General features: G+C 68.5%; 51 protein-coding genes and 1 tRNA gene (1 of these 52 only partly in view). 32 read left to right on the forward strand and 20 right to left on the reverse strand.

The genetic code is table 11. The features are described 5' to 3' along the window. The 4 genes from TBU01S_RS10590 to TBU01S_RS10605 form a co-directional block, all read left to right on the forward strand. Positions 1-743, forward strand: a 743-nt coding sequence (locus tag TBU01S_RS10590; protein ID WP_174524527.1) for a NosD domain-containing protein, incomplete at its 5' end; no start/stop codon positions are given. Continuing rightward, positions 715-1,656 carry an ABC transporter ATP-binding protein gene (locus TBU01S_RS10595; protein ID WP_068636619.1) on the forward strand — a complete coding sequence of 314 codons (942 nt, stop codon included), beginning with the start codon at positions 715-717 and terminating at the stop codon, positions 1,654-1,656. The genes TBU01S_RS10590 and TBU01S_RS10595, both read left to right, overlap by 29 nt. An 11-nt stretch (positions 1,657-1,667) precedes the next feature. Next, positions 1,668-2,498 (forward strand): ABC transporter permease, encoded by an 831-nt coding sequence (locus tag TBU01S_RS10600; protein ID WP_068636620.1) that lies wholly within the window; start codon positions 1,668-1,670, stop codon positions 2,496-2,498. Positions 2,499-2,527: 29 nt separating this feature from the next. Beyond that, the gene (locus TBU01S_RS10605; RefSeq protein ID WP_068636621.1) at positions 2,528-3,061 is read left to right on the forward strand and encodes a nitrous oxide reductase accessory protein NosL; all 534 of its coding nucleotides are present in this window, start codon (positions 2,528-2,530) and stop codon (positions 3,059-3,061) included. A gap of 53 nt (positions 3,062-3,114) precedes the next feature. Here the strand turns inward: TBU01S_RS10605 and TBU01S_RS10610 are convergent, their stop codons facing one another. Next, positions 3,115-3,300: a PIN domain-containing protein gene (locus TBU01S_RS10610; RefSeq protein ID WP_068636622.1), complete on the reverse strand. Its 186-nt coding sequence runs from the start codon at positions 3,298-3,300 to the stop codon at positions 3,115-3,117. Between the two features lie 239 nt (positions 3,301-3,539). Here TBU01S_RS10610 and TBU01S_RS10615 point away from each other — a divergent pair, with 239 nt between their 5' ends. The 4 genes from TBU01S_RS10615 to TBU01S_RS10630 are packed head-to-tail and all read left to right on the forward strand — an operon-like array spanning position 3,540 to position 9,476. Next, on the forward strand, positions 3,540-4,589 hold the full coding sequence (locus TBU01S_RS10615; RefSeq protein WP_068636623.1) for an efflux RND transporter periplasmic adaptor subunit: 1,050 nt from the start codon (positions 3,540-3,542) through the stop codon (positions 4,587-4,589). After that, positions 4,534-7,839 (forward strand): efflux RND transporter permease subunit, encoded by a 3,306-nt coding sequence (locus TBU01S_RS10620; RefSeq protein WP_083953566.1) that lies wholly within the window; start codon positions 4,534-4,536, stop codon positions 7,837-7,839. The genes TBU01S_RS10615 and TBU01S_RS10620 overlap by 56 nt, the downstream gene beginning before the upstream one ends. A gap of 34 nt (positions 7,840-7,873) precedes the next feature. Then, a complete protein-coding gene (locus TBU01S_RS10625; protein ID WP_068636624.1) occupies positions 7,874-8,083 on the forward strand; it encodes a YgaP family membrane protein in 210 nt (69 codons plus the stop codon). Positions 8,084-8,102: 19 nt separating this feature from the next. Further along, positions 8,103-9,476 carry a TolC family protein gene (locus TBU01S_RS10630; RefSeq protein WP_068636625.1) on the forward strand — a complete coding sequence of 458 codons (1,374 nt, stop codon included), beginning with the start codon at positions 8,103-8,105 and terminating at the stop codon, positions 9,474-9,476. Between the two features lie 106 nt (positions 9,477-9,582). Here TBU01S_RS10630 and TBU01S_RS10635 read toward each other — a convergent pair whose 3' ends face one another. The 5 genes from TBU01S_RS10635 to TBU01S_RS10655 all read right to left on the reverse strand — a co-directional run bounded on the left by TBU01S_RS10635 (position 9,583) and on the right by TBU01S_RS10655 (position 14,223). Further along, entirely contained in the window at positions 9,583-10,269 is a 687-nt protein-coding gene (locus tag TBU01S_RS10635) for a cytochrome b/b6 domain-containing protein (RefSeq protein WP_068636626.1), read from the reverse strand. 4 nt (positions 10,270-10,273) lie between these two features. Beyond that, positions 10,274-11,854 (reverse strand): tetrathionate reductase family octaheme c-type cytochrome, encoded by a 1,581-nt coding sequence (locus TBU01S_RS10640; RefSeq protein WP_083953567.1) that lies wholly within the window; start codon positions 11,852-11,854, stop codon positions 10,274-10,276. Between the two features lie 365 nt (positions 11,855-12,219). After that, positions 12,220-13,206 carry an SLAC1 anion channel family protein gene (locus tag TBU01S_RS10645; RefSeq protein ID WP_068636627.1) on the reverse strand — a complete coding sequence of 329 codons (987 nt, stop codon included), beginning with the start codon at positions 13,204-13,206 and terminating at the stop codon, positions 12,220-12,222. Positions 13,207-13,228: 22 nt separating this feature from the next. After that, on the reverse strand, positions 13,229-13,660 hold the full coding sequence (locus TBU01S_RS10650) for a DUF2141 domain-containing protein (protein WP_068636628.1): 432 nt from the start codon (positions 13,658-13,660) through the stop codon (positions 13,229-13,231). A 146-nt stretch (positions 13,661-13,806) separates the two neighbouring features. Beyond that, positions 13,807-14,223, reverse strand: a complete 417-nt coding sequence (locus tag TBU01S_RS10655) for a DsrE family protein (RefSeq protein WP_068636629.1) — start codon at positions 14,221-14,223, stop codon at positions 13,807-13,809. A gap of 473 nt (positions 14,224-14,696) precedes the next feature. On the opposite strand from TBU01S_RS10655, the gene trxC reads away from it, so the two are divergent. Together trxC and TBU01S_RS10665 are read left to right on the forward strand one after the other, a co-directional pair. Next, entirely contained in the window at positions 14,697-15,131 is a 435-nt protein-coding gene (gene trxC / locus TBU01S_RS10660) for a thioredoxin TrxC (RefSeq protein WP_068636630.1), read from the forward strand. 227 nt (positions 15,132-15,358) lie between these two features. Beyond that, positions 15,359-16,069, forward strand: coding sequence for a class I SAM-dependent methyltransferase (locus TBU01S_RS10665; protein WP_068636631.1), 711 nt, complete (start codon positions 15,359-15,361; stop codon positions 16,067-16,069). A 137-nt stretch (positions 16,070-16,206) separates the two neighbouring features. On the opposite strand, the gene TBU01S_RS10670 is transcribed toward TBU01S_RS10665, so the two are convergent. From TBU01S_RS10670 to TBU01S_RS10680, 3 genes are all read right to left on the reverse strand, one after another. Further along, on the reverse strand, positions 16,207-17,589 hold the full coding sequence (locus TBU01S_RS10670) for an APC family permease (RefSeq protein WP_217999595.1): 1,383 nt from the start codon (positions 17,587-17,589) through the stop codon (positions 16,207-16,209). Next, positions 17,586-18,410, reverse strand: coding sequence for an SAM-dependent methyltransferase (locus tag TBU01S_RS10675; protein ID WP_068636632.1), 825 nt, complete (start codon positions 18,408-18,410; stop codon positions 17,586-17,588). Before TBU01S_RS10675 ends, TBU01S_RS10670 begins: the two co-directional genes overlap by 4 nt. Positions 18,411-18,490: 80 nt before the next feature. Beyond that, positions 18,491-20,437 carry a TonB-dependent receptor domain-containing protein gene (locus TBU01S_RS10680; protein ID WP_217999596.1) on the reverse strand — a complete coding sequence of 649 codons (1,947 nt, stop codon included), beginning with the start codon at positions 20,435-20,437 and terminating at the stop codon, positions 18,491-18,493. A gap of 135 nt (positions 20,438-20,572) precedes the next feature. Between TBU01S_RS10680 and TBU01S_RS10685 the strand changes: the two genes are divergently transcribed. Further along, positions 20,573-21,493: a LysR family transcriptional regulator gene (locus tag TBU01S_RS10685; RefSeq protein ID WP_068636634.1), complete on the forward strand. Its 921-nt coding sequence runs from the start codon at positions 20,573-20,575 to the stop codon at positions 21,491-21,493. 193 nt (positions 21,494-21,686) lie between these two features. Here the strand turns inward: TBU01S_RS10685 and TBU01S_RS10690 are convergent, their stop codons facing one another. Further along, the gene (locus TBU01S_RS10690; RefSeq protein WP_068636635.1) at positions 21,687-21,995 is read right to left on the reverse strand and encodes an AAA-type ATPase lid domain-containing protein; all 309 of its coding nucleotides are present in this window, start codon (positions 21,993-21,995) and stop codon (positions 21,687-21,689) included. 199 nt (positions 21,996-22,194) lie between these two features. On the opposite strand from TBU01S_RS10690, the gene cydP reads away from it, so the two are divergent. The 6 genes from cydP to acnA all read left to right on the forward strand — a co-directional run bounded on the left by cydP (position 22,195) and on the right by acnA (position 28,589). Then, on the forward strand, positions 22,195-22,404 hold the full coding sequence (gene cydP / locus TBU01S_RS10695) for a cytochrome oxidase putative small subunit CydP (RefSeq protein WP_068636690.1): 210 nt from the start codon (positions 22,195-22,197) through the stop codon (positions 22,402-22,404). Next, on the forward strand, positions 22,382-23,950 hold the full coding sequence (locus TBU01S_RS10700) for a cytochrome ubiquinol oxidase subunit I (RefSeq protein ID WP_068636636.1): 1,569 nt from the start codon (positions 22,382-22,384) through the stop codon (positions 23,948-23,950). Before cydP ends, TBU01S_RS10700 begins: the two co-directional genes overlap by 23 nt. A gap of 15 nt (positions 23,951-23,965) precedes the next feature. Next, positions 23,966-25,105, forward strand: a complete 1,140-nt coding sequence (cydB, locus tag TBU01S_RS10705) for a cytochrome d ubiquinol oxidase subunit II (protein WP_068636637.1) — start codon at positions 23,966-23,968, stop codon at positions 25,103-25,105. 17 nt (positions 25,106-25,122) lie between these two features. Continuing rightward, a complete protein-coding gene (cydX, locus tag TBU01S_RS23025) occupies positions 25,123-25,254 on the forward strand; it encodes a cytochrome bd-I oxidase subunit CydX (RefSeq protein ID WP_083953568.1) in 132 nt (43 codons plus the stop codon). Next, a complete protein-coding gene (locus tag TBU01S_RS10710) occupies positions 25,247-25,543 on the forward strand; it encodes a cyd operon YbgE family protein (protein WP_068636638.1) in 297 nt (98 codons plus the stop codon). Before cydX ends, TBU01S_RS10710 begins: the two co-directional genes overlap by 8 nt. A 343-nt stretch (positions 25,544-25,886) precedes the next feature. After that, entirely contained in the window at positions 25,887-28,589 is a 2,703-nt protein-coding gene (gene acnA / locus TBU01S_RS10715) for an aconitate hydratase AcnA (RefSeq protein ID WP_068636639.1), read from the forward strand. A 111-nt stretch (positions 28,590-28,700) separates the two neighbouring features. Here acnA and TBU01S_RS10720 read toward each other — a convergent pair whose 3' ends face one another. From TBU01S_RS10720 to TBU01S_RS10735, 4 genes are read right to left on the reverse strand one after another with little or no spacing between them, the layout of a single operon-like run. Further along, positions 28,701-30,812: a TonB-dependent receptor gene (locus tag TBU01S_RS10720; protein WP_068636640.1), complete on the reverse strand. Its 2,112-nt coding sequence runs from the start codon at positions 30,810-30,812 to the stop codon at positions 28,701-28,703. 36 nt (positions 30,813-30,848) lie between these two features. Continuing rightward, the gene (locus TBU01S_RS10725) at positions 30,849-32,636 is read right to left on the reverse strand and encodes an ABC transporter ATP-binding protein (RefSeq protein WP_068636641.1); all 1,788 of its coding nucleotides are present in this window, start codon (positions 32,634-32,636) and stop codon (positions 30,849-30,851) included. After that, positions 32,633-34,402: an ABC transporter ATP-binding protein gene (locus TBU01S_RS10730; protein ID WP_068636642.1), complete on the reverse strand. Its 1,770-nt coding sequence runs from the start codon at positions 34,400-34,402 to the stop codon at positions 32,633-32,635. Before TBU01S_RS10730 ends, TBU01S_RS10725 begins: the two co-directional genes overlap by 4 nt. After that, entirely contained in the window at positions 34,392-35,768 is a 1,377-nt protein-coding gene (locus TBU01S_RS10735) for an MFS transporter (RefSeq protein WP_157659124.1), read from the reverse strand. The genes TBU01S_RS10730 and TBU01S_RS10735 overlap by 11 nt, the downstream gene beginning before the upstream one ends. 384 nt (positions 35,769-36,152) lie before the next feature. Between TBU01S_RS10735 and TBU01S_RS10740 the strand changes: the two genes are divergently transcribed. Continuing rightward, positions 36,153-37,139, forward strand: a complete 987-nt coding sequence (locus TBU01S_RS10740; protein ID WP_157659125.1) for an AraC family transcriptional regulator — start codon at positions 36,153-36,155, stop codon at positions 37,137-37,139. Positions 37,140-37,568: 429 nt separating this feature from the next. On the opposite strand, the gene TBU01S_RS10745 is transcribed toward TBU01S_RS10740, so the two are convergent. From TBU01S_RS10745 to TBU01S_RS10765, 5 genes are all read right to left on the reverse strand, one after another. Beyond that, positions 37,569-37,644, reverse strand: a tRNA-Gly gene (locus TBU01S_RS10745). Between the two features lie 166 nt (positions 37,645-37,810). Continuing rightward, positions 37,811-39,031, reverse strand: coding sequence for a glycolate oxidase subunit GlcF (glcF, locus tag TBU01S_RS10750; RefSeq protein ID WP_068636645.1), 1,221 nt, complete (start codon positions 39,029-39,031; stop codon positions 37,811-37,813). Positions 39,032-39,043: 12 nt separating this feature from the next. Continuing rightward, positions 39,044-40,111 (reverse strand): glycolate oxidase subunit GlcE, encoded by a 1,068-nt coding sequence (gene glcE, locus TBU01S_RS10755; protein WP_068636646.1) that lies wholly within the window; start codon positions 40,109-40,111, stop codon positions 39,044-39,046. Beyond that, positions 40,111-41,610: a glycolate oxidase subunit GlcD gene (gene glcD / locus TBU01S_RS10760; RefSeq protein ID WP_068636647.1), complete on the reverse strand. Its 1,500-nt coding sequence runs from the start codon at positions 41,608-41,610 to the stop codon at positions 40,111-40,113. Before glcD ends, glcE begins: the two co-directional genes overlap by 1 nt. Positions 41,611-41,711: 101 nt before the next feature. Further along, the gene (locus TBU01S_RS10765) at positions 41,712-42,446 is read right to left on the reverse strand and encodes an RNA methyltransferase (RefSeq protein ID WP_068636648.1); all 735 of its coding nucleotides are present in this window, start codon (positions 42,444-42,446) and stop codon (positions 41,712-41,714) included. Positions 42,447-42,531: 85 nt separating this feature from the next. Here TBU01S_RS10765 and TBU01S_RS10770 point away from each other — a divergent pair, with 85 nt between their 5' ends. Further along, a complete protein-coding gene (locus TBU01S_RS10770) occupies positions 42,532-43,332 on the forward strand; it encodes an inositol monophosphatase family protein (protein WP_068636649.1) in 801 nt (266 codons plus the stop codon). 35 nt (positions 43,333-43,367) lie between these two features. Here the strand turns inward: TBU01S_RS10770 and TBU01S_RS10775 are convergent, their stop codons facing one another. Continuing rightward, a complete protein-coding gene (locus tag TBU01S_RS10775) occupies positions 43,368-44,399 on the reverse strand; it encodes an extracellular catalytic domain type 2 short-chain-length polyhydroxyalkanoate depolymerase (RefSeq protein ID WP_245650896.1) in 1,032 nt (343 codons plus the stop codon). Positions 44,400-44,736: 337 nt separating this feature from the next. Between TBU01S_RS10775 and TBU01S_RS10780 the strand changes: the two genes are divergently transcribed. The 13 genes in view from TBU01S_RS10780 to TBU01S_RS10835 are tightly spaced (at most 41 nt apart) and all read left to right on the forward strand, a layout consistent with a single transcriptional unit that may run on beyond the window. Beyond that, the gene (locus TBU01S_RS10780; RefSeq protein ID WP_068636691.1) at positions 44,737-45,330 is read left to right on the forward strand and encodes a Pvc16 family protein; all 594 of its coding nucleotides are present in this window, start codon (positions 44,737-44,739) and stop codon (positions 45,328-45,330) included. Beyond that, positions 45,327-46,094: a hypothetical protein gene (locus tag TBU01S_RS10785; RefSeq protein WP_068636651.1), complete on the forward strand. Its 768-nt coding sequence runs from the start codon at positions 45,327-45,329 to the stop codon at positions 46,092-46,094. The genes TBU01S_RS10780 and TBU01S_RS10785 overlap by 4 nt, the downstream gene beginning before the upstream one ends. A gap of 38 nt (positions 46,095-46,132) precedes the next feature. Next, positions 46,133-47,869 (forward strand): phage tail sheath family protein, encoded by a 1,737-nt coding sequence (locus TBU01S_RS10790; RefSeq protein WP_068636652.1) that lies wholly within the window; start codon positions 46,133-46,135, stop codon positions 47,867-47,869. 18 nt (positions 47,870-47,887) lie between these two features. Next, the gene (locus TBU01S_RS10795; protein ID WP_068636653.1) at positions 47,888-48,346 is read left to right on the forward strand and encodes a phage tail protein; all 459 of its coding nucleotides are present in this window, start codon (positions 47,888-47,890) and stop codon (positions 48,344-48,346) included. Positions 48,347-48,350: 4 nt separating this feature from the next. Further along, the gene (locus tag TBU01S_RS10800; RefSeq protein ID WP_068636654.1) at positions 48,351-49,961 is read left to right on the forward strand and encodes a hypothetical protein; all 1,611 of its coding nucleotides are present in this window, start codon (positions 48,351-48,353) and stop codon (positions 49,959-49,961) included. After that, on the forward strand, positions 49,954-50,415 hold the full coding sequence (locus tag TBU01S_RS10805; RefSeq protein ID WP_068636655.1) for a phage tail protein: 462 nt from the start codon (positions 49,954-49,956) through the stop codon (positions 50,413-50,415). Before TBU01S_RS10800 ends, TBU01S_RS10805 begins: the two co-directional genes overlap by 8 nt. Positions 50,416-50,426: 11 nt before the next feature. Further along, positions 50,427-51,116 (forward strand): CIS tube protein, encoded by a 690-nt coding sequence (locus TBU01S_RS10810; RefSeq protein ID WP_068636656.1) that lies wholly within the window; start codon positions 50,427-50,429, stop codon positions 51,114-51,116. Continuing rightward, the gene (locus TBU01S_RS23845; protein WP_157659126.1) at positions 51,113-51,280 is read left to right on the forward strand and encodes a hypothetical protein; all 168 of its coding nucleotides are present in this window, start codon (positions 51,113-51,115) and stop codon (positions 51,278-51,280) included. The genes TBU01S_RS10810 and TBU01S_RS23845 overlap by 4 nt, the downstream gene beginning before the upstream one ends. Next, complete coding sequence (locus TBU01S_RS10815; RefSeq protein ID WP_068636657.1) at positions 51,267-52,316, forward strand: phage late control D family protein; 1,050 nt, start codon at positions 51,267-51,269, stop codon at positions 52,314-52,316. The genes TBU01S_RS23845 and TBU01S_RS10815 overlap by 14 nt, the downstream gene beginning before the upstream one ends. Then, on the forward strand, positions 52,313-52,954 hold the full coding sequence (locus tag TBU01S_RS10820; RefSeq protein WP_068636658.1) for a phage baseplate assembly protein V: 642 nt from the start codon (positions 52,313-52,315) through the stop codon (positions 52,952-52,954). The genes TBU01S_RS10815 and TBU01S_RS10820 overlap by 4 nt, the downstream gene beginning before the upstream one ends. Further along, positions 52,948-54,603 carry a hypothetical protein gene (locus TBU01S_RS10825; RefSeq protein ID WP_174524528.1) on the forward strand — a complete coding sequence of 552 codons (1,656 nt, stop codon included), beginning with the start codon at positions 52,948-52,950 and terminating at the stop codon, positions 54,601-54,603. The genes TBU01S_RS10820 and TBU01S_RS10825 overlap by 7 nt, the downstream gene beginning before the upstream one ends. Then, positions 54,600-54,995: a GPW/gp25 family protein gene (locus tag TBU01S_RS10830; RefSeq protein ID WP_068636659.1), complete on the forward strand. Its 396-nt coding sequence runs from the start codon at positions 54,600-54,602 to the stop codon at positions 54,993-54,995. The genes TBU01S_RS10825 and TBU01S_RS10830 overlap by 4 nt, the downstream gene beginning before the upstream one ends. Positions 54,996-55,036: 41 nt before the next feature. Next, positions 55,037-56,739, forward strand: the 5' portion of a protein-coding gene (locus TBU01S_RS10835) for a putative baseplate assembly protein (RefSeq protein WP_068636660.1). It continues 490 nt past the right edge of the window; 1,703 of the gene's 2,193 nt are visible here — the first part of the coding sequence; the start codon lies at positions 55,037-55,039; the stop codon falls past the right edge of the window.

Here is a 56,739-nt window from a genome sequence, read left to right on the forward strand (position 1 = left end):
TCAGCTTCGTGCGCGACGCGCTGTACGTCGATGTCTCGCACGACGCGCTGTTCCGCGACAACCGCCTGCACCACAGCCGCTACGGCACGCACTACATGAACGCCTACGACAACGTCTGGGAAGGCAACGACAGCTGGATGAACCGCGGCGGGCTGGCGCTGATGGAAGTGCGCCGCCTGACCGTGCGCAACAACCGCGCCTGGGCCAACTCGGACCACGGCATCATGCTGCGCACCATCCAGGACTCGGTGATCGAGAACAACGTCGTCGCCGGCAACCAGCGCGGCTTCTTCATCTACGATGCCGAATACAACGCGCTGCGCGGCAACGCGGTGATCGACAACCGCGTCGGCATCCACCTGTGGGCGGGCTCGAAGAACAACCAGGTCGAAGGCAACGACTTCATCGCCAACCGCGAGCAGGTGCGCTACGTCGGCGCCCGCGACATGGTCTGGGGCGAGCAGACGGGCAACTACTGGAGCAACTACCTCGGCTGGGACCGCGACGGCGACGGCGCCGGCGACGTCCGGTACGAAGCCAACGACATGGTGGACCGCCTGTCCTGGCGCCACCCGATGATGAAGCTGCTGCTGGCCAGCCCCGCGGTGCAGACGCTGCGCCTGGTCGGCCAGCAGTTCCCGCTGCTGCGCGCGCCCAGCATCGTCGACCCCAAACCGCGCATGCAGCCGCACAACCCCGACTGGAGCCAATGGCGTGGCCGATATTTCCCCCGCTCCGAGTGACACGACCCGCGCGGTGATCACCGCCCGCGGCGTGCGCAAGCACTATGGCGCCATCCACGCGGTCGATGGCGTCGACCTGGACGTGCGCGAAGGCGAACTGTTCGGCCTGATCGGCCACAACGGCGCCGGCAAGAGCACGCTGTTCAAGATGATGCTCGGCCTGATCCCGCTTTCCGCGGGCGAGATCCGCATCGACGGCGCGCCGGTGAGCGGCGGCGACTTCCGCGCGGTGCGGCGCAAGATCGGCTACCTGCCCGAGAACGTGGTGCTGTACGACAATCTCACCGGGCTGGAGACGCTGCACTTCTTCGCCAGGCTGAAAGGCGTGGCCGGGCAGAATCATGCCGCCCTGCTCGAGCGCGTCGGCCTGGCCCACGCCGCCCGGCGGCGGGTGCGCGAGTACTCCAAGGGCATGCGCCAGCGCCTCGGCTTCGCCCAGGCCCTGCTCGGCCAGCCGCGCATCCTGTTCCTCGACGAACCCACCACCGGCCTCGACCCCGAGGCGATCCGCGGCTTCTACGCCATCCTGCGCCAGTTGAAGAGCCAGGGCGTGACCACGGTCATCACCTCGCACATCCTGGCCGAGATCCAGGAGCGGGTGGACCGCCTGGCGATCATGGCCGCCGGCCAGGTGCAGGCCAGCGGCACGGTGCAGGCCCTGCGCGAGCAGATGGCGCTGCCGCTGTGGTTCAGCGTGCGCGTGGCGCCCGAGGACTTCGAGGCGGTGCGCGCGGCGCTGGGCAGCCTGCCGGTGGGCGCGATCGAGGCGCGCGACGATCACGTCGCGGTGCAGTGCCCGCGCGAGGCCAAGATGGCGGTGATCGCCGCGCTGGCCGCGCTCGGCGACAAGGTGCGCGACCTCGGCGTGCGCGAACCTTCGCTCGAAGACGTGTTCTTCGGCTTCTCGGACTAAAGGGGCGGACCATGGAGTTTTCGCAGATCGCCGCCATCGCCGGCAAGGAATTCTGGGACCGCATCCGCAACCGCTGGGTGCTGGCGGTGGCGCTGGTGTTTACCGCCTTCGCGCTGTCGATCGCCTATTTCGGCGCCGCCCAGCAGGGCGCGGTGGGTTTCCGCTCGATCGAGGTGACCATCGCCAGCCTGGTCAGCCTGGTGATCTACCTGATCCCGCTGATCGCGCTGGTGCTCGGCTTCGACGCCATCGTCGGCGAGCGCGAGCGCGGCTCGCTCGACCTGCTGCTGTCGATGCCGATCACCCGCGTCGAGCTGCTGCTGGGCAAGTACCTCGGCCTGGCCGGCGCGCTGGCCTTTTCCACCATCGCCGGCTTCGGCCTGGTCGGCGTCGTGCTGTCGGCCCAGCTCGACCTCAATGCGCTGTACCACTACCTGGGCTTCATGATCAGTTCGGTGCTGCTCGGCTGCGCCTTCCTCAGCCTGGCGGTGATGCTGTCGGTGTTCGCCGCCGACCGCACCCGCGCCTCGGGCCTGGCGATCGCGATGTGGTTCTTCTTCGTGCTGATCTTCGACCTGCTGCTGCTCGGCGTGCTGGTCGTCACCGCCGGCCAGTGGGGCGGCGAGGCGCTGCCCTACCTGCTGCTGCTCAATCCGGCCGACGTCTTCCGCATCCTCAACATCTTCTCGCTCGAGGACGTGCGCACGCTGTACGGCCTGGCCACCGTGTTCCCGCCCGCGCTGGCCAGGCCCTGGCTGCTCGGACTGGTGATGGCCGGCTGGATCGCGCTGCCGCTGGCCATCGCCGCCTGGCGCTTCCGCCTCGGCGCGGGCCGCGCCTGACAACCCAAGATTGCGACAGGAGAACAGACATGTGCACACACCACGGCTGCCGCCACACCCCCCGGTCATCCTTCGACCGGCGCCGCTTCCTGGCCGCCGGTGTCGCCACCGGCCTGCTCGCGGCCTGCGGCGGCACGGACGGCGGCAGCGCTTCGGTCGTCGCGCTCGAGATCGAGCGCAGCACCAGCTGCGCGCTCGACGGCATGCTGCTGGCCGACTACCCCGGCCCCAAGGCGCAGATCCATTACGCCGGCGTGGCCGAACCCGACTGGTTCTGCGACACGCTGGAGATGTTCAACATCCACCTCAGCCCGGAGCAGGCGCGCCGCGTCACCGGCATTTTCGTGCAGGACATGGGCAAGGCCGACTGGGACGCGCCGGCCGGCCACTGGATCGATGCCCGCCAGGCCTTCTACGTCTTCGGCTCGAAGCGGCTGGGCTCGATGGGGCCGACCGCCGCGGCCTTCGCGACCGAGGCCGATGCCCGGACCTTCGCCGCACAGCACGGCGGCAAGGTGCTGAAGTTCAGCGACGTCACGCCAGACATGGCCATTCCCGAGTGACTGATTTCGATTTCTGGGCCAGAGCTACCACTGGCAATCCGTCAGGTCGCTGATTACCTTTCTTCCCACGGATCGATGACGGTCAGGCCGGCAGCCTCAAAAGGTGTGGCGTCACGTGTGGCGACCATGAAAGCACGCGCGGCAGCCGTGGCGGCGGCATGAGCGTCTGCCCTGCCGACGGCCAGACCTTCTGCCCGAGCTCGAGCCATCAGATCTGAGTAGGCCTGATGGCGCTTCATGGGAATGCAATCATTGACGCAATATCAGGAGTTGGACCCCCTTCGAGCGTTTTGCCGCTCGGGGGCAGCATCTTGCTGCGCTCATCGGACAAGCAGCTCAGTGCCCTGCACATCACAACGCGGCGATCTGCAAACAATAAATTAGAAATTTCTAATATAATGGTCACGCAATGCACAACCGATAAGCCCCGGTTCGCCAGACTCCCTGTCATCCATTCCGTTCCACGCACAGCCCACCCATGCTCCCTCTCCGCCAGAAAACCCTGGTCTGCGCGCTGTTGTCGGCCGCCTGCCTCCCCTGGCCACCCGTGCTGGCCGGCCCGCCGGACGGAACGGTCGCGCCTGCAACGGTATCCGCCCAGGCGGCCGGCGTCGGCACCGGCACCGCCCATGCCGGCCGCGTAGAGGCGGTGCGCAGCGCCACGGTGGCGGCGCAGGTGGCCGGCACGATCACCGCGCTGCACGTGAAGGCCGGCGATCGCGTGGCGGAAGGCCAGGTACTGCTACACATCGACAGCCGCGTGGCCGGGAAAACCGCGCAGGCCAGCGCCGCACAGACCGAGGCCGCCGTCGCGGTGCTGACCGCCGCCCGCAGCGAATTCGCGCGCCAGCAGCGCCTGTTCGAGAAACGCTACATCAGCCAGGCGGCGCTGGAGCGCGCCGAGGCGCAGTACAAGGCCGCCGCAGCCCAGGCCAGGGCGCAGCAGGCCGCGGCGGACGCGGCGGACACGCAGGCCGGGCTGTCCGTGCTGCGGGCACCGTTCGATGCGATCGTCGCCGAGGTGCCGGTGGAGACCGGCGACATGGCCATGCCCGGCAGTCCGCTGCTGGCGCTGTTCGCCCCCGACGCGCTGCGCGTGGTCGCCGACGTGCCGCAGGGCGCCGTGCCGGCCGACGCCGCGGCGCCGGACATCAGGCTGGAACTGCCCGGCGGCCGCATGCTCTCCCCCGCCGCGGTGGAGGTGCTGCCCACGCTCGATGCGCGCAGCCATACCGTGCGGCTGCGGCTGGCGCTGCCGCCGGCGGCCGGGGCGGTGGCACCCGGCAGCTATGCCCGCGTCTGGCTGGCGGACGCCGCGCCGCGCGCCGCCGTACTGGTGCCGCGCCGGGCCGTCGTGCGCCGCGCGGAGATGACCGGGCTGTACGTACTGGATGCGCAGCAGCGCCCGCTGCTGCGCCAGGTGCGGCTGGGCGCCGAACGCGGCGAGCAGGTGGAAGTGCTCGCCGGCGTCGATGCGGGCGAGGCGGTGGTGGTGGACCCGCAGGCCGCCGCGCGGCTGCGCCGCTGACGAGGGGGCCGGCTTGAGCACTGCAGAACACGGCACCGGCCCGGGCCTCTCCGGCCGCATCGCCGCCGCCTTCCAGGCCGCACGGATCACGCCCCTGCTGGCCCTGCTCGGGCTGCTGATGGGGCTGTTCGCGATGCTGGTGACGCCGCGCGAGGAAGAACCGCAGATCGACGTCACCATGGCCAGCGTGATGGTCGCCTTTCCCGGTGCCTCGGTGCGCGAGGTCGAGCAGATGGTGGCCTCTCCCGCCGAACAGGTGCTCGCCGGCATGGCGGGGGTGGAGCACGTCACCTCCGCCTCCTACCCCGGCCAGGCGCTGCTGACCGTGCAGTTCGAGGTTGGCGTGCCGCGCACCGAGGCGCTGGTGCGCCTGCACGACGCGCTCGATTCGCATGCCGACTGGCTGCCCGCCGGGCTGGGCGTGCTGCCGCCGATCGCCAAACCGCGCGGCATCGACGACGTGCCCATCGTCAGCCTGACGCTATACACCGATGCCGCCGACCAGGGCGCCTACGATCTGGCGCGCGTGGCGCACAGCATCGAGGCCGAACTCAAGCGCGTGCCCGGCACGCGCGAGGTGTGGACTCTCGGCGGCCCCGGCCGCGCCGTGCTGGTGCAGCTCGACCCGGCGCGCCTGCGCAGCCACGGCGTCAGCGTCGGCGAGCTGCACCAGGCATTGCAGGCCGCCAATGCGGGCGGCCCGGCGGGCGAACTGCTCGCCGGCAACCAGGCCATCCAGGTGGATACCGGTGCCTTCCTGCAGGATGCCCGCGACGTGGCCGAACTGGTGGTGGGCGCGCACGACGGCCGCCCGGTGCTGCTCGGCGACGTGGCCGAGGTGCGCCTGGGGCCGCCGCCCGCCGCCAGCTACGTCTGGCACGGCACCACCGGCGGACAGGCGGCCGAATACCCGGCGGTGACACTGGCGGTCAGCAAGAAACCCGGCGAGAACGCCATCGACGTCGCCGACCGCCTGATGGAGCGGGTGGAGAGCCTCAAGGGCACGGTGATCCCCGACGCCGTGCAGGTGGCCGAAACGCGCAACTACGGCGCCACCGCCGACGACAAGGCGCGCCAGCTCATCCAGAAGCTGCTGTTCGCCACCGCCTCGGTGGTGGCGCTCGTATTCTTCGCGCTGGGGCGGCGCGAGGCGGCCATCGTCGGCATCGCCGTGCTGCTGACCCTGACCGTGACCCTGTTCGCCTCCTGGGCCTGGGGCTTCACCCTCAACCGCGTGTCGCTGTTCGCGCTGATCTTCTCGATCGGCATCCTGGTGGACGACGCCATCGTGGTGGTGGAGAACATCCACCGCCACCAGCACCTGCACCCCGGCCGGCCGCTCGCCGCGATCATCCCCGCCGCGGTCGACGAGGTCGGCGGCCCGACCATCCTGGCGACCTTCACGGTGATCGCCGCGCTGCTGCCGATGGCCTTCGTCAGCGGCCTGATGGGGCCCTACATGAGCCCCATCCCGATCAACGCCAGCATGGGCATGCTGCTGTCGCTGGCGATCGCGTTCACCGTCACCCCCTGGCTGGCGCGGCTGTGGATGCGCGAGGTGCCCGCCGGTACGAATGCCAGCCACGGCGCCGATGCCGCGCGGCCGTGGCTGGCGCGGCTGTTCCATCGCATCTTCGATCCGCTGCTGGACACGCGCCGCGGCCGGCGCAGGCGCTGGCTGCTCGGGCTCGCGGTGATGCTGCTGATCGCCGCCTCGCTGGTGCTGCCGGCCACCGGGTTGGTGCTGCTGAAGATGTTGCCCTTCGACAACAAGTCGGAAATCCAGGTGGTGGTGGACATGCCCGAGGGCACGCCGCTGGAGAAGACCGCCGCGGTGCTGCGCGAACTGGGCGCGCATCTGGCCACGGTGCCGGAAGTCAGCGACTACCAGGCCTACGCGGGCACCGCCGCGCCGATCAACTTCAACGGCCTGGTGCGCCAGTACAACCTGCGCAGCGGCGGCGCGGTGGGTGACCTGCAGGTCAACCTGCGGCCGAAATCCGAACGCCGCGAGCAGAGCCACGCCATCGCCACGCGCCTGCGCGCGCCGCTGCAAGCCATCGGCGCGCGCCACGGCGCCAACGTCAAGATCGTCGAAGTGCCGCCCGGCCCGCCGGTGCAGGCACCCATCGTCGCCGAAATCTACGGCCCGGAGGTGGAAGGCCGCCACGCGCTGGTGCGGCAGGTGCGCACGGTGTTCGAGAACACGCCCGGCGTCGTCGATGTGGACGACAGCACCACCAGCGCCGCCCCCCGCGTCCTGCTGCGGGTGGACCGGCGCAAGGCCGCCGCGCTGGGCGTGGCCCAGGCCGACGTGGTGCAGACGCTGCAGGCCGGCCTCGGTGGCCTGGCCGCCACCTATGTGCACGACGGCAGCAGATACCCGGCCCCCGCCTGGCTGCAACTGCCGCCGCACCTGCACGGCGAACTGGACGCACTGCTGCAGTTGCCGGTGCGTTCCGCCGCAGGCGCCCTGGTGCCGGTGCGCGAGGTGGTGCGCATCGACGACGGCGTGCGCGAACAGCCCGTCTTCCACAAGGATCTGCTGCCGGTCGATTACGTCACCGCCGACATGGCCGGCGCGGTCGACAGCCCTCTGTACGGCATGTTCGCGATGCGCGGCGAACTGCTCGCCCTGCCCACCCCCAACGGCGGCGCGCTGGGCGAATACTTCATCCGCCAGCCGCTGGACCCGTGGCGCGAATACGCCATCAAGTGGGACGGCGAATGGCAGATCACCTACGAGACCTTCCGCGACATGGGCGCCGCCTACGCCGTCGGGCTGCTGCTGATCTACCTGCTGGTGGTGGCGCACTTCGGCTCCTACCTGATGCCGCTCGTCATCATGGCGCCGATCCCGCTGACGCTGATCGGCATCCTGCCCGGCCACGCACTGCTGCACGCGCCATTCACCGCCACCAGCATGATCGGCATGATCGCGCTGGCCGGCATCATCGTGCGCAACTCCATCCTGCTGGTGGACTTCATCCGCCTGCAGCAGGCGCAGGGCGTGGCGCTGGAACAGGCCATCGTGCAGTCGGCGATCATCCGCGCCCAGCCCATCGCGCTGACCGCGCTGGCGGCCATGCTGGGCGCCTTCTTCATCCTCGACGACCCGATCTTCAACGGCCTGGCGATCGCGCTGATCTCCGGGATCCTGGTGTCCACGCTGCTGACGCTGGTCGTCATCCCGCTGCTCTACTACGTCGCCTACCGCCCGCGCGGCGGCACCGGGCAGCCCCATGCCTGATCCTTCCCCCACCTTCCCCTCGAGGAGAACCGCCATGACATCCTGGCAGATCGTGCGCATCGCCGCCGGCTTCTTCATCCTGCTGTCCCTCGCCCTGGGCGTGCCGGGCAGCCCCGTGTTCGTGAACCAGTGGTGGCTGGCGTTCACCGTCTTCGTCGGCCTCAACCTGCTGCAGAGCGGCTTCACCCGGTGGTGCCTGCTGGAAACCCTGCTGCGCAGGCTGGGCGTGCCGCCGGGCTGCTGAACCGTCACCGGAACGCGCCATGATCCGCCGCCTCACGCTGGCCCCGCTGTGTGCCGCGCTGCTGCTGGCCGCCGCCGGCGCCCGCGCCACGCCCCTGCCGCAGTTGTGGGAAGCTGCCCAGGCCCATGCGCCCGTCCTGCACTCGGCCCGCGCCGCCCGCTTGGCGGGGCAGAGCCGCAGCGACCAGGCGCGCGCCCTATGGCGGCCCGACCTGGTCATCGGTGCCGCCGCCGGTTATGCCGACGCCAGCAGCCTGACCCGCGGTGCGCAGTTCGCCGCGCCGGGCTTCGGCAGCACCGGCGGCGTGCGCTTCGAGACCGACGTCAGCCACGCCCGCAGCGGCAACTGGAGCCTGGTGCTGATGCAGCCGCTCTACAGCCCGCAGCGCAGCGCCCGGCAGCAGTTGCTGGAGATCTCCGCCGCGAGCGCCGAGCTGCAGTGGCAGGCCGCCCGCCAGAACCTGATGTTGCATCTGGCCGAAACCTATTTCGCGCTGGCGCTGGCCGAGGAATCGCTGCACGTGCTGCGGCGGCAGCAACAGGCGGTGGAACGCATCCTCACCGAAACCCGCGACCGCTTCGAACTGGGCGACCTGCCGGTGACGGATACCCACGAAGCCCACGCGCGCGCCGAAGCCGTGCGTGCCCAGGTGCTTGCCGCCGAAACCGAACTGGATCTGCGCCGCAACGCGCTGGCCGACCTGACCGGCATCCGCCTGGCGGACGGCGAGGCTCGCCTGCCCCAGGCCCTGCGGCAAACGCCGCAGACCGCGCCCCTGGATGACTGGCAGGCCCGCGCCGCGCAGCACAACCCGCAGTGGCTGCTGATGGAACAGCAGGTGGCCGCGGCCGCCCGCGAAGCCGCCCGCCACGGCCCGCTGGACGACGCCCGGCTGGATCTGGTGGCCAGGGTCGGCAGCGAACACCTCAGCGGCGACGGCCGCGGCGGCAGCGCCGCGAACCACGGCCGCGAGGCCTGGGCCGGCGTGCAGTTCACCTTGCCGCTGTCCACCAGCGGCCTGCGCAGCGCCCAGCAGCGGGAAGCCCTGCATCTGCTCGACCAGGCCCGCGCCGACCGCGACCTGCTCCGCCAGCAGATCGATCACCGCATGCGCAGCGCCTGGCTGGGCCTGACCACCGGCAGCGCCCGCGTGCAGGCGCTGCAGGCGGGCGCCGAAGCCAGTCTGGCACAACTGGAAGCCACCCGGCTCGGCCTGGAGGCCGGCGACCGCAGCACGCTGGATCTGCTCAATGCCGAAAACGCCCATGCCGCCGCCCGGCTGGCGCTGGACGAGGCGCGCGTGCAGTTGCTGCTGCACCGTCTGCAGCTCGACGCGCTGGCCGGCGGGCTGGACGAAGGCGCTCTGGCGTGGGCCTGGGCGCAGGCCCGCTGAGCCAGCCCCGCCATGCCCTTCTCGCCCGCTGGCGCCGGCACGGCGGGGCATGGCGATGAGCTCGATGCGGCAATCCATGCCGCGGTGAATCCTGCCCGGTGCCGGTTCATGGCATGCCGCTCCGCGCCGGATCGTCGCCCCCCTGGAGCGAGCGGCCGGACCGGGCGGGGTCGCCCTCCGGTTCCTCGTCCTCCCAGCCGGTGATCATCGCCTTGATGTGGGCGAACACCGTGTGCCCGGTGGTGGTGAGATACACGTGCACGATGAAGAACACCAGCATCATGAAGGCGCCCGCGGTGTGGGCGGTGGCCACCCATTCCAGTTCCAGCCAGCGGTCGACGCCGTAATCCCCCCACCAGGCGTAGAAGAGGTAGAACAGGCCGGAGACCCAGATGACGGGCGAGACCACCGCCAGCAGCGCTAGGTAGGCCAGGCGCTGCAGCGGATTGTGCTTCTTGAGCGCGGTCTTGTGATAGGGGTGGGGCGCGCCGCGGAAGATGCCCCAGGCGTAGTAGCGCACCATGGCGTCCACCTTCTTCAGCGTGGGGATGTACTGCCGCCACTCGCCGGTGGTGAATTGCCAGAAGATGGTGAAGGCCCACAGCACCAGCAGCGCCCAGGCGGCCAGGGTGTGGTACTCCACCGCGCGGCGGAAGCCGAAATTCTCGTAGGCGCCGGCGATCTCGAAGCCGGTGAGCATCATGAAGACGATCAGCACGGCCTGGGACCAGTGCCAGAAACGCTCGTAGCGCTTGAAGACGTAGATGCGGCGCACGGGTCGATGTTCGTTCATGGTGTCACTTCCCCCGGTAGTGGGTGAGGATGCGCAGCGCGCCATGGATCAGCACGCCGGCCAGGGCCGCGAGCGCGGCCAGCCAGCCGGCGGTGCGCAGCAAGGGGAGGCCGTCGCGGCCCGGAACGTAGATGCCCTCCACGCCCGCCAGGCGTCCGTCCCGGCTGTGGCATTCGTGGCAGGCCACGGCCCGCTCCTTGGGCGCCACCATGTGGGTGATCGGCCAGATCATGCGGGTGGCGGCGAAATCGAACTTGCCGCTGTAGGGCTGGCCCGTGGCCGCGGCGCCGGCGGCCAGCGCCTTGGGCCAGTCGAAGTTGTACCAGAAGGCGGTGTCGTCCGGCGTGGCGGTGTGCGGCACCAGCAAGGTGCGGTGCTCCACGTCGTAAGGCTGCTTGCCGTGGAAGATCTTCACCGGCCAGATACGTGCGTCCGGGTCGTCCGGGCCGCCGTGGAAGGTGTTGATCGCCACCTCGGCGGACGGATCGATGCGGGTGTCGATCGTGGTGTAGGTGACCTTGCCGTTGAACCACAGGTAGTCGGGCACCACGTTCTCGCCGAGGACGAAGTCGCCCTTCTTGCTGTCGTAGATCACGTGGCCCTTGTCGTCCTTCTTCTGGAAGGGCTTGCCGTTCTGGTCCATCCGGCCGGCGGTGGACCAGTCCCAACCCATCTTGGTGGGCACGCCGCCGCGCGCGAAGCTCGGGATGTGGCAGGCCTGGCAGGCCAGGGTGTCCGTATGGGCATTGAGCCGTCCGGCATGCAGCAGGCTTTCCTCGTGCGGCTTGTCGCCGTGACAGGACTGGCAGGTGGCCGGGTTGCGTTCGCTCTTCTGGCCGCGCACGAGGGGGCCGTGGGGATCGGCGGCGGTCATGGCGATGCGGCTGCCGGGCACCTTGTGCTCTTCGGCCTGGTGGCAGTCGCTGCAGGCGAAGTTCAGGCCGTCCTGCGCCATGTGCACGTCCAGTTCGCGCGGCGCGGCGTTGAGGGAGGAATCCAGGTCGCCGTGCTTCACGCCGTCCCCGCCGCCGCCGTAGTAGTGGCAGGTGCCGCAAGTCTCGCGCGAGGTGTGGCCCACATGCTGCGCCACCCGGGCGAGATCGGTGGCCTCGACGAACTTGCCCGAACCGGGCGGCCATTCCATGCGCTCGTAGGCCGGGTGCCCGGCCAGCCCGGAGAGCTTCTTGTATCCCCCTGTATTGTGGCAGGCTAGGCAATCCACCTTCTCCTCGGCGGAGAAATCGAAGCTGTCGTCCTTCCAGCCGTAACCCACGTGGCAGGACTGGCAGAAAGCCTCGTTGGACTTGTCGCCGATGCAGAAGCCGTTGAGCATGGTCTTCTTGCCCAGCTTGCTGCCGTCGGCGGGATTCTCGTATTCCCAGGTCCAGTGGCGGGTGGCCATGACCTGCCTGGCCGCCTCGGTGTGACAGGACAGACAGGCGCGGGTGACGTCCTCACCGCTGGCAAACGGGCCCTGCAGTTCCTTGAACTTGCCGTGGTCGGCGGTCGCCGCCAGGGCGCTGCCTGCCATCCATAACGCCACGCCGAGTGCGCATGCCACACCCCGGCCGATCATGGTCTCCATGCTCCTCTTCCTTTTCTTTTCTAATGCCCGGCCCCTGGATGCCCGGTCGGGATGTGAAACGAAGGCAGGAAAGAACATCCGGGCAACGGCCCCTGCCAGGAGAGTTCGGGGGGCAGCGAAGCGACGCTGCGGTGGCTGTTCAGTCGGGCATTTCCGCCTCAGTGTCGGGTGTATCAAGGAACATGCCAGAATCCACGGCAACCATGATTTAAATAAATTTCTTTTAAAAACAACAATATGAAACTTGAACCCAGCCATTCCGGAGCGAGCCGGCACTGCCAGCGGCGCGTGCCATGACAGTTCATGGCAGCATCTGGCGTCAATCCTGGCAGGCCGGCCGAGTGGCCGGCCCCCTCATCGCACCCCTATTCGGGCACGCAGATTCTGTGTCCGGCCGCCGCCGCGAGGGTCTTCACCGCCAGCAGGGCGACCACCGCGCTGAGTGTCGCCAGCAGCACCCAGGACAAGCCCGCATGGAAGGCGGAGCCGCTGCGCGCGCTCATCTCGAAGGTGGCGATCGTCATCGCCGCCAGCGGGAAGGAATAGGCCCAGGCCGAAATGAAGAACGGCAGACGGAAGAAGCGCGCAGCATTGCTCGCCAGCAGCAGGGTCAGGAACAAGGCGGTGAAGTACAGCACGCGGGCGAAGGCGTCGAGCTGGCCGGTCAGCGCCACGTAGGAAATGAAACCCACCGCGGGCGGCGCGATCAGGATGAACAATGTCGGCGTCAGGCGCGCCGGCAGCGGTTCGTGGAAGAACAGGCGGTAGAGCACGATGGTCATCAGCACCAGCCAGAACACCAGCCCGATGCTGAAGAAGAACCAGCTGACGTCCGCCGGGGCGAAACGCACGCCGGCGATCGGCACGAGGATGTTGCCCACCACCGGAATGAACCAGGCCGGGTTGGCGTGCTTGATGTCGTAATGGGTGTGGTGGATCCAGCTGCTCATGGCGAACAGCGTGAACGTCAGGTGGACCGCGGCGCCGATGCCCCACAGCCAGCGTGCCACGGCAGGCGCGTCCTGGGCCCAGGCGATGCCGAGCAGGATGAGGCCGATCGAGATGGCGGGAAAGAAATTGAGCCGTACCGGGTGGGCCCAGTCGGCGCGCACGGCGTCCGGATGGCGCAGCACCTTGGCGGCGTAGACCGCCAGCAGGAACACATACAGGCCGCTCGCCAGCCAGCGCAGCACGATGCCGGCCTCCGGCGGTACGCCGCCGCCGTGGTGCGCCTTGAGCCAGGCGATGGCCAGCCCGGCCACGCCCATGACGGTGGAAAACAGGGCGACGGGGAAATGCGCCAGCCACCCTGCGTGATCAACGGGTGCTGTGCTGGAAGCAGGGACGGTCATGGGAAGCTCCTGGGCCGGCGAATCAGTAGCGGATGTCGATGCGGACTTCGTGCGGCGCGGCGCCGGACACGAGCTCGAAGGCGCTGTCCTCGAAGGCCGGGGGCCCCGAAACACTCGGATTGTTCGACAGCCCGTAGCCTTCGGTCGGGAACATGCCGAAGCGCCGGTTGAGTTCGCCGTTACCGTCTTCGTCGTGGTAGGCCATGATGGCATAGCGGCCGGGCGGCAGCCCGTCGAACTCGACCCGCAGTTCGCCCGGCACGGCGGCCACCTGTTTCACGGCAAGGGCCTGGGCTTCCTTGCGGAAGGTCTTCGGGTCGGCATACAGGCCCACGCGCACGCTGCCGCGCGCGTGCTGCAGTCCGTCGAGGGTGACGTGGAGCGCGGTATCCTGCGCCAGCGCGCTGCCCGTCGCCGAAGCCGAGAGCAGAAAGATCAGCAAATGCCGGGTCATGTCCTGAACCTCCGGGGCTGGCCGCATCGCCCGGACAGGGCGGATGCCGCGCAACCGCGGCCGGCCTGAATGCAAGGTTCCGGTCCGCGACGAATCGATTCATCGCGGACCGGATGGGGCTGGCCGCCGTGGCGGCCCGTATCCGCTCAGAACCCGATGACCTTGCGGTTCGGTTCCAGCAGGGCACGCCCCATGTCGGCGGGCTTGGCCGGCCTGATGCCATCCTTGAGGTCCTCCGGCTTGTTTCCGGAGTTGGGCAGGTAGAGTGCGCAGACCGAGGCCGTCGCCCCCTTCTTCAGCGCGGCGTCGAGCAACTGCGCGGGGGTGACGTCGTTGGGCTTCAGGGCTTCGCCCCCCGCATTCCTGAGTGCCAGATCTCCGGCCTTGTCGCACAGCAGGATGTCGACCTGGGCGCCTTGCTCCTGCATCTGGTTGGCGAGGACCATGGCCATGCCTTGCGTCATGGTGCTGGCGTCGTTGAGCACGACGGTGACGGCCTGCTTGTCGGCGAGCGCGGCGCCGGAACCGAGTGCGAAGGCAAGTGCGATGAGGGTTTTCTTCATGGTGCAACTCCTTGTGGACGAAAGATGTGGGCGTTCGGCGAAACGGCGCTCGAGGCGGGCGCCGCCATTCACGCGCCGAGTTCCGGATAGGCTTTCTTCAGCCGGTGATCAGCGAAGAAGGCCCCGAAGGGCAGCAGCGCGCCATGGCGTCAAAAATAAGATTATGCTAATACAACATCGAGCTGAATACCAACCTGTCGGCCATGTCGTCATGCAATGACCTGCCGCTCCCCATGCCGATCAAGATGCATGCCTACGTTCCCCGCTCCGCTACATCGCTGCATCTGCATGATTCTTCACCGCTTTCGAGCTTGCTCGATACCTGCCATCTTTGGCAGCACCGCCACAAACGGCAGCCCTCCCTGCCAGCAGTCCGCCGCCAGGAGGCCGCAGCGCGGCCCCGCCTTTCCTTGAACCATCGCGTTCCGGCCCGATATGCCGGACGAGCACCACGAACCAGGATGCCCACGACCATGAACGCCCCGCTCCATCTCGTCTGCCCCCACTGCCACGCCGTCAACCGCCTGCCGGCCGAGCGCCTGGGTCAGGCGCCCAACTGCGGCCAGTGCCACCGTCCCCTGTTCGACGGACAGCCCGTGGAACTCGACGCGGCGGCCTTCCCCCGCCACCTTGCCCGCAACGGCATTCCGCTGCTGGTGGATTTCTGGGCACCCTGGTGCGGCCCCTGTCGCATGATGGCGCCCCACTTCGCCGAAGCCGCGCGCCTGCTGGAACCGCGGGTACGGCTGGCTAAGGTAGACACGGAGGCGGCACCGCAACTGGGCGCCCAGTACGGCATCCGCAGCATTCCCACGCTGGCGCTGTTCGCCGGCGGCAAGGAAGTCGCGCGCCAGACAGGCGCCATGGGCGCCCAGGGCATCGTGCGCTGGGTAGACAGTCACCTGTGAGAGCAGGTACGCGATCTGCTCCGCATCCGGCAAACTGCCTCGGATGCGGAGCAAGCGATGCCCGGATGATTCGGCGACTTTGGAAAGGTTGCTGGAGCCGTACAGGCGATTTTGCCGACATCTGGTCCGGATCAGCCGTCGACCACTGCGTTTCCGCCTCTTTGTATGGGCGCGCACCCTCTTCAATATTATCGATTTCTCATGTTTCACCCCCGCCCGGACCAGCCATGAAGATTGCCGACCCCGCCCAGACTTCCCTGCTCAACGAAATGGAGTTGCTGCTCGGAACCTTGCCCCTCGACGGCGCAGCAGTGCTGGAACTGGGCTGCGGCAAGGCCCAGAAGACACGGACCCTGGCCGAGAGCGGCAGGGTTGCGCACATTCTCGCGCTGGAGGTGGATGCCATCCAGCACGAGCGCAACCTGGAAATCACCGATCTGCCCCAGGTGGAGTTCCGCCATGGCGGGGCCGAGGCCATCCCTGCGGAAGACGGCCGCTTCGACGCCGTGCTGATGTTCAAGTCCCTGCACCACGTCCCGGCCGGACACATGGATCGCGCCTTGCGCGAAATCGCCCGCGTACTCAGGCCGGGCGGCCTGGCATGGATTTCCGAGCCGGTTTACGCCGGCGACTTCAACGAGATCCTGCGCCTGTTCCACGACGAAAAGGCAGCGCGCGAAGCTGCCTTCGCCGCGGTGTGCAAGGCGGTGGACGACGGCAGCCTGCACCTCGAACGGCAACTCTTCTTCAACACCCGGAGCCACTACCGGGGTTTCGCCGACTTCGACGCCCGCATCATCCGCGTCACCCATACCGACCACCGCCTGTCCGATGACGTCCATCGGCAAGTGCGGGACAGGTTCAACGCACACCTGACGCCGGAGGGCGCCACCTTCCATACGCCCAACCGGGTGGACATCCTGCGCAAGCCGGCCTGAATCACAACGACGTCACCCATCCGCTTCTCCCATTGTGCCGGGCTGATGATGCAGCGCATGTTCTCCGCACTCACCCTCTCCTGGCGCTTCCTGGCGGCCTTCCGGTAACGCGTGCCGTCTCTTTGTCAGCCCCTTCCTCATCCCTCCTGCACCGTCCCGCGGCCAGCCGCCGTGAACAGGCGGTAGAGCCCCACGCCAGCCCCCAGAGTGAGCAGCCCGTACAAGGCCACCTGCGGACGGCTGAACAGCGAGTAGGCCACGATCCACAGATTGCCGCCCAGGAACAGCAGCGGTGTCAGCGGATAGCCCCAGGCGCGGTAGGGACGCGGCAGGTCCGGCTCGCGCCGGCGCAGGCGCAGCAGCCCGGCCACGGTGAGCATGGCCGACAGCGACAGGGTGAAGCCGATGTAGATCAGCAGGGTGTCGAAGGCCGCGGTGAGGATCATGCCGATGGCGATCAGGGCCTGGAACAGGATGGCCTGCGCCGGGGTGTGGCGGGCCGCGTCCACCTGGCCGAAGCGGCGGAAGAACAGGCCGTGGCTGGCCATGGCGTAGTACACCCGCGGCCCGGCCATGATCATCGCGCTGACCACCGACAGCAGCCCCAGCGCGATGGCCAGCCCCACCAGCGCGCCCGCGCGCGGGCCGAACAGCGCGGCGGCCGCGCCGCTGCCCACTTCCAGCATGCCGGCCATCTGCTCCGGCGGCAGGGCGTAGACGTAGACCAGGTTCAGCAGCAGGTACAACACGCTGACGAAGGCGGTGCCGAGCAGCAGGGCCAGCGGCAGGTTGCGTTCCGGCCGGCGGATTTCCGCCCCCAGGTAGGCGGCGGCGTTCCAGCCGCTGTAGGCGAAGGAGACGAAGATCAGCGCCACGGCGAAACCGGCGCCATCCACCGGGCGCCCGTCGCCGAACAGCGCGGCCTCGACGCGCGCCGCATCGCCCTCGCCGAAGGCCAGCCCGGCCACGATCAGCACGACGATGAAGGCCACCTTGAACACGGTGAGCACGTTCTGCACGCCCTGCCCCATGCGCAGGCTGTGGTAATGCACGAGCGAGAACACCACCACCGCGGCAATGGCGAGCACGGAGACAGGCGACAGGGCGAGCCACGGGTGGCCGCCCGCTTCCAGGCTCCACCAGGCTTCCCGCGCGCCGCCGAGAAAATAGGTGGCAAAGGCGATGGCCGCCGCCGCGATGGGCGCGGAAAAACCGACGATGAGCGAGATCCAGCCCGACACGAAGGCCGGCAGCGGGCCGAAGCTGCGCCGCAGGTAGGCGTACTCGCCGCCGGCCTCGGGCAGCATGGCGCCCAGTTCGCCGTAGCACAGCGCGCCGGCCAGGGCGAACAGCGCGCCGATGGCCCAACAGGCCAGCAGGGCCTGGGTGCTGCCCAGTTCGCCGAGGATGAAGCCGGAGGTGGTGAACACCCCGGTGCCCACCATGTTGGCCACCACCAATACGGTGGCCGCGCCCAGCCCCATCTCGCGCCGCAGGCCGCCGGCCAGCGTGTTCTTCACCGCAGGAAGTCGCCCACGTAGATCAGGTGCTCGAAGGGCAGCTTGTCGCCGCCCAGGCGTTCCAGCACGGTATCCAGCGTGGCCTGCAGCACCGCCTGCCGATCCGCCGCGCCGGCGTGGGAGACGATGGCGATGGGCGTGTCGCCCGGATAGTGGCGCTTGAGCTGGTCGACGGCCTCGGGCAGGTTCATGCCCATGGTGAAGAACACCAGCGTGGAGCGGGTCTCAGCCAGTTTGGCGAGCGTGTCGCGGCCCTGGTAGTTCTCCCGCATGCCGGCGGCGGCGGTGAGAATCACCGAACGGCTCTCGCCGCCGCTGGTGATGCTGCGCCCCAGCGCGGCGTTGGCGGCGTTGAAGCTGGAGATGCCGGGCACCACCACCGGGTTCAGGTCGCTGAATTCGCGCAGGTAGCCGGTTTGCGGGCCGTAGAGGGTGGGGTCGCCGTAGTCGATGACGGCCACGGTCTTGCCCGCCTGCACCGCCGCGCGGATGATGCGGCGGGTTTCCGCCTCCTGTTCGCGCAGCTTGTCGTCCGGGGCGTCGCGCCGCGACAGCGTGCCGAACAGGCCATGTCCGGCCTCGTGCATTTCCTTGCCGACGAGCAGTTCCGGCAGGCGCTCGCGCAGGCGCTGCATGCCGAACACGATGTCCGCCTGCTGGATGATCTTCTGCGCCCGCACGGTGATGTTGTCGGGGTCGCCGATGCCCACGCTGACCAGATACAGGCCGCCGGCCTGTCCGGCGAAGGAATGGCCGGCAAGAAGCAGCAGCCCGGCGAGGGCGAGGCGGCGCAGCAAGGCGCCGGATTGCTTGGCAAACATGAAAGACTCCGTGGAAACAGGAAAAAACAGGAAAAAGCAGAAAAAGGAGAGGCCGCCGAAACCCGCCGGCGGCGGGTGGATCAGAAGCGGTAGCTGGCGCTCAGGCGCACGTCGCGCCCCGCTTCATGGACGATGTTGTCGGTGCCGGCGGCAATCGAAGTCTGGCTGCTGTAGCGCTTGTCGCCCAGGTTGCGGATGGCCAGCGCCAGGCTCAGGCCGCGCACGGCGGCGGGCTGCCATGCGGCCTGGAGGTCGTGCAGGGCATAGCCGGGCCGCTCGATCTGCCCGGCCGGCACGCGCGACAGGCGCTTCACGGCAGTCAATGTATAGCCCAGCGTCAGGCCGTCGGCCACGCGCCACTGGTTGTCCCACACCAGCCGGTCGCCGGTGGGCGCGTTGCGGCGCCGGCTGATGGCGACCGGATCGCCGTGCTGGTTCTCGCTGCTCACCCGGCTGTAGGCGAGCCGGGTGCCGTAGGCGCCGAAGCGCCAGCCCGCGCGCAGATCCCAGCCGGTGGAAATCAGCGTGTCCGGGTTGTTGCGGATCGCGCTGACCTGCCCGCCGCCACCGCCCACGCGCTCGATGGTGTCGTACAGGTAGGACCGGAACAGCGTCAGTTCAAGGTTCACCTGGTCGCCACCGCGCAGCAGGTCGCCGCCCGCATAGCGCAGGCCGCCTTCGCGCTGGCGCGAGCGTTCCGGCTCGAAGGGATTGCCGTCGTTGAAATTGGTGCTCTCGGTGATGTTGGTCATCCAGGAAGCGGGAATCAGCCCGCTGCCGCGCACCGCCTCGCCGTAGCCGGCAAAGGCCGTGACGCCCCGCCCCAGGTCCAGCTCCACGCCCGCGTTGGGCGAAACCTCGCTGCCGCTGACGCTGCGCGGGCCGTACTCGGCATCGAAATCGTCATGGCGCGCGCCCACGGACACCAGCAGGGGGCCGAAGGCGATGCGGTCCTGGATGAACAGGGCGCGGTTCCTGGACGTCGTGGTCTGCTTGACGCTGCGGAAATCCAGCCCGGTCAGGTCTTCGGAAAACCAGTCCATGCCCACGGTGAGCCAGTGGCGGGTCGGCCCCAGGCCGAAGCTGAAGGTGTTTCGCAGTTCGCCGCCGGTTTTCTCGCCGCGCATCTCGGTGTCGGTGGTGACGTTCTTCAGGCGGTCCTCGTTGCGGTACAGGTTGAAGCGCCAGTCGATCCAGGGCGTATCGGCGGAACGGTAGCTGTGGTTGAGCACATGGGTGTTGCGTTCGCTTTCCTGATACACGGGCACCGAGCCTTCCGGCGCATAGCCCATGTCGCTGCCGGTGCTGCCCCACAGGTACAGGCCACGGTTGGTGTTGCGCTCGGTGCTCAGGCGCAGGCTGTGGCCGGCCTGTTCCAGCAGGCTGAACTTGAGGAAGTAGTCGCGGTCCCGCCCGGCGGTGTTGGGCGCGTCATCGCCGCCGCCGATGCGGTAATCCTCGGCGTTCTGCGCCGAGACATGGCCGAGCAGGCCCATGCCCTCGCCCAGCAGGCCGTACACCGTGGTGGCGCCGCGCCACGCCTCGTCCGCGCTGGCGTAACCGGCCTTGAGCCGCACGCCCGCGCGCCGCTGCGGATCGAGCAGGTCCTGGGCATCCACGGTCTCGAAGCGGATGCTGCCGCCCAGCGCGCCCGGCCCCCGGTCCGCGCCGGGGCCGGCCTGGATGTCCACGCGCTTGAGCAGGTCGGGGTCGATGCCGCCGATGCCGCCGCGGTGCTGGTGCAGGTTGCGGCCCTGGCTGGCGCCGTCGATGGAGATGTTGAGGTTGCTGCCTTCCATGCCGCGCAGATAGATGCGCTGGGCGTTGCGCCCGCCGCCGCCCACGCTGACCGAGGATTCGGTGGCGAACACCTCCGCCATGTCCCGCGCCTGGGTGCGTTGCAGGGTTTCCGCAGTGATCTCCCTGCTTTCTGCGGAGAGGGCGCGCACTTCCACCTCGGGCAAGGTGGTCTGGGCATGGCTGGCGGTCATCCAGCCAGACGCCAGCACGGCGGCAAGCGCGGTCATTCGTGGAGCCATTGGTCTGCCTCTTTGTTGCACATGTAAATCACTCTCAATATCATCCAATATTAGAGATTCACCCTGTGCTGAAGAAGCCACATCCGCGGAACACCCCGTTCCGCAAATGCGTCCGCAACCGCCATGATCGATTTCGACCCCCTGCGCGCCGTCCTCGCGCTGGCCCGGCACCACAGCCTGAGTGCCGCGGCACGCGCGCTGGACTGCCCCAAGTCCACCCTGAGCCGGCGCATCGCGCTGGTCGAGCAGACGCTGGGGCACGCCCTGACCCGGCAGGAGAACGGCCGGCTGATCCTCACGGAAGCCGGCTGGCATTACGCCGAATACTGCGAGCGCATTCTCGAACTGGCCGACGAGGGACGGCGCGCAGTGGACCAGCTTGCCACCGGCATCAGCGGTGAGCTGCGCATCGGGATCAGCCCGGAAATGACCCGGGGCTGGATCAGCCGGGCGCTGAACGAATTCCTCGATCACTACCCGGGCCTGTGCCTGGATGTCCATGTGGCCCACCCCGGCACCCTGACGAACGGAACGGGGCTGGATCTGTGGATCCAATGCGGAGAAGCGGCCCTGCCCGGCATGAAGCGCCTGCCGCTGGGGCGCTGGGAACGCCGCATCTACACCGCCGCGCCCCCCGACAGCCCCTGCCGCAATCTGGACGGCCCGGACGGACTGCCGGATTGCCCATGGATCTGCCTGGCCGGAGAAGCGCAGCAAACCATCCTGCATCACACCGGCAATGGGACGCGCCGCAGCGTACGCCTCACCCCCCGCCTGCGGGTGGCCTCCATGCAGATGCTGGCCGATTGCATCGCGCGCGGCTACGGCATCGGCATCCTGCCTTCCTGGCTGGCCGAATGTCCCCGCCACGGGCTCCGCGGACAGTTCAGCCGGGTGCTGGACGGCTGGCAGGCACCCGCCATCGAACTGGCCCTGTATCTTCCGCCCGGCCCGCGCACCCGGCGCTGCGACCTGCTGGTCGAGCACCTGCACACCCGGCTGCCGCCGCGCTGGGCGCTCGAGCAATGTATCGAAGGTACCTAACGGAAGTCCGGAAGGGATTCCGGGCAACGGCCCCTGCCAAGGGGTTGGCGTGAAAGACTTTTCAGCGCGCGCTCTTTAAGGAAGCAATCCGGGGTGCGAGTCAGTCCGGCGGGTCACGTTGGGTGCGGGTTGAGCCGCCAAAGACCTTTACGGCCTTTCCACGCCACCTTCCTCATCGAAGTCTCTTTCATCTTCAGGGGTGGCGGCAGCCAGGCAGGCCAGCGCGTTCGAGCACGTTGCGCAGTTCCCCCACGTTGCCTGGCAAGGCGTAGCGGCACAGCGCCCGCATGGCCGCCGCCGGCACGCGCAGGCGGCGCTCCGGCGCCACCCGGCCGAGCAGCGATTCGACCAGCAGCGGGATGTCGCTGACGCGCTCGCGCAGCGGCGGCACGACGATCGGGAAGGTGTTGATGCGGTAGTCGCAGTCGCACAGGATGTGCGGCTCGGGCAGGCTGTCGAGAAAGGAGAGCAGTTCGGGAAGGAAGCGGTTTTCGGTCGACATCGTATCGCTCGAGCTGGCAGCAGATTGGCAGAAAACTGGCAGTTTATGCTGGCAGACTGTGTGGCACTGGCAGTCCGGCCGTCAGTACCGAGCGCTCGAAGCATCTCTAAAATTGATATAAATCAAAATCATCACGACTAGCCGACAGTACTGGCACGGCACTTGTATTGCAAGGGGGGTTTTCCCCCCGGAGATGACGATGCAACTGGCCGACCGGAAACTGCTGCGCGAGATCGTCGTGGTCGTCGTGCTCAAGCTCGTGCTGATCACCGCCCTGTGGTGGGCGTTCATCCGCGGCCACCAGGTCGAGGTGGACGTCCAGCGCATGGTGGCGCACACGTCCGGCACGTCCGCCGGGGGGCTTCCCAACCCTGACGGAGAGACCGATGGTCACAGAGCAACTCGTTGACCTGTCGCGGCTGCAGTTCGCCGCCACCGCGATGTACCACTTCCTGTTCGTGCCGCTGACGCTGGGCATGGTGTGGCTGCTGGTCATCATGGAAAGCGCCTGGGTGATGACCGGCAAGCTCATCTACAAGGACATGACCCGCTTCTGGGGCAAGCTGTTCGGCATCAACTTCGCCCTCGGCGTCACCACCGGCATCACGCTGGAATTCCAGTTCGGCACCAACTGGGCCTACTACTCGCACTATGTGGGCGACATCTTCGGCGCGCCACTGGCCATCGAGGGGCTGATGGCGTTCTTTCTCGAATCCACCTTCATCGGCCTGTTCTTCTTCGGCTGGGAGCGCCTGTCGCGCAAGCAGCATTTGATGGTGACCGTGCTGATGGCGGTGGGCACCAACCTGTCGGCGCTGTGGATTCTGGTGGCCAATGGCTGGATGCAGCACCCGGTGGGCGCCGAATTCAGCTTCGAGACCATGCGCATGGAGCTGACGGATTTCTGGGCGGTGCTGTTCAACCCGGACGCGCAGGCCAAGTTCGTGCATACCGTGTCGGCCGGTTACGTGACCGGGGCGATGTTCGTGCTGTCGATCTCATCCTGGTACCTGCTGCGCCGCCGCGACCTGGAATTCGCCCGCCGCTCGTTCTCCATCGCCGCGGCCTTCGGCTTCGCCTCGGTGTGTTCGGTGATCGTGCTCGGCGACGAATCCGGCTACGTGGTCAGCGAGGCGCAGCAGACCAAGCTCGCGGCGATGGAGGCGATGTGGGAAACCGAGCCGGCGCCGGCGAGCTTCAACCTCATCGCCTTTCCCAACGAGGCGGAGATGAAGAACGACTACGCGCTGCACATTCCCTGGGTGATGGGCCTCCTCGGCACCCGCTCGCTGGACCAGGAGATGCCGGGCATCCGCGACATCGTGGCGAGGAACCGCGAGCGCGTGGAAACCGGCGTCGATGCGGTGCGCCTGCTCGAAGCCCTGCGCGCCGACCCGGCCAACGCCGACCTGCGCACGCGCTTCGACGCGGTCAAGGACGACCTCGGCTTCGGCCTGCTGCTGAAGAAGTACGTGGCGTCGATGGACGAGGTCACGCCCGAACTGATGGACCGCGCCGCGCGCGACACCATTCCGAAGGTGGCGCCGCTGTTCTGGAGCTTCCGCCTCATGGTCGCGCTGGGTTTCGCCCTGCTGGCGCTGTTCGGCCTGGCGCTGTGGCATTCGGTCAAGGGCGACTTCGAGCGCAAGCCGTGGCTGCTGCGCTGGGCGCTGTGGTTCCTGCCGATGCCGTGGATCGCCTGCGAGCTGGGCTGGTTCGTCGCCGAATACGGCCGCCAGCCCTGGACCATCTACGGCGTGCTGCCCACCCATCTGTCGGTGTCCACCCTGTCGGTGGAGAGCCTGTACGGCTCGCTGGCCGGCTTCGTCGGCTTCTACACCCTGCTGCTGGTGGTCGAGATGTACCTGATGGTGCGCTTCGCCCGCCAGGGGCCGGGCAGCCTGGGCACCGGCCGCTACACGAACGAACAACACGGCGAAACCGCCCCCGCCTGACAAGGAAACCTGGACATGATTCTCGACTACCCGACCCTCAAACTCGTCTGGTGGCTGCTGGTGGGCGTGCTGCTCGTCGGCTTCGCCATCATGGACGGCCACGACATGGGCGTGGGCACGCTGCTGCCCTTCGTCGGCAAGGACGACACCGAGCGCCGTGTGGTGATCAACACCGTAGGGCCGCACTGGGACGGCAACCAGGTGTGGTTCATCACTGGCGGCGGGGCGATCTTCGCCGCCTGGCCCATCGTCTATGCGACCGCCTTCTCCGGCTTCTACTGGGCCATGCTGGCGGTGCTGTGGGCGCTGTTCTTCCGCCCGGTGGGTTTCGACTACCGCAGCAAGATCCATCATCCCGTTTGGCGCAGCACCTGGGACTGGGGCCTGTTCGTGGGCGGCTTCGTGCCGCCGCTGATCTTCGGCGTGGCCTTCGGCAACCTGCTGCAAGGCGTGCCCTTCCATTTCGACGACACCCTGGTGCCGTACTACACCGGCAGCTTCTGGGGCTTGCTCAACCCCTTCGCGCTGCTGTGCGGCGTGGTGTCCAGCGCCATGATCACGCTGCAGGGCGCGGTGTACCTGATGCACCGTACCGAGGGCGAGGTGTACGAGCGCACCCGCAAGGCCATGCTGGGCGCCGGCCTGGTGCTGCTGGCCGGCTTCACCGCGGCGGGCATCTGGGTGCAGGCGATTCCGGGCTACGTCATCGCCAGTGCGATCGACCCCTCTGCCCTGCCCAACCCGCAGGCCAAGGAAGTAGTGCGCGAGGCCGGCGCGTGGATGGCCAACTACCGCGCCATGCCGGCCACGCTGCTGGTGCCGGCGCTGGCCTACCTGGGCGTGGCCGCGGCGCTGTGGCTGGCCTGGCGCGGGCGCACGCTGGCGGCCTTCGTGGCCTCGTCGCTGGGCATCGTCGGCGTGATCGGCACCGCCGGGGTATCGATGTTCCCCTTCGTGATGCCTTCGATCAGCGCGCCGGACGCCAGCCTCACGGTGTGGGACGCGGTCTCCAGCCACCTCACGCTGACCATCATGTTCTGGGCCACGCTGATCTTCATGCCCCTCATCGTCGCCTACACCAGTTGGGCCTACAAGGTGATGGCCGGCAAGGTCACCGCCGCCTACGTGCGCGAAAACGAACATTCGGCCTACTGAAAAAAGGAGAACCGTTCATGTGGTACTTCGCCTGGATGCTGGGCATCGGCTTCGCCGTGCTGCTGGCGATTCTGAACGTGTTGTGGATGGAGAACGAAGATGGACGCCGGAACAGCCTGCAGACACAACGCGGCGGCGACGATGCCTGAGCAGGTGGCCGCGACGCCGGCGGCGCCTGGCCGCAGCAAGCCGCTCGCCCTTGCCCTGGCCCTGGCGATCACGCTGGGCATCACCGTCTATCCGCACGCACTCGCCGGCCCCGGCGGCGGCGCCGACCACTGGGCGGCCGTCGCGGCCTTCTGGGCGATGAGCGCCGGCTACGTCGCCGGCGTCGGCTTCCGGCCGCGCCGGCTGGCTTTCCGCCTGCTGTTCTCCGGCGGCGCCTGCATCGTGGCGCTCGGGCTGGCCCTTGCGCGCATGGCCTGGCTGTGGCGATAGCACGGCGTGGGATGCAGGACGATGCATTTCCGCGTGATCGAGGATGCGCGCGCCGCCGCACATGGTTGCAGGGGCGCATGGTCACCACGGTGGCCGACGAGCGCCGCCACCACGCCCGGGTGGTCGGTGCCTCGCGCGAGTCCTTCGTCACCGATCAGTCCGACGCCTGACCTTTTGCATCATGCTCGGACGCCAGGAACATGCTGGCGGACCGGACGCTCGAACAACCAGAGGCTGCTGGCACTCAGGGTCGTATCGGCCACCACGATGGCCGTGGTCGCCGCTGGTCAAGCGCCAGAGCCGCTGCGTCCACAACATGCCATATCCCCGAAAGGATCACGCCATGACGAGCGCCCACGATAGCTTCCGATCCCGCAGCCGCCTCCAGGTCGGCGACCAGTCCTATACCTACTTCTCGATTCCGGCAGCGGAAAGGAACGGTCTTGCAGGCGCATCGCACCTGCCGTTCTCGATGCGTGTCCTGCTCGAAAACCTGCTGCGCTTCGAGGACGGGCGCACCGTGCGGCGCGCCGACATCCTCGCCGTGGCCGATTGGCTGAACGACAAGGGGCGGCTGGAGAAGGAAATCGCCTTCCGCCCTGCCCGCGTGCTCATGCAGGACTTCACCGGCGTGCCTGCCGTCGTCGATCTGGCTGCCATGCGCGACGCCATCGGTCTGCTCGGGGGCGACCCGAAGAAGATCAACCCGCAGGTGCCCGTCGATCTGGTCATCGATCACTCGGTGATCGTCGATGAATTCGGCACCTCGCTTGCCTACCGTCACAACGTGGAAAAGGAATACCAGCGCAACGGCGAGCGCTACCGCTTCCTGCGCTGGGGCCAGGACGCATTCGACAACTTCCGCGTCGTTCCGCCCGGCACCGGCATCTGCCACCAGGTGAACCTGGAGTACCTGTCGCAGACGGTGTGGACCCGCAGCGAGGGCGGCGAAACCGTCGCCTATCCCGATTCGCTGGTCGGCACCGATTCGCACACCACCATGGTCAATGGCCTTTCCGTGCTGGGCTGGGGCGTTGGCGGCATCGAGGCGGAAGCGGCCATGCTCGGCCAGCCGCTGTCCATGCTGATACCCGAAGTCATTGGCTTCAAGCTCTCCGGCCGGCTGATGGAAGGCGTGACGGCCACCGACCTGGTGCTGACCGTGACCCAGATGCTGCGCAACAAGGGCGTGGTCGGCAAGTTCGTGGAGTTCTACGGCCCGGGGCTCGACGCGCTGAGCATCGAGGACCGCGCCACCATCGGCAACATGGCGCCCGAATACGGCGCGACCTGCGGCTTCTTCCCCATCGACGAAGAGACGCTGCGCTACCTGCGCAAGACCGGCCGCGCCGAGGAGCGCGTGGCGCTGGTCGAGGCCTATGCCAAGGCGCAGGGCATCTTCCGCACGGCCGAGACGCCCGACCCGGAATTCACCGACACGCTCTCGCTCGACCTCGGCGACGTGCTGCCGTCTCTGGCCGGCCCCAAGCGTCCGCAGGATCGCATCCTGCTCTCGGCCGCCAGGCAGGGCTTCGCGGACGCGATGGAAACCGAGTTCAAGAGGGCCGCCGACATCGCCGCGCGCTACGAGGTCGAGGGCAAGCCCTTCGATCTCGGCCACGGCGACGTGGTGATCGCCGCCATCACCTCCTGCACCAACACCTCGAACCCCAGCGTGATGATCGGCGCCGGGCTGCTGGCCCGTAACGCGGTGGCCAAGGGCCTGAAGGTGAAGCCGTGGGTGAAGACCTCGCTCGCCCCCGGATCGCAGGTCGCCGGCGAATACCTGGAGAAATCCGGCCTGCAGAAGAGCCTCGATGCGCTCGGTTTCAACAGCGTCGCCTTCGGGTGTACGACGTGCATCGGCAACTCCGGCCCGCTCGCCGCGGAAATCTCGCGTGCGATCAACGACAACGGCATCGTCGCGGCTGCCGTGCTGTCGGGCAACCGCAACTTCGAGGGCCGCATCAATCCTGACGTGCGCGCCAACTACCTCGCTTCTCCGCCGCTCGTGGTGGCCTATGCGCTCGCTGGGTCGATGCAGATCGATCTCACCACCGAGCCGCTCGGCACGGGCTTCGACGGCCAGCCGGTGTACCTGAAGGACATCTGGCCGTCCTCGCGGGAAATCCAGGCATTCATCGACCAGAACATCTCCGAAGCCTTGTTCCGTCGCCGCTACGCGGACGTGTTCACGGGCGACGACAACTGGAAAGGCATCACCGTCTCCGGCGGGCTCACCTACCAGTGGGACGCCTCGTCCACCTACGTGCGCAATCCTCCGTATTTCGACGGCATCACCAGGACGCCGGAGCCGATCCAGGACATCGTTGGCGCCCGCATCCTCGGTCTCTTCCTCGATTCGATCACCACCGACCATATTTCGCCCGCGGGCTCGATCAAGGAGACGAGCCCCGCCGGCCGCTACCTGCGCGACCACGGCGTGAGTCCGCCGGACTTCAACCAGTACGGCACCCGCCGCGGCAACCACGAAGTCATGGTGCGCGGCACCTTCGCCAATATCCGCCTGAAGAACCAGATGGTGCGCGACGAGGCCGGCAATGTCGTCGAAGGCGGCTGGACCGTGCATCACCCCTCGGGAGAAAGGCTGGCGATCCACGATGCCGCCGAACGCTACGAGGCCGAAGGCGTGCCGCTGGTGGTGTTCGCCGGCCGTGAATACGGCACGGGGTCTTCGCGCGACTGGGCGGCCAAGGGCAGCAAACTGCTCGGCATCCGTGCCGTGATCGCGCAGAGCTTCGAGCGCATCCACCGCTCCAACTTGGTCGGCATGGGCGTCGTCCCGCTCGTGTTCGAGGAAGGCACGTCATGGCAGACACTCGGCCTCAAAGGCGACGAGCGGGTGAGCATCCACGGCCTCGGCGGTGCGCTCCAGCCTCGCCAGACACTCGATGCCGAGATCACTTTCGCAGATGGCACGGTGAAGAACGTCCCCCTCATCGTGCGCATCGACACGCTCGACGAGCTGGATTACTTCAGCAACGGCGGCATCCTGCATTACGTGCTGCGGCAGCTCGCCTCATGAAGGCCCCGCCGAGGTGCGGGCCATGCAGGCCGCCATCAGCGGTTCAGGCCGAAGGCCGTGGATGAGGGCTCGAGGACCGGAGCGGTTTCGCCGCGCATGGCTGCACCCGGATCAATAGGCATAGGTCGCCGTCACCCCCAGCGTCCTGCCCGGCGCCACCTGCGCGAAGTTGCCGGTCGCGCCGTAGGAGAAACCGTAGGTGCGGTAGTCCTCGTCGCTCAGGTTGTGTGCATAGACCGTGAAGTCCCAGTTGCGCACCGGGCTCCAGGCCACGGCTGCATCGACCACGGTGTAGGCATCCTGGCGCAGCGTGTTGCTGCTGTCGAAGTAGTGCGAACCGGTGCGGCGCACCGACAGCTGAGGCCGCAACAGCTTGTCGCCGATCGTGACCTTGCCCCTGGCCGCCAGGGTCAGGCCATGGCTGGGCACCATCGGCACGTCGTTGTCCTTGCAGCCGGTGCAGGCGCTGGAGTCCTCGAAGCGGCGGAAGGTGGCATCGTTGACGAAGCCGCCCGCGCTCAGCGTCCATTGCCGGGTGAGGTCCCATTCGGCGTTGAACTCGATGCCGGCCGAGCGCGTGTCGCCGACGTTGCGCAGTGTCTGGTTGCCCATGTCGCCGTCGCCGTAGAGCTGAACGTCCTTGGTGTCCACGCGATACACCGCGACGCTGGCGCGCACCGCATCGCCGGAATAGCGCAGGCCGGCCTCGTAGCTGATCGAGCGTTCGCGCCCATAGCCGTAGGCGTCATCCACGCTCGACGGCGCGAGGTTGTAGCCAAGCGGCTTGTAACCCTGGGCGACGTTGACGTAGCCGCGCCACTGCGGCGTGAATTGGTAGCCGGCGGCGACATGGCCGAGCCAGGTGTTCTGGTTCGAAGAAGCCCTGCCCTGGAAGGCGCTGCCCATCATGTCGCCGCGGAAAGTCGTTTTCGCCTCGTCGCGGGTGAAACGCAGGCCGGTGGTGAGATCGGCCCTGGGCGTCAGATGCCATGTCACGTCGCCGTACGCCGCCAGCGATTCACTGCGGTTGTCGGACGCGGAGTCCATTATCCGAAAGAGGCCGGGCAGCACCATGTCGAACTGGTAGCCCCGGGACATCTCCACTTCCTGCCGGTACAGGCCGAACACCGCGTCCCAGGCACGTGAAGGCAAGCCGCCCTGCTCGGCACTGCGCGTCGACAGGCGCACTTCCTGAGTGTTCTGCTTCCAGTGCTCGGAGAACTGCGGGAAGTAGGCATCGAGCGGGAAGCGGCGGGTGATGTGGACCCGCTGGGTGCTGGCAACGGCGCTCAGCCGCCAGACGTCGAAATCGTATTGGCCGCTGGCTGCAATACTGTTGGCGCAACGGCGCTGATGATAGTCCTGCCAGGTTTCCGGCAGGTTCGGCAGCACATGGGCGCGGCGGGACGTGTAGTCGTCGAACAAAGTGTAGACGTCCTGGTCGCCGGTCGCGCAATCACGTCCGGCCGACAGGCCCAGCTCCCAGGGGCTGCCGGTCGGCGCCAGGCGCAGCTTGACGTTGCCGGCGCGCGAACGCACACCGCCGAGTTCCTCACTGCCGATCACGTCGCTGCGCACGTCGCCGTTGACGTCGTTGGCGAGCAGGGACACCGAGCCGTACAGCAGATCCTGGATCAGCGGCCCGGCGCCCTCGGCCTGCAACTGGTAGCCGTCGCGGCTGGACACGCCAGCGCGTGCGACGAACTGCGGCGTGCCGTCCGGCTTGTGCGAGACGATGTTGAGCACGCCACCCTGCGCGCTCTTGCCGTACAGCGTGCCTTGCGGGCCTTTCAGCAGCTCCACCTGCTGCACGCCGAGCAGAGACTGCGCAGCCACGATTGGCAGTTGCGGCACGCCGTCCACGTAGACGGTCAGCGCCGGATTGTAGAAATCCTGGGCCGAGGTGACGCCGCGAATCGTGATGATCGGGAACAGGAAGGCCGCGCTGTGCGCCATGTACAGCTCGGGGAAGGCCCGGTGCAGCTCCAGCGTCGACGAAATCTGCGCATCGTCCAGCTCCAGCCGGTCGACGATGCTGGCCGCGCCATTGAGCTGCTCCAGGGTTTCGCCACGCTTGCTGGCGGATACCACCACCGGGGCCAGCGCCTGGGTCTCGCCCTCCCCCTGCTGCGCATGAACGGTGCCGGTCCAGGCCGCGGCATGGGCGGACGCGAGCGCGAGGCCGAGCAGGCGCAATCTCGATCTGAAAGTGAAGCGGGTCATGGTTCCATCTCCTGCCAGTTGAAATTCCGTAGCGGTTCAGCGTCCGGCGTGCCAGTTCTTCGCGCTCTGCTGCGCCTGCCACATGCGGGCGTAGCGACCGTTGTCGGCGAGCAGCTCGCCGTGACGGCCCGCCTCGACCACCCGCCCACCGTCGATCACCAGAATCTGGTCGGCGGCGGCGATGGTCGACAGGCGGTGGGCGACGACGATCACCGTGCGGTCGCGCACCAGGGCGTCGATCGCACCTTGCACGGCGACTTCGCTCTCGGTGTCGAGTGCCGCGGTGGGCTCGTCGAGGATGACGATCGGTGCGTCCTTGAGCATCGCCCGGGCAATGCTGATGCGCTGGCGCTCGCCGCCCGACAGCCGGCCGCCGATGTCGCCGACGCGGGTCGCGTAGCCTTCGGGCAGGCGGCTGATGAAGTCGTGGCAATGGGCTGCGCGGGCGGCAGCCCCCACTTCCTCGTCGCTTGCCTCGGGCCGGGCCATGCGGATGTTGGCCAGGATGGTGTCGTCGAACAGGTACACATCCTGGAACACCACCGAGATCAGCGCGTTGAGCCGTTCGGGTTCGATGGCGCGCACGTCCACGCCGCCGATGGTGATGCGTCCGGCCTGCGGATCGGCATGGCGCATCAGCAAGCGCGTCAGCGTGGTCTTGCCCGAGCCCGAGGGGCCCACCAGCGCAGTCAGGCTGCAGGCGGGCAGCCGGGCATCCAGCGCCTGCAGCGTCGGCTTGCTCGCCTGGGCATGGCTGAAGCTCACGCCTTCGAAAACCACCTCGAAGGATTGCGGCACTTGCGCCGGCAGGATTTGCGGCAGCGGCTCGATGCGCAGCATCGCATTGATCTTGTCCAGCGCCGCCTCGATCAGGTCGATGACCTTGGCGTACAGCACGAAGGTCGCCAGCGGCTCGCCGAAGCGCACCACGATCACCATCAGCGCCGCCAGGATCGCGACGTCGAGCGTGCCTTGCGTGACCAGCCAGGCGCCGGTGAAGACCACCAGCAGCACCGCCATTTCCATCACCGTGGCCAGGATCAGGTTGGGCTTGGCGCCTTTCTGCTGGCCGACGGTCTGGATGGTCTCCAGGTGCTTGAAGCTCGCCTGCAGCCTTTCCGCCTGGATGCCGGCGCAGCAGGCCGCGCGCAGCACCGGCAGCCCCTGCACGTACTCCAGGATGTCGGCGCTGGTGCGCTGCTGGGCGTCGGCCAGCATGCGCATGCCGCGGCCGAAAGCAGGCCGGCGCCAGCGGTAGAGCGGGATCAGCAGCGGGAACACCAGCAGCAGGATCAGTCCCATGCGCCAGTCGAAGCACAGCGCCGCCAGCGCCACCACCACCGGGGTGATCAGCGCATGCGCCATCATGTTGGCGATGGTCAGCAAATAGCTCAGGTTCTCATCGACGCTGCCCAGCAGCGTGGCATTGACCTCGCCGGCGCGCTTGTCCTGAACCTGTTCCAGCGGGATGCGGCGCAACTGCTCGCCCAGCTCGGTGCGCAGCTCGTGCGTGTTGTCCACCATGTCGCCGCGGTAGTCGAAGCCCTGCGCCCGCCAGCACAGCAACATGCTGGCCAGCATCAGCCCGGTCATGAGCAGCAGCCAGGGCAAGGCTGCCTGCCAATCGGCAGAGGGATGATGGGCGGTGGGAATCAGCGCCTGGAACAGCGGTATCAGGCAGGCCAGCGCCAGGCCCTGCAAGGCGGCGGAAATGCCGAGGCCGATCAGGCTGGCCCGCAGGCGCGGTGCGCGGCTGCGGGCACTCGCCATCAACTGGCGCCAGGTCTCGCGCAAGGGCGTGATCTGCGGCCGCGTGGCGCTCATGCCTGTGCTCCCCGCAGCGCCCAGCCTTGCGCCTGCTCGTAATTCGACCACAGCCGTTCGTACACACCGCGCTCGGCAAGCAATGCCTCATGTCGCCCGCGCTCGACCAGCCGGCCCTGATCGAACACCAGGATCTGGTCCGCATCGCGGATCGTCGACAGCCGGTGCGCCACCATCAGCACCGTCTTGCCCCGCATCAGGTTGGCCAGCGCGGCCACCAGCGCCGCCTCGTTCTCGGGGTCGGCAAAGGCCGTGGCCTCGTCCAGCACCAGGATCGGCCGGCTCTGCAGGATGGCGCGGGCGATGGTGATGCGCTGGCGCTGCCCGCCGGACAGGAACACCCCGCGCTCGCCAGCGGGCGTGTCATAGCCCTGCGGCAAGGCCGTGATGAACTCGTGCGCCTGGGCAGCGCGGGCGGCGGCGATCACCTCGTCCATCGTCGCGCCAGCCAGCCCCAGGCGAATGTTGTTGGCGATGGTGTCGGCAAACAGGAAAGTGTCCTGGAACACGAAAGCCACCTGCTGCATCAGCGCCGCCGGCTGCAGCTCGCGCACATCCACGCCGCCAACCTGGATACAACCCGCGCTCACGTCCCAGAAACGCGGAATCAGCCGTGCCACCGTGGTCTTGCCGGCGCCCGATGGCCCCACCAGCGCGGTGATGCTGCCGGGTGGCGCCTCGAAGCTCACGCCCTGCAGCACCAGCGGGCCATCGGCCGTGTAGCGGAAGTCCACCTGCTCGAAACGGACGCTGGCGCCGCGCGGCATCTTCGTCGGTATCGCGGCCGGCACCGGCAATACGGGTTCGGCCAGCACTTCATGGATGCGATGGATGCTCATCTGCGTCTTGCCCACCAGATGCCGCAGCGACACCATCGGCAGCAGCGACTCGGCCATGCCGGTGCCGGCCAGCAGCACCGCCAGCCAGGTGGCGGCGTCCAGCGCGTCGCGGCTCGTCAGCCAGGCGCCCAGCCATACCAGCACCACCAGCGTCGGCAGGGGACTGAGGATGATCTGCGACAGGCGCGACGACGTACCGGACATCCGGTACCAGGACTTCACCACGTCGCGGTAGGTTTCCAGCGCCCGCTGGTAGCGGCCGAACGTCGCCGTGCCAGTATCGAAGGTCCGCACCACCGGCATCGCCTGCACGTATTCCACCACCGCCTTGCCGACGTTCTCGCCCGCCTCGTTGTAGCGGCGCATCATGTCGGCGCTGCCGCGCAAGGCCAGCGAAACCACCGCCACGCCGAGGCCCAGCACGGCCGTCGCCGCCAGCGCCAGCCACCAGTCCAGCCACAGCAGCAGGGCGAAAGTCAGCAGCGGCGACACGTAGGCACGGGCATACAGCGGCGTGCTGTCGGCAACGAAGACGTGCAAGGCCTTGACGTCTTCCATCATCACCTTGGCGAGCGCGCCCGAACCCGTCTGCTGGACGTAGCCCAGCGGCAGGTGCGCCAGATGCTCCGACAGCCGGCTGCGCAGCAAGGTCTCCAGATGGAAAGCCGCATGGTGCGAACGGTTGAAGGCCGTCAGCCGCAGCACGAAAGCCAGTGCCGTCAGCCCCGCCGCCAGCAGCAACGGCTGCCATGGCCACGACACTGACGACTGCAACAGCGCGTGCACCGACCAGGCCAGCGCGCACAGCGCCCCCAGCGCCGCCGCAGCGCTCAGGCCGGACAAGGCCATCGCGAAACGGATGCGGCCCTGCACCGGCTGCATCACGGCCCAGGCTGAGGGCACGGGCTGGGCGGCACTAGCGGGCATGCGCAACCTCGGCTACGGCCAGGCCGTTCCCCTTTCGGGACCGGCACCACACCACCAGCGCAGCGATCGCCGTCGACACCGCCGCCAGGCCGAAGCAGACGTGGTAGCCCAGGTGCTGGGACAGCCAGCCGCCCACGATGCCGCCGGCCACCGCCAGCAGCGCATCGGCACTCTGGAAGATCGCGAAATCCACGCCGGCCTGCAGCGGCGAAGTCATCCCCATCAGCGCCGAATACAGCGCCACCCACAGGCAGCCCATCACGCCAAAGAGCAGGCCCAGCAGCACGACAAACGTGCTCAACCCGGTCGACGACTCCGGCAATGCAGCCCTCGTCAACGCCAGGAAAACGCAAGCCTTCAGCGCCACCGCGATCGATACCGCACGCCAACCCGGCGCAAGGCGCACCAGCAAACCACCCAGCACGGCACCGCTCAGGCCGGCACCGATATGAAGAGAACCGAACAGCCAGCCAAGCTGCTCCATGTCCATGCCTCGATCCAGCATGAACGGCCCGAACATGCCCAACGTCAGCCGCACGCCGATACTCGACAACAGCAGCATCAACAGGCCGACGCGCACTTCCGGGCGGCGCAAGGCGTGCATCAGACTCGGACGGTGCTCGATGGCCAACTTCCGGTCACGCTCCGGCTCGCGCACCAGCAACATCGGTACGGTCAGCACGAGGATCACGGAACCCGCCGCAAGCAATGCCCAAGGCCAGCCGTATTGGCCCGCGACCAGCAGAAACCCGCCCGCACCCAGCATCGCGCCGACATAGTTGCCACCGACCTGGGCGACGTTGCCCCAGCCGCGCCCGCTCTCGGAGAGTTGATCCACCACGAAGCCGTCGCAGGCGATGTCCGCCGTGGCTGCGACCAAGGCAGCGAGCGCCAACCCCGCCAGAATCCAGCTTGCATGCCCGCCCAAGGACAAGCGCCCGAGCAGGCTGGCAAGGCCAAGCCCGACCAGCAGCAGCAGCATCGTCCACTGCCCCGCCAGCACCAGCAGGCGCGAGCGGCGCTCGACGCGGCCTGCGGGCAGGCGCCAGCGCTCCACGATCGGCGCCCACAGGAAGCGAATGCCCCAAGGAGCCCACAGCAGCGCACTCAAGCCCGCCACCTGCAAGGGCGCGCCTTCATTGCGCAGCAGCGTCGGCAACGCCTGGGTGATCAACGCGGTGACGATGGTCTGGGTGATGTAGACACCGGCAACCGCGGCGAGCAGTTGCCATGACTTCAAGGTCGGGACACGGTGGGACACCACAGGGGACATCTGTCTGACGGCTCCATGCAAACCAGAAAGTAGAAAGCCGACGCTTGTGCTGTCATCGGCAGAAGAAGCAAGCTCGTCAGGCACAAAATCCACCCCGAGCGCCACGCGTAGGCGTGCAAATCAGCCCATGCCGCTCGGGCTGAACACGCCTGCGTGCAGACACCGCATCACCACAATACGGATGGGAATCATTTACCACCCTGGGCGCACGAAGGGGTCACAACACGCAGGCAGCGATCATTGCCGGAATGCGTGCGCCATTCCACCGCATTACGGCCAGAATTCGCGTTTCACGGAATATTTTTGCTGCCCGGATGGCCTCTACTGCCCGGGCTTCCTGTTATAAAATGCGGATGGGAATCATTTTCGACGCCATGACGAACGAGGAGACACATCGCCAAGTCGGCGGTCATCGCTGGCATGGGGGCTGTTTGCTGCCGGATTACGGCCAGAACCTGTCTTTTCGAGGAACTTTTGATGGCGGACACGTTAATCAGGAGCGTGCACAGCCGCGTCGTGCATGATCCGGCCCGGATCATCGACAGCCAGTTGGACGGTGTTCCCGACAGTTGGCGACACACCATGCAGCTGGAACGCCCGGCCGAAGGCATCAACATCTGCTGCATGAATGGCCACCCGGGCAGTAGCTGGGCCTTCGAAGCCGAAGGCGACCCTGCCGTAACCCTGGCCATCCTGCTCGATGGTCATATGGAGGCCGGCGTTCAGGATGGCGCCGAACTCGCCATGGGCGCCGGCCAGGTACTGCTGATGGCCGTGGGCGAACGCGCCCGCGGCTGGGACGTGCTGTCCTCACCAGACGACTTCCACCTGGTCAACATCAACCTCACCGAACAAGCTCTGCTCGGCCTGACCGGCCTGGAGATGGACGACGTGCTCGGCTGCATGCGCGCATCCAGCGCCGGCATGGAGCATGTCAATGCCTGCATGGTCACCATGCCCGCATTCACGACGCTGCAGCGCATCGCCGGCGAAATCACCCGCTGCGGCCATCAGCACCGCCTCGCGCGCCGAGCCTTCGTGTGCGCCAAGGTCAGCGAAGCCCTTGCCGCGGTACTCGACCAATGCACCTACAGACAGCGCAATCTCGATTCGAGGCACCCGCGCGCACTCCCCAGCGATCGCTCGCGCCTCATTCAGGCCCGCACCCTGCTCGAGCAGCAATATGCCAGGCCCTGGAGCGTGCGGACACTGTGCAGGGCCGTGGGCCTCAATGAAAAGCGGCTGCAAGCCGGCTTCCAGACACTGTACGGCCACAGCGTACACGACTGCCTGACCCGGATCCGGCTCGATGCCGCCCTGACCCTGCTCTCCACCGGCCACTCCGTGGCCGACACCTCCCAGGCCGTCGGCTTTGCCAACGTCAGCCACTTCGGCAAGGTGTTCCGCAACGCCATCGGCATCACACCCAAGCGCTGGGCACGCGGCCAGCAGCCAAGGGACTAGATCACCCCTCCCCGCCTTCACGCACCGCCGGCAGTTCAGAACATCGGCGGTGCTGCCATGCGCACCGTCATCGGCAAAATACTGCCATTGTCATGCAGCGGGATCGTTCCGCGAATCCCGTGACCGGTGAGCCGGTTCTCGTAGGTTTTTTGGCGGCTTTGGCTTGCCGCACGATCAGATCAGCGAGCGCCATCATCGAACTCCCAAGTCCTGGACTCAGGCCCGACGTTGCTCTCCATCCCGATCCAAACCCAGCAAGAAACCGGAGTCGGTAGCACCACATTCTTTAGCCACGAATATGGACCAAAAAGCGCTGGCTGCAGGTAGAACCCGGCAGCGGTCGCTGAAACGAAAAAAGGAGCCGAAGCTCCTTTTTTCAACGACTTACAGCACCCACCGGGATTCCTCGGAACGCTGCAGATCAAATTCTGGAGCGGGAAACGAGTCTCGAACTCGCGACCTCAACCTTGGCAAGGTTGCGCTCTACCAACTGAGCTATTCCCGCATTTCGACGATCCGGTACGGCGAGGGTTTTCCAGAACCATTCGCGCCTTGCAGTCGCCGGCTTTCACCGATGAAGCAAGCCGATCGTCTTTCGTCTCGCGCCGTTCCGCGCTCGACGGGGGCGAACTATACCGGGCTTCACCCTCGTGCGCAACACCGGCTCGTCGTCAGCCGCCGAGCGCCTCGTCGACGATTTCGATCCAGTGCCGCACCGGTGTGCGGCCGGCGCTGTCCAGGTGGGTCTGGCAGCCGATGTTGGCGGTCGCGATCAGTTCGGGCTTGCCGCTTTCCAGCGCATCCAGCTTGTTGTCGCGCAGGCGGCGCGAAAGCTCGGGCTGCGTCAGCGAATAGGTGCCTGCCGAGCCGCAGCACAGGTGGGCATCGGGCACCGGCGTCAGTTCGAAGCCCAGGCCGGCCAGCACGGCCTCGACTGCAGAGCCGAGTTTTTGCGCGTGCTGCAGCGTACAGGGGCAGTGGAAGGCGAGCCGCTTGCCGGCGGACACGCCGAGTTTGTCCAGCGGTTCGGCGCGCAGCACTTCGACCAGATCCCTGGCCAGTTCGCTGACCCGCGCCGCCTTGGCGGCATAGGCCGGATCGTCGCGCAGCATGTAGCCGTATTCCTTGACGAAGGCACCGCAGCCGCTGGCAGTCTGCACGATCGACTCGGCGCCCGCCTCGATCGCCGGCCACCAGGCATCGATGTTTCGCCGGGCACGTTCCAGCCCGGCCTCCTGCGCATCGAGATGGAAATCGAGCGCGCCGCAGCAGCCGGCTTCGCTCACCGGCCGGACGCTGATGCCGAGGCGGTCGAGCACCCGGGCCGCAGCGGCGTTGGTGTTGGGCGACAGGCCGGGCTGCACGCAGCCTTCCAGCATCAGCACGCTGCGGGCGTGGCGTGGCGCCGGGCGCTGCCTGGCGGCAGGTCTGCGCCGGGGGAGTTTCGATGCCAGGGTTTCGGGCAGCAGCGGCCGTAGCGCCGTGCCCGCCGCCAGAAGCGTCTTGAATACCGTCGGCCGCGACAGGGTGCCGCGCAGCAGCGTGCGCCGGGCGGTTTCGTCCAGCGGCCGCGGCGCCCACAGTTCGATGGCCGCGCGGCCGACATCGAGCAGCTTGTGGTACTGCACGCCCGAGGGGCAAGTCGTCTCGCAGTTGCGGCAGCTCAGGCAGCGGTCCAGATGCATGCGGGTGCTGGCGCTGAATTCGCCGCCTTCGAGCATCTGCTTCATCAGGTAGATGCGCCCGCGCGGGCCGTCGAGCTCGTCTCCCAGCAACTGATAGGTCGGACAGGTGGCATTGCAGAAGCCGCAATGCACGCAGGCGCGCAGTACGCTTTCGGCGGTCTCGGCGCCGGGCAGCTGGCGCGCGGCTTCACTCAGCTTGGTTTGCATGGCCTCTGCCTGTTACAGCCCGGCGTACATGCGGCCGGGGTTGAAAATGCCTTGCGGATCGAGCTGCGCCTTGAGCTGGCGGTGGTAGCGCATCAGCGCTGCCGGCAGCGGGTGCAGCGGGCTGTCGCAGGCACCCGGCGTGAAACAGCTCGCATGCCCGCCCGCCGCCGCTGCCGCACGACGGATTTCCGTGCTGTCGGCGGCGCTCTTGAGCCAGCGCTGGGCACCGCCCCAGTCGACCAATTGAGCGCCGGCGGGCACGGCCGGACGGCAGTCATTGGCTACCGACAGCCGCCACAGCGGCGCCGGATCGGCGAAGAAATCGAGCTGGAATTCGCGCAGCGCGGTCCAGAACGCCGGCGAGACCTGTTCGCCGCCAAGCGCTTCCCGCGCAGCCTTCACCGAGCCCTCGCCCCCTTCCAGCCGCAGCATCAGCGCTTCGCCGTCATGGCAGGCGGCGGTGATCGGCAGGGGCTGCCGGCCCCATTCGGCGAAACGGTCAAGCGCGGCCGGCACATCCAACTCCAAGCGCAGCGTACAGGCGCTGCGCGGTTTGGGCAGGACTTTCAGCGACACTTCGGTGAGCAGCCCGAGGCAGCCCAGGCTGCCCGCCATCAAGCGCGAAACGTCGTAGCCGGCGACGTTCTTCATCACCTCGCCGCCGAAGCGCAGATGCTTGCCGTGCCCGGTGACGATACGGCAGCCGAGCACGAAGTCGCGCACCGCGCCGACCCACGGCCGCCGGGGTCCGGACAGCCCTGCCGCGACCATGCCGCCCACCGTGGCCTGCCCGCCGAACTGCGGCGGTTCGAAAGCCAGCGTCTGGCCTTCGCCTTCCAGCACCGCCTCAAGTTCGGCGACCGGCGTGCCGACGCGGACGGTGACGACCAGTTCGGTCGGCTCATAGTTGACGATGCCGCGATGGCCTCGCGTATCCAGCAAGCTGCCGCTGCCCTGCCCGCCGTAGAACGCCTTCGTGCCACCGCCCTGGATCAGCAGCGGCGTGCCGGTGGAAAGCGCCGTGCAGACCTGGGCCAGCAGTTCCTCACTGCGATCGGCATCCGGTGTTGCGCTGCTCATCAGAAACGCTCCAGTTCGGGAAACGGCATCTGTCCCTGATGCACACGCATCGCGCCGTTCTCCGCACAGCGGCGCAGCGTGGGGATATTCTTGCCGGGGTTCAGCAGGCCTTCGGCGTCGAAAGCCGCCTTCACCGCATGGAAGAAAGTCAGTTCGTCGGCGTTGAACTGCACGCACATCTGGTTGATCTTCTCGCGTCCCACGCCATGCTCGCCGGTGATGGTGCCGCCGACCTCGACGCAGAGTTCAAGGATCTTGCCGCCGAGTTCCTCGGCCCTTTCCAGCTCGCCCGGCTGGTTGGCATCGAACAGGATCAGCGGGTGCATGTTGCCGTCGCCGGCATGGAAGACGTTGGCGACACGCAAGCCATAGCGTTCGGAAAGCTCGGCCGTACCGCGCAGCACCCTGGGCAGATGCTTGCGCGGAATCGTGCCGTCCATGCAGTAGTAGTCCGGCGACATGCGGCCGACGGCGGGAAAGGCATTCTTGCGCCCGGCCCAGAACCTCACTCGCTCGGCTTCGTCGCGCGCCAGGCTGACCGCGGTCGCGCCCGCCTTGTTCAGCACTGCGCGTACCCGTTCGATGTCCTCGGCGACGTCCAGCTCGACGCCGTCCAGCTCGCACAGCAGGATCGCCTCGGCCTCGACCGGGTAGCCGGCATGGATGAAATCCTCGGCCGCCTGGATGGCGAGCTTGTCCATCATCTCCAGGCCCCCCGGGATGATGCCTTCGCCGATGATGTCGGCGACCGCCCTGCCCGCGCTGTCGACCGAATCGAAGCTCGCCATCAGCACGCGCGCCACCCGCGGCTTCGGCAGCAGCTTGACCGTGATCTCGGTGACGATGCCGAGCATGCCTTCGGAGCCCATGAACAGCGCCAGCAGATCGAAGCCGGGTGAATCCAGCGCATCCGAGCCCAGCGTCAGGCGCTCGCCCTCGATCGTGAGAATCTCGACCTTGAGGACGTTGTGCACGGTCAGCCCGTACTTCAGGCAATGCACGCCGCCCGCGTTCTCCGCCACGTTGCCGCCGATCGAACAGGCGATCTGCGACGAGGGATCGGGCGCGTAATAGAGCTCGTAGGGCGCGGCGGCCTGCGAGATCGCCAGATTGCGCACGCCCGGCTGCACGCGGGCAAAGCGCCCTTGCGGATCGACTTCGAGGATGCGGTTGAAGCGCGCCATCACCAGCAGCACGCCCTGCTCCAGCGGCAGCGCCCCGCCCGACAGGCCCGTGCCCGCGCCGCGTGGCACCACCGGCACCCGGCGCGCATGGCAGATGCGCAGGATGGCTTCGACCTGCTCGACACGCTCGGGCAGCAGCACCAGCATCGGCAGCGTGCGGTAGGCCGACAAGGCATCGCACTCGTAGGGGCGGCGGTCTTCCTCGCTGTGGAGAATCTGGAGATCCGGCAGGCTGCGGCGCAGCTCGGCAAAGAGATCGGCGACATCGACCTTGTCGAGCGCGCCGTCGATCGCCTCGTCGTAGAGAATGTTCATTGCAGGGCCCGTCCACCTGTCCTCGTTGGCAACAGATGCTAAGGCCTTCGGCCGCGCGCTCCAAGACCTCCTTGCAGGCAGCGGCCCGGCTCAGCGGGCTTTCAGTTGCGCCGCTTCGGTGTCTCGAAGGTCGTCAGCATGCCACGCAGGATGGCGACTTCTTCCTTCTCCAGCCGGATGCGGTTGAACATCCGCCGCATGCGCGGCAGCAGCCGCTTGGGATTCTTCGGGTCGTGAAAGCCGCTCAGCGTCACCGCATGTTCGAGGTGGGCCATGAAGCCTTCGAAGTCGGCGTGGGTGGCCGGCTCGGCCTGCAGATCCTGCGGGGGCGGCGGCTGCAGCGCGGCCATGCGCAGCTCGTAGGCCAGCAACTGGACGGCTGCGCCCAGGTTCAGCGAGGAAAATTCGGCGTCGGTCGGGATCGTCACCGGCAGGCTGCACAGGCCGACTTCCTCGTTGGTCATGCCGCTGGTTTCGTTGCCGAACACCAGCGCGACCTCGCCATCGATGGTACGGGCGACGATTTCCTGCGCCGCCTCGCGCGCATGCAGGCGCGGCAGCGACAGCTCGCGGCGGCGGGCGGTCAGCGCCGCCGAGAACACGGTGTCGGCCAGCGCCTGTTCCAGGGTATCGACCACGCGGGCGGACTCGAGGATATCGACCGCGCCGGACGCCCGCGCGGTGGCGACCTCGTCGGGAAAGACGGCCGGCGACACCAGCCACAACTGGCGCAGCCCCATCGTCTTCATCGCGCGGGCGGCGGCGCCGATGTTGCCGGGGTGGCTGGTACGCGACAGCACGACCCGGATACGGTCGAGCGCAAGGGGGCGATTCATATTAAAATTCCGCGTTTTCCGAATTCCGCCGGGCCGGCGCGCACGATAGCGCGGCACAGCCCCGCCTCTTTAACCGAGATCCCGCATGCATCCCACCCTGAACATCGCCGTCAAGGCCGCCCGCCGCGCTGCGACCGTCATCAACCGCGCTTCCACGCAGCTCGACCTGCTGACGGTGCAGAGCAAGACGCCCAACGACTTCGTCACCGAAGTCGACCGCGCTGCCGAGCAGGCGATCATCGACGTGCTGCGCGAGGCCTTCCCGGGGCACGGGATTCTAGCAGAGGAGTCCGGCGAGTCGGGCCCCGAGAGCGAGTACAACTGGATCATCGATCCGCTCGACGGCACCACCAACTTCATCCATGGTTTTCCGCAATACGCGGTGTCGATCGCACAGACCAGGAACGGCGTGCTCGAACATGCGGTGATCTACGATCCGAACACCAACGAGATGTTCACCGCCTCGCGCGGCGGCGGCGCCTTCCTCAACGACCGCCGCATCCGCGTGTCGCGCCGCACCCGCCTCAACGAAGCGCTGATCGGCACCGGCTTCCCCTTCCGCCAGTTCGACAACGTCGATGCCTATCTGGCGATGTTCAAGGAACTGACGCAGAAGACCGCCGGCATCCGCCGCCCCGGTGCGGCCTCGCTCGACCTGGCCTACGTCGCCTGCGGCCGTCTCGACGGCTTCTGGGAAATGGGCCTGTCGCCGTGGGACATGGCGGCCGGCGTGCTGCTGATCCAGGAAGCCGGCGGCCTGGTGTCCGACCTGTCGGGCGAAGCCGGCTTCATGACCACCGGCAACGTCGTCGCCGGCACGCCGAAGGTCTTCGGCCAGTTGCTGCCGGTCATCCAGGCCTACCGCCCGGCCAACATGCAGGCCTGACTCTCCCTGCCCCGCCGCCGGGTCCCGCCCGGCGGCTACCTGGGGGATTCGGCGAGGCGATCGAGCATCGCGCGGATGGCGCGAATCTGGCCGCCGTCTCGCGTCGCGTATTCCGGCCCGGTATAGCCCCACCAGTCCCAGCAGCCCTTCGGGTTGTACACCCAGCGCAAGGACCAGAAGGCCAGGCCGCTGCGCGCCGCTGCCTGCGGATACAGGACGATGATCCGGTTGCCATCGGCCCACTCGTTGTAGCCTGCCGTATCGACGAAACGCCGGCCGATCTGGCCCTCGGTCTGGCGGCAGCCGTGCAGCGCCACATGCAGCCGGCAGCCGCCCTCGCGGCAGGCCTGCGGCACATAGACGTAGCCCTGATCCGCCATACTCAGCTCGAACGGTGCGATGCCGGTGTATTCGCTCTGGTCGAAGGCGACCACTTCGCCTGCCGGGCGCTCCACGCGCGGCGCCAGCGGTCCGTACAGCTGTGTCAGCAGTTCGCCGGCTGCATCCAGTTCGCCGCAACGGTTGATGAAAGGCGGCGCCGAGGTCTCGCAGGCATTCGCCGCCGGATCGGCCACCGAGATCATCGCGTGCCCGGCATTGTCGTGCTGCACGTACTGCACCGCGTCCTGCGGCAGGCGGCTGCGGTAGAAGGCCACCAATCCATCGACCACCGGCCGCTCGACCGTGCGGTCCCCGCCGCCGGAGAACACCCACACCTTGTCGTCCGCCAGCCCTGCCGGGTCGTCGATGCGGCCGGCGCGGGCACGCGCCTGGATACGTGAGTCGGTGTCGCGCGCAGAGGGCACGCTGGCCGGCGTAGACGGCTCCATGCAGTTGCCGAGCGCGCGCCACATGCTGCCCTGGGCGCACTCGTAGGGACCACCGGCGATCACGCCCGCCCCTTTCACCAGTTGCGAATGTGCGACCTGCAGTTGCACCGCCATGTAGGCACCGGACGAAATCCCCGACACCGTCACCGCATTCGCGTCGGCGCCCAGCGCCGGCAAGGGCGGAGCGGCCTGCACGCTGAAAACGATCAGGCAATGGATCGCACTCCCGAACAGCATGGAACGAAAGAACCTGCTCCCCATTCACCACCTCCATCGTCAAAAACAATCGGCATGAAACGGCTCCGTGACGAGCCGACGCTCGCGGAAGTGTGCCTCCACGGCTCGCGGCAGTCCATGCATACGGCAACAAAGTTCTAGCCATTTCAATAGAAATTCTTATCTCGACATTCGGCATTCCCGCACTACGATCAGAGTGTGGCTTTTTGACCCACATCGGGACCTCCTCGGCTTCCTCTCGCACGACATCCCGGTATCCATCCTGCAACAGGCAGGAATGATCCGTTCGTCGCAGCACCGTTTCGCAAGCTCACGCCGGCTCAAAGGGGAGAACAGCTTGGCTTCGCACCACGGAATCCTCGCGGTACTGCAGGCGCTGCGCGAACGCCTGGCGATTCGCATGGCGGTGCGGCTGGGCGGCAACCCCCAGGTCGAGATCCTGGGTTCGCACACGCTGGCCGGTACGCCGCAGCCGAACACCGATACGCTGGGGCTGTACCTGCACCGCATTTCGGTCGACCCTTTCAGCCGCAACCGCCACCTGCCCGCCGTCGAGGGCCGCCGCCTGCCGCGCCCCGAGCTGCCGGTGAACCTGCACCTGCTGCTGATCGCGTGGTGCACACATACCGAACAGGAAATCGAATACCTCTCCACGGCGATCCGCATCGTCGGCGGCGGCCTGCCGCTGACGAGCGGCGACCTCAGTCTTGCCGATCCCTCGTGGGGCGACGAGGACAGCGTGCAGGTGATGCCCGAGGAAATGAGCACCGAAGACCTGATGCGGCTGTGGGACAGCCTGCCGGGCGACTACCGCCTGTCGGCGCCCTATCTGGTCAAGACGGTGCGCCTCGCCCCCGACATCGACCCCGCCGAAGGCCCGCCGGTGCGCACGCTGGTGTTCCCGATGGACGACGGAGCGCGCACGCGATGATCGCCGAGACCCTCGTGCTGCATGCCAGCGACTTCATCGAATGGGTGGACGCCAGCGGCCCGCAGGCCGTCGCGCGCCGCACGCTGCCGGCGCAGGACCTCGACGTGCGCCTCACCCAGGCGCCGCCGGATCTGAAGCTGATCCACAAGACGGCCGGCACCGTGCTGTGGCGGCGGGAACCCGAGGGAATGCGCCTGGTGATCGATGGCGAGGCAGGGCCGGCCGAGCTGGCCCCGCCCGACGAGGCGCTGTACCCGCTCGCCGGCGAGGTGCGCGACCGCGCCGGAATCTTCCTGCCGCGGCGCTTCGCGTTCGACGCCGGAAGGCGCGAAGGGCGCCGCCTGGGGCTGTTCCGCTCGCCGCTGGGGACGCGCTTCGGGCGAGCCGGCGGCCTGTACGGGCGCACGCTGCGCGAAGACGGCACGCCGGTGCCGTGGGTACTGCTGACATTGCGCGTGGCCCCGCCGCTCGCCGAACCGCTCGACTTCATCGCGCAGAGCGACGCGCACGGCGAGTTCCGCCTGTCGCTGGAGCGCCTGCCCTCGCTGACCAGGGATGCGCCGGCAGAAACCTACCCCGCCACGCTGACGCTGCGTGCCGCCGCCGATGGCACGGATCCCGACACGCTGCCCGCCGCGCAGGTACGCGGCACGGGCAGCGGCAACGCCGCATTCAAGACCGAACTCACGGTGGACCTTGCGCCGGGGCGCATCGCCACCCTTGCCAGCCCGGGACGGGATGCCCTCGTCCTGCGGCTTCCCTGAACGCCCGACAAGCGCAACGCCCGCGAAGGAGAAGCGACATGCCCGAGTACCTTGCACCTGGCGTCTTCGTCGAGGAGACGAGTTTCCGCAACAAGTCCATCGAGGGCGTCGGCACCAGCGTCGCGGCGCTGGTCGGGCCGACCCGCAGCGGCCCGCTGCGCGGCCTGCCGGAAGTGCTGACCAGCTATGCGGAGTTCGAGCGCATCTACGGCGACGCGCAGGATCTGGCCATCGGCACGGCTGGCGCCGCGGTGCCCAACTACACCGCGCATGCGGCGCGGGCCTTCTTCGACAACGGCGGCAAGCAGCTTTTCGTCGTGCGCGTGGCGGCCGACGGAACCCAGCCCAGGGCCGCAAGCACCCGGCAGAACGCGGATGACACGGAGGATGTCGACGACACCGAAACCCCCGAACCTCCCGAACCTCCCGAGAACCCTGAGCCTCCCGAGCCGCCCGAAGACGCGGAGGACACCGACGACGCGGAAAGCGCGGCAGGCATCGTGAGCTTCTTCAGCCGCTTCCCCGGCAAGGCCGGCGAATACACGCTGGAGCTGCGCTGGCGCGACGCCGCCCTGCGCCACTTCGATCTGGACGTGCGCAGCGGCGGCAAGGACGGCGAAGTCATATACACCTACGGGGAACTGTCCATCGCCGCTGACGGCCCCGGCAGTCTTGCCGCGGCTCTTCCGGCCGAGCCCGAGCGCCGAGCCGAAGCGCTGAGTTCGCCGATCGCAGCCTCCATCGAGCCGACGGACGCAAGCGAGGAACAGATCCGGAGCGCCTTGATCGCGCTGTGCGATTCTGCCGCCATCACCCCCCCGGCCAATTCGCTCGATGGCCCACGCTACCTGATCACCCTCGCAGGCGGTTCGGACGGCGGCGAGCCCACGGCCATCGACTACGCCGGCAAGACCGACGAAGTCAGGGGCAGCACCGGCCTGAAGGCGCTCGAAGACATCGAGGACGTGTCCATCGTCATGACGCCCGCCGCGGCCGCCTCCCCCGAGGACGTGCACAAGGCCGTCGTGCTGGAAGTGCAGAAGCATTGCCGCCGCATGCGCTATCGCATCGGCGTCGTCGATTCGCGCAAGGACCAGAGCATCGGCGAAGTGCGCGCCTTCGCCGGCAACTTCGACGACTCCCGCCTCGCCCTCTACTACCCCTGGGTCGTCACCCCCAACCCGGCTCCTGATCCGGCCGGCACGCGGCGCGACATCGCCGTGCCGCCTTCGGGCTTCATCGCCGGCATCTACTCGCGCACCGACGTGGACCGCGGCGTGCACAAGGCGCCGGCCAACGAGGTCGTGCTCGGCGCGCTGCGCTTCGACCAGCAGATCAACGCCTTCCAGCAGGAGCTGCTCAACCCCAACGGCATCAACGTGCTGCGCTCCTTCGCCGGGCGCGGCCACCGCGTGTGGGGCGGGCGCACGCTGGCCAGCGATCCCGAATGGAAGTACGTGAATGTGCGGCGCTACTTCCTCTACCTGGAACGCTCGATCGAGAAATCCACCCAGTGGGCCGTGTTCGAGCCGAACGGCGAGGCGCTGTGGGCCAACATCCGCTCCAGCGTCGAGGACTTCCTGTTCTCCGAATGGCGCAACGGCCGGCTGCTCGGCGGCACGCCCAAGGAAGCCTATTTCGTGCGCTGCGACCGCTCGACGATGACGCAGAACGACATCGACAACGGCCGCATGGTGTGCCTCGTCGGCGTCGCCGCGCTGAAGCCCGCCGAATTCGTGATCTTCCGCATCGGCCAGAAGACCGCCGACGCCTGAAAACCGGAGAACAGAGTCATGGCCACTTTCCGTGAAACCCCCTACTCGGCGTTCAATTTCCTCGTCGATCTCGAACCCGGCCAGGGCAGCGAGGTGCGCGCCGGCTTCTCCGAAGTGTCGGGCCTCAATGCCGAAGTCACGATCGCCGAATACCGCGCCGGCAACGACCGCGTGAACTACGTGCGCAAGGTGCCGGGCATCCACAAGGCCGGCGACGTCACCCTCAAGCGCGGCGTGATCGGCGCGCAGAACCTCTACGAGTGGCTGGAGCTGGGCCGTACCGGGAAGATTTCCGAAGCCAAGCGCGACATCGCCATCAAGCTGCAGTCCGAGGACCGCAGCGAAACCGTGCTGACCTGGAAGCTGCGCGGCGCGATCCCGATCAAATGGACAGGGCCGACGCTGACCGCCAAGGGCGGCGGCGACGTCGCCATCGAGGAACTGGTGCTGTCGGTCGAGACCATCGAACAGGAATGAAGCCGTGCTGCTCGCCGACCGCCGCATCGAACTGGACGCCCGCCCCGAACCGGGGCGGCTCGCGCCCGTCGAAGTCGTGATGATCGGCCACTGCCCGTCGCCCGACGGCGGCGCGCAGTGGCAGCGGCTCGCGCGCGACGCCGTCGTGCTGGCGGACATCGAGGCGCTGGGCTTCGCCAGGCAGGTCGAGCGGCTGCGCCAGCTCTTCGACGAACCGGAACTGGCCGCTGCGGACGATGCCGACCTGCTCGCGCTGTACCGGCTGCCGATCCCGATCCGCTCGCTCGGCCATTTCCAGGCCCTGTTCCCGTTCGCCTTCGATACCGGCACCGGCTATCGCAGCACCCTTGCCGGGCGCACGGCCTGGCTGCCGCTGGCGGTGCAGGACTTCTTCGCCGGCGGCGGCCCCAGCAATGCCGATGCCGGCATACCCGACACCCGCACGCTGTGGATCATCCGCGTGCCCGAGCGCGACGGCATCCACGCCTTCCTGCCGCGCCCCGGCGCCGACCTGGCCGGGCCGGACACGCTGGGCGCCTTCGAGCACGCGCTGCTGGTGCCGCGCGCCGGCATCGTCGCGCTGCCCGACCTGGAACGCCTGCTGGTGCCCGCCGCGCTGCCCGACGTGCCGCGCCTGCGGCTCGCCAATCCCGCCCCCGTGTTCCTGCCCTGCGGCACCGAGATCGACGACACCCACCGCGAACGCCGCAACCCGGACGAGATGCCGGCCGCGGGCGAAACCGCCGACGCCTACCGGATCGTCGCCGGCATCGCGCGCACGCTGGCGCGGCTGCGGCCGGACCTGCAGTGCCTGCTCGCGCTGCCGCTCGACTCGCGGCCCGAGGACGAACTGCCCGCGCCTGCGGCCGCATTCCTCGATCGGCTGCGCGGCAGGCCCGCCCCCGACGCGACGGACGACGAGAACGTGAAAGACGGCGCGGAGTTCCGCCGGCTGCGCCACCTGCAGTTCGTCTGGCCCTATCTGCGCGGCGACGACCGCGCACTCGGTTCGCCCTGCGGGCTCGTCGCCGGCATGCAGGCGCGCGTCGCCCAGCGCTTCGGCGCCTGGCGCTCGATCGGCGGACGCCCGCTGCCCGGCATGCTGCAGCCCTGGCCGCCGGTCACGCAGCAGCGCGCGGCCGATCTGCGGGACGACCCGGGCGTCACGGTGCTGCTGATGCGCGCCGGAAAACTGCAGGTGGACGACGAAGCGCTGTGCGCGCCCTGCCTGCCCGCTGCCGACCTCGACCGCATGAACGCCGCCACCCGCGCCCTGGGCCACTGGTACTCGGCCGAGGCGATGCGCTTCATGGGCTGGCTGCGGCGCGAACTGCGCACGCTGGGCGAACGGCTGGCGTTCGACGTCGATCCGCGCGATCCGCGGGTGGAGATCGCGCTGCACGCCTTCTTCGGCCGGCTGCATGCGGCCGGCGCGCTGCGCGGCGCGAGCCCAGAGGACGCCTGCCGCATCCGGCAACTGCCGCAGGCCGAATCGACGCTCGCGTTCGAGATCGAAGCCGCCCTCGCCTATCCGCTGGACCGGATACGCATCACCTTCCTGCAGGACCGCCACGCCAGCGGGGCGGACACACGCATCGAGGCGCTCGATGGCTGAGCATGCCGAATTCATCCCTTTCCGCTTCCACGTCGCGCTGTACGACGGCGAGGGCGGCAGCCTGCTGTGCGAAGGCGCCTTCAGCGAAGTCAGCGGGCTGGAAGCGACGATGGCGCCGAAGGCACTGAAGGAAGGCGGGCGCAACTGGGGCGAAGTGCAGCTCGCCGGCCCGACGACCTTCGCCCCCATCGTCCTCAAGCGCGGCATCACCGCGGTCGCCGACCTGTGGCGCTGGTTCGACGTCTCCACCCGGCAGGCCAACCACGCGCTGCGCATGAACGGCACCATCGACGTGTTCCACCCCGAAAGGCCGGACGCGCCGCTGCTGCGCTGGCGCATCACCAACGCGCTGCCGACCAGGTTCAAGGGCCCGGATCTCTCCTCGACCGCCAGCCAGGTCGCCATCGAGGAGCTGCAGCTCGTGCATGAAGGCCTGGAACTGGAACACGTCTGAGGAGACCGCCCATGCCCGCCATGCAGATCGCCCGCGCCAAGCTGATCCCGATGAACGGCGATCAGGTCGAGACCGACGAGAGCAAGCACATCGACGTGCAGTTCAACCCGGCGACGCTGCGCGTGACGCTGTCGAACACGCTGAAGGCCGACAACAAGGGCGGCAGCGGCGCGGCGGCGCAGTATGTGGACAAGAGCGAATCCACGCTCGCGGTGGAACTGGTGTTCGACACCAGCGTCACCGCCGCACTGGGCACGGACAAGCGCGAGACGGTGGCCGCCAACACCGATGTCCGCACGCTCACCAAGCGCATCGCCGAAGCCTTCATGAAACCGCAGGATGCCGAATCGGAGCGCCCCAAGGCGCCCACGCGCTGCCGCTTCCAGTGGGGCAGCTTCCAGTTCACCGGCATGCTGTCGAGCTATTCCGAGACGCTCGACTTCTTCGCCCCGGAAGGCATTCCGCTGCGCGCGACGCTGGCGCTGACCTTCAAGGAAGACCGCTACCAGTTCGCGCTCGACCCGTCGGTGCAGGCCGCCGCCCGTCCCGGCTTCGCGGCCGGCGGCCAGAGCGCCGCGGGCGCGGCGCAAGCGGCCGGACGGAACCCGCGCGACTGGCGCGGCGTGGCCGACCTCAACGCCCTCGACAACCCGCGCTTCGCATCGCCGGGCGCGCTGCTGATTCCATTCGGAGGCCAATGATGCCGGTGATCATCGACGAGTTGCTGGCCGAGATCCAGCCCGAACCCAGCCCCGCGCAGGGTACGGGCGCCGACGCCCGCCCGCCCGAAGGCCAGCCGGGCGAAACGCTGTTCGATCTGCTCGCCATCGCGCGCGAGCGGGAGGCCCGCCTTGTCATCGACTGATGCCGCCCTCGTCAGCGCCCGTCCGCGCCTCAGCATCGACGGCAGCGTGCTCGCCGCGCTGGGCCAGGCGGCGGCCGCGCTGTCGGTGCGTCTGCCGGCCAGCGGCATGGCGAGCGCCGAGCTGCGGCTGATCAACTGGCTGCCGAACAGCGGCGGCACGGCGGATTTCGGCTTCCAGTACCTGCGCCTGGGCAGCCGGCTGGACATCGTGCTCGGCGAGACCGCGCGCAGCGCCATCTTCTCCGGCGACATCACCGCGCTGGAAGAGCGCTACGGCGACGGCGCGCCCCAGCTCGTGATCCTCGCCGAGGACGCCCTGCACAAGCTCGCGCGCAGCCGCGCCAGCCGCGTGTTCGAGAACCAGGGCCTGGACGCGGTCGTGCGCGCGATCGCCAGCGATGCCGGCCTGCAGGCCGACGTCAGCATCGACGCCGGCAGCGCCGACTGGCTGCAGCACAACGAAAGCCATCTCGCCTTCCTGCTGCGCATGCTGGGGCCGCACGACATTCCGCTGCGCCTGCAGGACGGCCGCCTGCGCGCGCGCGCCGAAGAGGCCGACGCCAGCCCGGTGCATCTCGACCCCGGCACCAACGCCCGCCGCGTCCGCATCATCGCCGACCTCAACCGCCAGCCGCGCGAAGTGCTGGCCGACGGCTACAACCTGGCCGACGATGCCGCGGCCAGCGGCAGCAGTGCCGCGCTCGCCCCCGCGCCCTCCGGCCGCACCGCCGCGGCGACGCTGGCCGAGCTCGGCTGGGACGGCCGCTCGCCGCGCGCCCACCCTTTCCCGCGCTCGCAGGCCGAGGCCGATTCCCTCGCCCGCGGCGCCTTCCGCCGCGACGCCCAACGCTTCCTGCACGGCGAGATCGTGTGCACCGGCACGCCGGAACTGCGTGCCGGGCGCGAAGTGGAGCTGGCCGGCGTGTCGCCGCGGCTGGCCGGCCGCTACCGCGTCACCGAATGCTGGCACCACTTCGACAACACCCAGGGCCTGTCCACCCGGCTGCGCGTCGAACGTCCGGACTGGAATCCATGAGCACACATCACAGCCCCGGCTCCCTGCACGAGCTGCACCTCGGTGTGGTGCTCGACAACGCCGATCCGGAACAGCGCGGCCGCGTCAAGCTGCGCCTGCCGGCAAGCGGCCTGGAAACCTGGGCGGCGGTGATGGTGCCGGGCGCCGGCAGCGGCTACGGCGTCAGCCTGCTACCGCGCGTGGACGAACAGGTCGTCGTCGCCTTCGTCAGCCCGGACCTGCCCATCGTGCTCGGAGCGGTGTGGAGCGGCGGCGGCAGCCAGCCGGGCGATGCCGAGCCGGTGGAAGAACGCTACTTCATCCAGAGCCCGGCCGGCATCAAGGTGCTGCTGGACGACCAGGAACCCAGGGTCCGCATCGAAACGCCGGCCGGCAACCACCTCACGATCACCGACCAGGGCGGCGGCAAGGTCACGGTCGAGCAAGGCGGCGAAAAGGTCGAGATGTCGCCCGGCAGCATCAAGGTGAGCAGCGCCGGCGAGGTCAAGATCGAGGCCGCGCAGCTCACGGTGTCGGCCGGCATGGTCAAGGTCGATGCCGGGCTGAGCAAGTTTTCCGGTGTCGTGCAGTGCGACACCCTGATCAGCAACTCGGTGGTGTCGGCGAGCTACACGCCGGGAGCGGGGAACATATGGTGACCACCGTCGAAGACGCGCTGTTGGCCGAACAATCCCGGCGCGCACCGAAATTCTCCGCCAGCGCGGGCACGCACCCGCCGCGCGTGGCCGCGCCCTTCTTCGCCGGCGCCGGCGACGGCCCGACGCTGCACCGCTATCTGGACGACGATTTCGTCGCCCGCTTCCTCAACGACGCCCACGCCGGCCGCCTCGCCGGCATGGCGGCGCAGCCCTGGTTCGGCGCCGACCGCTTCGGCCGCTTCAAGAACGAGCCGACGCTGCGCCTGCCGATGCACCGCAGTTTCTACGTCGTCTGCGCCGAAGTGCAGTGCGCGATCCCCGGCGCGCCGGCCTTCGACCCGAACAAGATCCTCGGCGCCGGCATGGTGGTGCGCCGCATGCCCGCCGACGGCCCGCCGCAGCGCTGGATGATCGCCGACGGCCAGCCGCTGGGCTGGCGCGGCGGTCCGATCCCGGACCACGACCCGGACGACGTGCACCGCCTCACCGCCCGCGGCCTGCTGCCGCAGCGCTTCCCCGAGCCGCCCTATTCGGGCGAAGAGGTCACGCCGCTGCACCCGCTGCTGGTGCGCCGCCGCGACGCCCGCGGCATCGTGCGCAGCCACACGCTGCTGTGGGGCTACCTGCCGCTCGGCGGCAGCGCGCGCGAAGCCGCCGACACGCCGCTGCCGCAGGCCAGCGGCGACCAGGCGCCCGACTTCGGCCTCGAACACGCCTGGCCGCTCGGCAGCCGGGGGGAGAAGGCGTGGAGCGCAGACGACGGGCAGCTCGTCACGAACGGCATCGCGACCGCCGGCTTCATCGAACTGTTGCAGACGCTGATCGCGCAGTTTCAGGTTCACGACGCCGCCGACGCCGACAACGCCGGACTGCGCGCGCTGCTCGGCAGCTTGCGCTTCCACACGCTGGAATGGCGCATCGTCGACGACAGCCTGATACCTCGGCCCGTTCAGGTGTCCGGCGAGACGGTACTCGCATGGCTGGACCGGAGTGCGCCAGGCCTGATCACGCTCTTCGCACGGATTGCCCGCCACGACGCCATACCCGGCTCGGCTGCCCTGCCCGCCGGCGGCAACCAGACGCGCAACGACCATCTCGCCATCTCCGAACAGCAGGCCGCCGACCTGCGCAGCCTCGTCGCGCTGCGCCTGGCCCGCGCCCAGGTGCGCTTCGACGACGGCCTGGCGCTGCCGCGCTACGGCCAGACCGACGGCGACCGCTTCGTCGCCCTGCCCTTCGTGCGCTGGGCCGACGACTGCGGCTGCGAGCGCGTCGCCTGGGGGCCGGCGAGCCGGATGTTCCGCGTCGCCTCGCCCTTCGACCCGGAGGCGCAGCGCCCGACCACGATCGTGCTGCCTTCGCTCGACGACTTCAAACGCGGCCTGCCGCGCGGCGTCGCGCTGCTCACATCGAAATCGCTCGCCGACGTGATGCGCAGGATCCAGCCCGGCATCGACATGAAGGAAGGCGGCCCGGGCAACCGTTCGGGCAGTTGCTGGAGCTTCGGCTTCAGCCTGCCGGCGATCACGCTGTGCGCGATGCTGCTGCTGATGGTCGTCATCAACCTGCTGAATCTCTTTCTCGGCTGGCTGCCATGGGTCTTCATCGCCCTGCCCCGGCTGTGCCTGAAAGCGCTGAAAGGAAAATGAAGATGCCGACGCCGGAATCCCTGCTGACGAGCTTCCCGCTGCTGAGCGGCCTCGGCGCCGACGGCCGCCCCGCGTGGCGCCGCGGCAACGCCAGCGTGCGCGAAGTGATGCTCAACATCCTGCTGACGGGGCCGGGCGAGCGGCTGATGCGCCCGGAGTTCGGCGCCGGCATCCGCAACTTCATCCACTACCCCAACAACGAGACCACGCGCGCCCTGATCGCGGACGCCGCCCGGCGCGCGCTGGCGCGCTGGGAGCCGCGCGTCGGCATCGACGAGGTGCGCGTCGTGCCCGACGGCGAACGCCTCTCCCACGTCACTCTGGAAGTGCGCTACCGGCTGCTGGCCGACGGCCGCCGCGAGACCTTCGCGCTCGCACTGGAACTGGGCTGAGGCAGATGAAGACCACGACGCAATGACAGGGAGCCGAACACATGCCGCTTCCCACACACTTTCCCGTTCCGGACCTCGACGACCGCCGCTTCGACGAGCTCGTCGCCGAGCTGCAGGCCCGCCTCGCCCGCCACGTGCCGGAAATGGCGCCGCTGGCGCCGGGCGACCCGGTCTACGCGCTGGTCGATCTGTTCGCCTGGCTCACCGAGACCATCATCTACCGCGCCAACCAGATTCCGGAGCGCCAGCGCCGCGCCTTCCTGAACCTGCTGCAGATTCCGCTGCGCCCCGCCCGCCCGGCCGCCGGCATCGTCAGCATCGATGCCGCCAACCGCGCGCTGCCGCCGCTGCTCGCCGCCGAATCGCTGCTCAAGGCCGGCAGCACGAGCTTTTCCACCGTCGGCGAAGTCCAGCCCACGCCGCTCGCGCTGCACATCCTCGTCAAGCACACGCTGGACGACGCCGCGCTCGCCGCCGAAGGCATCAGCCTCGAACAATTGCGCGCCCAGTACGGCGTCGAACCCGCCGCCTTCCGCCCGCTGACGCTGGTGCCGGGGCGCGACGCGCTGAGCACCGCCGGTACGCGCGACGGCGCCTTCCATCTCGCCATCGCGCTCGCCAAACCCGCTTTCATCGCCCAGGCCGATTTGCTGCGGCGCGATCTGGCCGGCATCGTGCTCAACGTCGGCCTCGCGCCGCTGACGGAACTCGAAGGCCAGCTCGCCACCGGCCTGCGCCCGCGCAAGCTGGACTGGGAGCTCGCCTGGTGGCCCGACCCTGACGGCGCGCCCGGCAGCGTGCGCTACCTGCCGCTCGAAGTCGTCGGCGACAGCTCGGCGGGCGGGCGCCGCACCGGCGTCGCGCGCCTGCGCCTGCCGCGCAACGCCGAACTGCTGCGCGCCGCCAGCGCACTCGATCCGCAGTTCGCCGGCCTCGGCGACACGCCGCCGGAAGCCCCCGCCGAGCTGCGCCCCGGCCAGTTGCTGTTCTGGCTGCGCCTGTCCTGCGCCGACGAAGCGGCGCTGAGCCTGGGCTACATCGGCCTCAATGCGGTCGACGTCATCGGCCAGGGCATCGCGCGCGACGTGATGCTCGGCGCCGGCAACGGGCGCCCCGACCAGCGCTTCGAACTGCCGCACGCGGACGTGGACGCCGCCAGCGTGCAGGTCGACGTCGAACACCTGCGCGCCTTCCAGCCGTGGACGCAGGTGGCGCATTTCGCCGGCAGCGGGCCGGACGACACCGTCTTCACCGTCGATGCGGCCAGCGCCAGCGTGCATTTCGGCGACGGCATACGCGGCAAGCGCCCGCCCGCCAACGCACGCATCCGCGCCGCCTTCTACCGCCATGGCGGCGGCAGCGGCGGCAACCTGCCGGCCGGCAGCATCAAGGAAATCCACGGCGGCGGCACCCGCCTGGCGCTGCGCCACGAATGGCCGACGCGCGGCGGCGTCGATGCCGAGACGCTGGACGAGGCCGAACGCCGCATCCCCGCCTTCCTCGGCCACCGCGACCGCGCCGTCACCGCCGAGGACTACGGCGTGCTCGCGCGCGACAACCCGATCAATCCGGTGGCGCGCGCCGAAGCGGTCGCCGGCTTCTTCCCCGGCGCCAGCCTGAAGGCGGTGCGCCGCGGCGTGCCGGGCGTGGTCGGCGTATTCGTGCTGCCGCCCGCGCCGCAGGCGCTGGCCGCCGCGCCGCGGCCCAAGGCCGGGCTGCTGACCGATGTGTACGACTACCTGTC

Source organism: Thauera butanivorans NBRC 103042, from assembly GCF_001591165.1.
GTDB lineage: Bacteria > Pseudomonadota > Gammaproteobacteria > Burkholderiales > Rhodocyclaceae > Thauera > Thauera butanivorans.

Bases quoted from the DNA above. Each gene is read 5' to 3' on its own strand.
- TBU01S_RS10690 (WP_068636635.1), bottom strand. From the start codon at position 21,995: ATGTCGACCGAAAACCGCTTCCTTCCCGAACTGCTCTCCTTTCTCGAC.
- TBU01S_RS10680 (WP_217999596.1), bottom strand. From the start codon at position 20,437: ATGACCGCGCTTGCCGCCGTGCTGGCGTCTGGCTGGATGACCGCCAGC.
- TBU01S_RS10700 (WP_068636636.1), top strand. From the start codon at position 22,382: ATGGTCACAGAGCAACTCGTTGACCTGTCGCGGCTGCAGTTCGCCGCC.
- TBU01S_RS10610 (WP_068636622.1), bottom strand. From the start codon at position 3,300: ATGAAGCGCCATCAGGCCTACTCAGATCTGATGGCTCGAGCTCGGGCA.
- TBU01S_RS10685 (WP_068636634.1), top strand. From the start codon at position 20,573: ATGATCGATTTCGACCCCCTGCGCGCCGTCCTCGCGCTGGCCCGGCAC.
- TBU01S_RS10650 (WP_068636628.1), bottom strand. From the start codon at position 13,660: ATGACCCGGCATTTGCTGATCTTTCTGCTCTCGGCTTCGGCGACGGGC.
- TBU01S_RS10600 (WP_068636620.1), top strand. From the start codon at position 1,668: ATGGAGTTTTCGCAGATCGCCGCCATCGCCGGCAAGGAATTCTGGGAC.
- TBU01S_RS10635 (WP_068636626.1), bottom strand. From the start codon at position 10,269: ATGAACGAACATCGACCCGTGCGCCGCATCTACGTCTTCAAGCGCTAC.
- trxC (WP_068636630.1), top strand. From the start codon at position 14,697: ATGAACGCCCCGCTCCATCTCGTCTGCCCCCACTGCCACGCCGTCAAC.
- glcF (WP_068636645.1), bottom strand. From the start codon at position 39,031: ATGCAAACCAAGCTGAGTGAAGCCGCGCGCCAGCTGCCCGGCGCCGAG.
- TBU01S_RS10605 (WP_068636621.1), top strand. From the start codon at position 2,528: ATGTGCACACACCACGGCTGCCGCCACACCCCCCGGTCATCCTTCGAC.
- glcD (WP_068636647.1), bottom strand. From the start codon at position 41,610: ATGAACATTCTCTACGACGAGGCGATCGACGGCGCGCTCGACAAGGTC.
- TBU01S_RS10720 (WP_068636640.1), bottom strand. From the start codon at position 30,812: ATGACCCGCTTCACTTTCAGATCGAGATTGCGCCTGCTCGGCCTCGCG.
- TBU01S_RS23845 (WP_157659126.1), top strand. From the start codon at position 51,113: ATGATGCCGGTGATCATCGACGAGTTGCTGGCCGAGATCCAGCCCGAA.
- TBU01S_RS10765 (WP_068636648.1), bottom strand. From the start codon at position 42,446: ATGAATCGCCCCCTTGCGCTCGACCGTATCCGGGTCGTGCTGTCGCGT.
- TBU01S_RS10665 (WP_068636631.1), top strand. From the start codon at position 15,359: ATGAAGATTGCCGACCCCGCCCAGACTTCCCTGCTCAACGAAATGGAG.
- acnA (WP_068636639.1), top strand. From the start codon at position 25,887: ATGACGAGCGCCCACGATAGCTTCCGATCCCGCAGCCGCCTCCAGGTC.
- TBU01S_RS10795 (WP_068636653.1), top strand. From the start codon at position 47,888: ATGGCCACTTTCCGTGAAACCCCCTACTCGGCGTTCAATTTCCTCGTC.
- TBU01S_RS10675 (WP_068636632.1), bottom strand. From the start codon at position 18,410: ATGTTTGCCAAGCAATCCGGCGCCTTGCTGCGCCGCCTCGCCCTCGCC.
- cydX (WP_083953568.1), top strand. From the start codon at position 25,123: ATGTGGTACTTCGCCTGGATGCTGGGCATCGGCTTCGCCGTGCTGCTG.
- TBU01S_RS10655 (WP_068636629.1), bottom strand. From the start codon at position 14,223: ATGAAGAAAACCCTCATCGCACTTGCCTTCGCACTCGGTTCCGGCGCC.
- TBU01S_RS10830 (WP_068636659.1), top strand. From the start codon at position 54,600: ATGAAGATGCCGACGCCGGAATCCCTGCTGACGAGCTTCCCGCTGCTG.
- TBU01S_RS10770 (WP_068636649.1), top strand. From the start codon at position 42,532: ATGCATCCCACCCTGAACATCGCCGTCAAGGCCGCCCGCCGCGCTGCG.
- TBU01S_RS10810 (WP_068636656.1), top strand. From the start codon at position 50,427: ATGCCCGCCATGCAGATCGCCCGCGCCAAGCTGATCCCGATGAACGGC.
- TBU01S_RS10725 (WP_068636641.1), bottom strand. From the start codon at position 32,636: ATGAGCGCCACGCGGCCGCAGATCACGCCCTTGCGCGAGACCTGGCGC.
- TBU01S_RS10625 (WP_068636624.1), top strand. From the start codon at position 7,874: ATGACATCCTGGCAGATCGTGCGCATCGCCGCCGGCTTCTTCATCCTG.
- TBU01S_RS10615 (WP_068636623.1), top strand. From the start codon at position 3,540: ATGCTCCCTCTCCGCCAGAAAACCCTGGTCTGCGCGCTGTTGTCGGCC.
- glcE (WP_068636646.1), bottom strand. From the start codon at position 40,111: ATGAGCAGCGCAACACCGGATGCCGATCGCAGTGAGGAACTGCTGGCC.
- TBU01S_RS10620 (WP_083953566.1), top strand. From the start codon at position 4,534: ATGCGGGCGAGGCGGTGGTGGTGGACCCGCAGGCCGCCGCGCGGCTGC.
- TBU01S_RS10785 (WP_068636651.1), top strand. From the start codon at position 45,327: ATGATCGCCGAGACCCTCGTGCTGCATGCCAGCGACTTCATCGAATGG.
- TBU01S_RS10645 (WP_068636627.1), bottom strand. From the start codon at position 13,206: ATGACCGTCCCTGCTTCCAGCACAGCACCCGTTGATCACGCAGGGTGG.
- TBU01S_RS10825 (WP_174524528.1), top strand. From the start codon at position 52,948: ATGGTGACCACCGTCGAAGACGCGCTGTTGGCCGAACAATCCCGGCGC.
- cydB (WP_068636637.1), top strand. From the start codon at position 23,966: ATGATTCTCGACTACCCGACCCTCAAACTCGTCTGGTGGCTGCTGGTG.
- cydP (WP_068636690.1), top strand. From the start codon at position 22,195: ATGCAACTGGCCGACCGGAAACTGCTGCGCGAGATCGTCGTGGTCGTC.
- TBU01S_RS10805 (WP_068636655.1), top strand. From the start codon at position 49,954: ATGGCTGAGCATGCCGAATTCATCCCTTTCCGCTTCCACGTCGCGCTG.
- TBU01S_RS10640 (WP_083953567.1), bottom strand. From the start codon at position 11,854: ATGGAGACCATGATCGGCCGGGGTGTGGCATGCGCACTCGGCGTGGCG.
- TBU01S_RS10730 (WP_068636642.1), bottom strand. From the start codon at position 34,402: ATGCCCGCTAGTGCCGCCCAGCCCGTGCCCTCAGCCTGGGCCGTGATG.
- TBU01S_RS10740 (WP_157659125.1), top strand. From the start codon at position 36,153: ATGGCGGACACGTTAATCAGGAGCGTGCACAGCCGCGTCGTGCATGAT.
- TBU01S_RS10630 (WP_068636625.1), top strand. From the start codon at position 8,103: ATGATCCGCCGCCTCACGCTGGCCCCGCTGTGTGCCGCGCTGCTGCTG.
- TBU01S_RS10775 (WP_245650896.1), bottom strand. From the start codon at position 44,399: ATGCTGTTCGGGAGTGCGATCCATTGCCTGATCGTTTTCAGCGTGCAG.
- TBU01S_RS10820 (WP_068636658.1), top strand. From the start codon at position 52,313: ATGAGCACACATCACAGCCCCGGCTCCCTGCACGAGCTGCACCTCGGT.
- TBU01S_RS10710 (WP_068636638.1), top strand. From the start codon at position 25,247: ATGCCTGAGCAGGTGGCCGCGACGCCGGCGGCGCCTGGCCGCAGCAAG.
- TBU01S_RS10790 (WP_068636652.1), top strand. From the start codon at position 46,133: ATGCCCGAGTACCTTGCACCTGGCGTCTTCGTCGAGGAGACGAGTTTC.